Genomic DNA, 56,284 nt, shown 5'->3' on the forward strand with positions numbered 1-56,284 from the left:
CTTGCAGCGACGGACCTCGGGACGCTCTTACACCACGTCTGCGCGCGCCACCAGTTTCAAGTCGAGTTTTGCCGATTTCGACCAAGAATCGCTGCTACTAAAAAGGTAACAGTACTCATATTTGCCCTTTTTTGGCCACAAGCCCTAAAACAAGCCTCGCCAAGGTCGGGAAGCGGGCCAAATCGCCGGCCTCGAGGCTTATTCCACCGTTCCGTAGACGGCGCCCCAGCCGTGGGCAGCCAAGGCGGAGTTGAGCTGGTCGCACAGCGACCGGCGATCGTAGCAGCCGGGCGGCAAAAGGTTCACGATTTCCATGAGGTCGGGTGCCAAGTCGACGATTTCGGCCTGCACGATTAGGTCAAGCCGGTCGATGGCGTGGCGGTCGTAAAACAGTCCGTCGACCAGGCGCTGCAGGTCACCGAATTCCTCGGCCTGGAACAATCCGTACTCCATAGTGCCTCCTTGGGCGCCCCACGCCGGCATGCGCGGCGATTCGTAATTTATTGCGATGGACTTAATCTATCACGGCTTCATAACGTTGCGGCGGTGGCGGTCTATACTTAGACGAACTGCAACGTCCCGCTTCGCGAAAGGTCGCACCCATGCAGACGATCTACCAGAAGATGGAAACCACCGAACTCGATGCCGCCATCGAGGCGCTCAAGGCCGAGGTCGCCGAGGTCAAGGCCAAGGGTCTGGCGCTCGATATGGCCCGCGGCAAGCCGTCGCCCTCCCAGGTGGACATCTCGCGCCCCATGCTCGATATCCTCAACGCCGATGCCGATCTGCACGACGGCAGCGTCGACTGCTCCAACTACGGCTGCTTCGAGGGTATTCCTTCGGCACGCAAGTTGGCAGGGGAGTTCCTGGGCTGCCCCGCCGAGCAGACGCTCGTGCTGGGTTCGTCGAGCCTTTTGATCGAGCATGACATCGCCGGCATGTTCTGGCGCTGTGGCTCGTGCGGCAGCGAGCCCTGGGACGCCTACGAGGCCGCGCACGACGGCAAGAAGGTCAAGTTCCTGTGCCCCGTTCCCGGCTACGATCGCCACTTTGGCATCACCGCCGACTTGGGCATCGAGAACGTCCCCGTCGCGATGACCGACAACGGCCCCGACATGGCCGAGGTTGAGCGCCTGGTTGCCACCGACGACTCCATCAAGGGTATCTGGTGCGTGCCCAAGTATTCCAACCCCACGGGCATCACCTTTAGCGAGGACACCGTGCGCCGCCTAGTCGAGATGCCCACGGCCGCGCCCGATTTCCGCATCTTCTGGGACAACGCCTACTGCGTGCACGACCTGTACGACGAGACCGACGAGCTCGCAAACATCTTTGACCTCGCTCGCGCGGCGGGCACCGAGGATCGCGTGGTGGCCTTTGCCTCGACGTCCAAGATCACCTTCCCGGGTGCCGGCATCGGCTTTATCGGTGCGAGCCCCGCGGTCATCGCCGAGTTCTCCAAGCGCCTGAAGGCTGGTCTTATTAGCGCCGACAAGCTCAACCAGCTGCGTCACGTGCGCTTCCTTCCCACCATCGAGGCGGTCAAGAAGCACATGAAAAAGCATGCCGAGTTCCTGCGCCCGCGCTTTGAGGCCGTTGAGCGCAAGCTCACCGAGGGCCTGGGCGACACGGGTTGCGCCACCTGGACGCATCCCCGCGGCGGCTACTTTGTGAGCTTCGATGGTCCCGAGGGCTCGGCCCAAAAGGTCGCCGCGCTCTGCGCCGACTTGGGCGTCAAGCTCACGCCGGCCGGTGCCACCTGGCCTTATGGCAAGGACCCGCGCGACACCAACATCCGCATCGCGCCGAGCTATCCCACGGTCGAGGACCTGGAGGCCGCGCTCGATGTGCTGGTGCTGGCCGTTAAGCTTGTCGCTGCCGAGCTTGCGCGTGCCGAGCGCGCCTAACGCGTAGGGCCCCGCAAGTCCGCGCCTAGTACTATCCGCACTTTCGATACGTAAAGGAGCGTATACATGGATTTGGGTATTTCCACAAACCCCACGCCAGAGCTCTACACCATTAAGGTGACCGGTGAGATCGATATCTCTAACGCCGATAGCCTGCGCAATGCCATCGACCTGGCACTCGAGCAGCCCACCGAGGCCGTTGAGCTCGATTTTGCCCAGGTGAGCTACATCGATTCGACGGGCATTGGCGTGCTCGTGGGCGCCGCGCACCATGCGGTTGACCACGGCAAGCGCTTTAGCTGCACCAATGTACAGCCCCCGGTGATGCGCGTGGTTCAGCTGTTGGGTGTCGACCAGGAGATTTCGATCACCGCTGCATAATCTTTGCCCCAAAAAGGCGTGCCGTTTGGCATATGTTTGTGATGCGCTCGGACGTTTTGGCGTCCGGGCGCTATACTTGACCGAATGAATAGACGAGTTCCGGCCGAATGGCGCGGTGCGGGCTCGAATCACATCGAGCCTTGGAGGTATGTGTGTTTGGTATTGGAGAAGGTGAGCTGGCAATCATCGTGGTCTTCGGCTTTTTGCTGTTTGGCCCGGATAAGCTCCCGCAGATGGGCCGTACGATCGGCCGTGCCATCCGTCAGTTCCGCGAGACGCAGGAAAAGATGACGGCGGTTGTCCAGTCCGAGATCATCGATCCGGTAAGCGAGGCCGCTTCGGCTCCGGTCAAGCCCAAGAAGGCTGCCGTCGATGACGATTCCGATGCGGACGAGGATGCCGCCGAGACGGTAGCGCCCGCCAAGAAGGAGACCTTTGCCGAGCGTCGTGCCCGCCTTGCTGCCGAGAAGGCCGCGAGCGAGGCTGCCGCCGAGGGCGAGGGTGCTGCTGAGGGGCCCGAGGCCGAGGGTGCCGAGGCCGAGCCTGCCGCTGCCGCCGAGCCTGCCGTCGAGCCCGAGCCTGCTGCAGAGCCCGAGCCCGAGCCGGCAGAGCCCACGACGGCTGACCTCTACGCCCGTCGTCCCCGCAAGCGCAAGGCCATCGTCGACCAGCTCGCTCGCGAGCTCGAGGCCGAGGACGCTGCCGAGACTGCTGCCGCCGACGCCCCGAAGGGAGGCGATGAGTAATGCCTATCGGACCTGCTCGTATGCCGCTCTTCGATCACTTGGGAGAGCTCCGTCGCCGCCTGACCATCGTGGTCGTGTCGGTGTTTGCCGCCGCCATCGTGCTGTACTTTGCCACGCCCGTGGTGCTCGATATCCTGGAAGACCCCATCCGCTCGTTTGTGCCGGACGGTAAGTTCTACATCACCACCACACTCGGCGGCTTTGGCCTGCGCTTCTCGCTGGCCATCAAGATGGCCGTGGTCATGTGCACGCCCATGATCATCTGGCAGATCCTGGCATTTTTCCTGCCGGCGCTGCGCCCCAACGAGCGCAAGTGGGTCGTGCCCACGGTGCTCGCCTCGACGGTGCTGTTCTTCCTGGGTGCCATCTTCTGCTATTTCATCATCATCCCGGCGGGCTTTGAGTGGCTCATCGGCGAGACCTCGGCCGTCGCTACGGCGCTGCCCGACCTGGAGAACTACGTCAACATGGAGCTGCTCTTTATGATCGGCTTTGGTGTGGCGTTTGAGCTGCCGCTCATCATCTTCTATCTGTCCGTCTTTCACATCGTGTCCTATGCGGCCTTCCGCAGCGCCTGGCGCTACGTGTACGTAGGCCTGCTTGTGGGCTCGGCTGTGATTACGCCCGACGGCTCGCCCGTTACGCTGGGTCTCATGTATGGCGCCCTGCTCTCGCTCTACGAGATTTCGCTCGCCATCGCTCGCGTGGTCATCACCGCGCGCGAGGGCAAGGAGGGCCTGTTCGTGAGCCGTCTGGACCTGTTCTCGGACGACGAGGACGACGAGGAGTAAATCGGTATGCACGAGGTTGGCATTGTCAACGGCATACTCGATACAGTGATTCGCGCGGCGCGTGGGGCGGGGGCCTCGCGCGCCGTTTTGGTAACGCTGCGTATCGGGGATATGACCGAGGTCGTGCGCGAGGCGCTTGACTTTGCGTGGGAGACGTTTCGCGACGAGGACCCGCTCACGCGCGGCTGCGAGCTTGCCGTGGAGGAAGTCCATCCACAAAGCGAGTGTCTGGACTGCGGTGAGGTCTTTGAGCACGACCGTTTCCATTGCCGTTGTCCCCAATGTGGCGGTGCCAACGTGCGTCTGCTGCATGGCCGCGAACTCGACATCGCAAGTATCGAGATCGAGACCCCCGACGATTAGCACGCTCGCCATCTAGCGATGGGGTATAAAAGGGCCAAAGTAAGGAGCGCTAAGTATGGCCGAGAAAACGATTGATATCGCGTCGCCGATTCTGTCGCGCAACGAGCGCCTGGCAGATCAGCTGCGTCAGCGGTTTGAGCAGACGGACACCTACGTGATCAATGTGCTGTCGAGCCCTGGCTCGGGTAAGACCACCACGATTCTGGGCACCAACGAGCGCCTGCGTGACAAAGCCAGCCTGCGCTGTGCCGTTATCGAGGGCGATATCGCCTCGGACGTCGACGCCATCACCATGAAGGAAGCCGGCATGCCCGCCATCCAGATCAACACGGGCGGCCTGTGCCACCTCGAGGGCAACATGATCATGGAGGCCGTTGACGCGTTCGACCAAGCTGTGGGTCTGGAAAACATCGACGTCATCTTTATCGAAAACGTGGGTAACCTGGTCTGCCCAGTCGACTTTGACCTGGGCGAGAACCTGTCCATCATGATCCTCTCGGTGCCCGAGGGCGACGACAAGCCCATCAAGTACCCGGGCATCTTCCAACACGCCGGCGCGCAGCTGCTCAACAAGGTCGACGTGGCCCCGGCTTTCGATTTTGACATGGATAGGTATACTAAGACCCTCGATGACCTCAATCCGCAAGCGCCGCGGTTTGCCGTGAGCGCGCGCAAGGGCGAGGGCATGGATGCCTGGTGCGATTGGCTCATCGGGCAGATTGAGCAAGCAAGGGCGTAAGTCGGCCGCCATAAGCGCGGGCGCAGCCGCAGAGACATGAGATAGGAGCCTCTTTTGAAGCTCATCATCGCCGAGAAAAACGACGCCGCGCGTCAGATCGCCGAGCGGCTGTCCACGGGCAAGCCCAAAAAGGACAAGGTGTACAACACCGCCATCTACCGTTTTGAGTGGAAAGGCGAGGAGTGCGTGACGATCGGTCTTGCCGGTCACATCCTCGCGCCCGATTTTTGCGACAGCGTGCTGTTTGATAAAAAGCTGGGCTGGTATTCGGTTACCGAGGACGGCGAGATGCTGCCGGCCGACATGCCCGATGGCCTGGCTCGTCCGCCCTACGACACCAAGCGCAAGCCGTTCCTTGCCGACGGCATTTCCATCAAGGGCTGGAAGCTCGAGAGCCTGCCTTACCTCACCTGGGCGCCCGTCATTAAGCTACCGGCCGAGAAGGAACTCATTCGTTCGCTCAAGAACCTTGCTAAAAAGTCCGACAGCGTCATCATCGCTACGGACTTCGATCGCGAGGGCGAGCTGATCGGCTCGGACGCCCTCAACAAGGTGCGCGAGGTTGCGCCGGACTTGCCGGTCGCCCGTGCCCAGTATTCTTCGTTTACCAAGGCCGAGATCACGCACGCCTTCGATAATCTCGTCTCGCTCGACCAGAACCTGGCCGACGCCGGCGAGAGCCGTCAGCACATCGACCTTATCTGGGGCGCGGTGCTCACGCGCTATCTGACGCTCGCCAAGTTTGGCGGCTTTGGCAACGTGCGCTCCGCCGGCCGCGTGCAGACACCGACGCTTGCCCTGGTGGTCGAGCGCGAGCGCGAGCGCATGGCGTTTGTGCCCGAGGACTATTGGCAGATTCGCGGCATGGGTGCCGCGCAGGGTGCCGCCGAGGACGATCGCTTTAAGATCGCGCACAAGACAGCGCGCTTTACCGACAAGGATGCTGCCGTGACGGCGTACGGCCATGTTGACGGCGTTGCGACGGCAACCGTTGCCGCGGTGACCAAGCGTTCGCGTAAGCAGCAGCCGCCCACGCCGTTCGCGACGACCTCGCTGCAGGCTGCCGCCGCGGCCGAGGGCATCTCGCCTGCGCGTACGATGCGCATCGCCGAGTTCCTCTACATGGCGGGTCTCATCAGCTACCCGCGTGTCGATAACACCGTGTACCCCGCGACGCTCGATCTGGGCGCCGTGGTAAGCGACCTGGCAAAGATCAACCCGGCGCTGGCGCCCGTGTGCAAAAAGGTGCTCGCCGGTCCCATGAAGCCCACGCGCGGCAAGGTTGAGACCACCGACCACCCGCCTATCTATCCCACGGGCGAGGGCGATCCGTCCACGCTCGATGGCGGCCAGCGCAAGCTCTACGACCTCATCGCCCGCCGCTTCCTGGCGACGCTTATGGGTCCTGCGACCATCGAGAACACCAAGCTCGAGCTCGACGTCAACGGCGAGCCGTTCGTGGCCTCGGGCGACGTGCTCGTGACTCCGGGCTTCCGCGAGGCGTATCCGTATGGGCTCAAGCGCGATGAGCAGATGCCGCCGCTGGAGCAGGGTGATACGGTCGACGTGTTCGACATTAAGCTCGAGGCCAAGCAGACCGAGCCGCCCGCGCGCTACAGCCAGGGCAAGCTCGTGCAGGAGATGGAGAAGCGCGGCCTGGGCACCAAGTCCACGCGCGCGAGCATCATCGAGCGCCTGTACGCCGTGCGCTACCTCAAAAACGATCCCGTGGAGCCGAGCCAGCTGGGTATTGCCATTATCGATGCACTGTCGCAGTTTGCCCCGCGCATCACGAGCCCCGATATGACCAGCGAGCTCGACGGCGACATGACCCGCGTGGAGCGCGGCGAGGACACCGAAGAGCATGTCGTGACGCACTCGCGCGCGCTGCTGGCCGGCGTGCTCGACGAGCTGCTCAAACATACGCAGGAACTGGGCGACGCCATCAGCGACGCCGTCACGGCCGATGCGCGCGTGGGTACCTGCCCCAAGTGCGGCAAGGACCTGGTTATGAAGACGAGCGCCAAGACTCGCGGCAGCTTCATTGGCTGCATGGGCTGGCCCGACTGCGATGTGACCTATCCGGTGCCGAGTGGCGTCAAGGTAAGCCCGCTCGAGGGCGAGGCGGCCGTGTGCCCCGAGTGCGGTGCGCCGCGCATCAAGTGCCAGCCGTTCCGCCAGAAGGCCTTCGAGATTTGCGTGAACCCCACGTGCCCCACCAACTACGAGCCCGACCTTAAGGTGGGCGAGTGCAAGGTGTGCGCCGAGGCAGGACGCCATGGCGACCTGATCGCGCACAAGAGCGAAAAGAGCGGCAAGCGCTTTATCCGTTGCACCAACTACGATGACTGCGGCGTGAGCTATCCGCTTCCGGCGCGCGGCAAGCTCGAGGCGACGGGCGAGACCTGCCCCGAGTGCGGCGCCCCCATCGTGGTGGTCAACACGGCGCGCGGTCCGTGGCGTATCTGCGTCAACATGGACTGCCCGACCAAGGAGAAGAAGCCCGCCCGCGGTCGCAAGACCACAACCAAGGCGAGCACGGCAAAGAAGACGACGGCGGCCAAGAAGACCACGGCTAAGAAAGCCACTGCCGCCAAGAAGACGACCGCGAAGAAGTCGACTGCCAAGAAAGCAGCCTCCGACAAGTAACGGCGCGGTCGAAACATTGCCTAAAAAACGAGCGAGGACCCCACGATCCTCGCTCGTTTTTTTTTGACCGGCAGTTAGGGACGTTCCTTTTCTGCCGGCAGTTTAGGAACGTCTCTAACTGCCGGCTCGGGAACGACAGAGCGCTAGTTCACCTCGACGGGTTTGGCGCCGGGATAGCGCTCCTCAAAGTCTAGGCGGTACTTATTGTCATTGGTACCCGCCACGTTGTCGCGCGACAGCGGCGCCACGATCTCATTCTTGTGGTCCGCAGGCTTGGCGTATTTCAGGCTGATCTCCCAGGCATCACAGATTGCGTCAATGCGGTGATCCAGGTCGTCGTACAGGGCGATGATGTCCTTCCAGGAGCTGTAGTTCTTGGAGCTCGTCGGGACGTCCAGGTCCTCGACGATGTCGTAATACTGCTCGATGGTGTCCTCCGTGCGCTCGGCGACGTCGGCGAGATTTTGACGGGTGGTTCGATCCTCTTCCAGATAGTTGCCGTTGAAGTTCTGCGCGCAGCCACGGACCTGGCTGTCGAGATCTTCGAGCAGGTCGTAGTATTCGCTCAGGCGACGGTAGAGGTTCTGCTCGGAGAGCGTTGCTTCGCCGCCATCCTCGTCGTCATCGTCATCATCGTCGTACAGGCTGTTGGGATCGCCGAAAGGCTTTAGGTCATCGTCGTCGACGTCATGGTGCAGCTTAGCTACCGCGGCAGTCGTCTGCGTGGCGGCGTTGTCGAAAGGCTTGATCACAAAGAAAACGACCAGGGCGATGATGATAGCCGCCAGCACAACAATAACGGCGATAAGCGGCCCGGTGCCGCTCTTTTTGGGAGCGGGGGTCTGTGGCGAAGCGGGCGCGTATGCGGGAGCCGGCTGCTGTTGGGGCGAGCCGCTCGCGACGGGTATGCGCTGCGTGGTCTCGACGGCCTCGGTCCTTGCGGCAGGGTCGGGGCTATAGGCGAGGGAGTCATCCGCCTTGGCTTGCGGCGTATCAAGGGAGCCGGTCTGCTCAAAAGCGGGCTGGCTATCGCTTGCGGCTGTTTGCTCAACGGGTGCACCGCATGAGGTGCAGAACTTGGCATCATCTGCAAGAAGCTTGCCGCACGAGACGCAATACCGAGACATTGCCACTCCTTTCGCCACATTTCAATGCAATACGACGATTATACCCAGTACCCCAAAAAGCCGGCAGTTGAGGACGTTCCTTTTCGGCCGGCAGTTTAGGAACGTCCCTAACTGCCGCCTGAGTAGCCATTGGCTAGGTGGGATTTGGGACGTGCCGAGCACTGGGGTATCATGGCTTGGTTGATATATCTGCATTTACGCGCCTTGTAGGAAGGGGCTGCGCCCATGGCTTTTGAGCCTGCTCAACATAGCTTTATCACGCTCGAGGGCGTCGACGGTGCCGGCAAGTCCACGCAGGCGCGCCTGCTTGCCCGCGCGCTCGAGCTCGCTGGCCACCAGGTTGTGAGCCTGCGCGAACCGGGCGGCACCGCCATCAGCGAAAAGATCCGCGCCCTGCTGCTCGACCCTGCCAACACGACGATGGGCGATACCTGCGAGCTGTTGCTCTACGAGGCTGCGCGTGCCCAGCTGGTGCACGAGGTCATCGCGCCCGCCCTCGCTGCCGGCAAGGTGGTCCTGTGCGATCGCTTCTACGATTCCACGACCTGCTACCAGGCATTTGCCGATGGGCTCGACCGCCAGATGGTGCGCGACGCCAACAACCTGGCCGTCGCGGGAACGCAGCCGGCGCTCACACTCGTCTACCACATCACGCCCGAGCAGGCGGCGCTGCGCATGGCAGCCCGTGGCGCGGCAGATCGCATGGAGGCTAAGGGCATGGCATTCCAGGAGCGTGTCTACGAGGGGTTTTGCGCAATTGCTGCCGAGGAGCCAGACCGCGTAAAGCTCATCGACGCCACTACGACCGTCGAGGAAGTCTTCGAGAAGACGGTCGAGCAGGTTCGCGCGTACGGTCTCGACATTCCGCAGGAAGCCGTCGCCGCCGCGCTTGCCAAGGAGGCCGAGTAACATGGCCCCTGCTCAGGCAAGCCTGCTGACCAAGCTCGACACCCAAGAGCGCGTGCGTGACTTTTTGACCAATGCCGTCGCTAGCGGTCGCGCATCGCACGCCTACCTGTTTTTGGGCGCTCCCGGCGCGGGCAAGCTCGACGCCGCGTGGGCGCTCGCCCAAGCCTTCCTGTGCGAGCAGGATGGCTGCGGCTCATGCGATAGCTGCGTGCGCGTCGCCCGCCATACGCACCCCGACGTGCACTATTACACGCCCGAGAGCGCCACGGGTTACCTCATTGCCCAGACCCGCGAGCTGCTCGATGACGTGCCTCTGGCGCCCATTCGCGCCAAGGCCAAGGTCTACATCATCGACCGTGCCGAGCAGCTGCGCGCTAACACCGCCAACGCACTGCTCAAAACACTCGAGGAGCCGCCCGATGGCGTTATGTTTATCTTGCTGGGCACCTCGGCAGACGTGATGTTGCCCACCATCGTGAGCCGCTGCCAGTGCGTGCCGTTTCGGCTGGTATCGCCCGCCGTCGCCGCGCAGGCCGTGAGCCGCGCCACCGGTCAGGACCCTGCGCGTTGCCGCATGGCGGTCGCCGTGGCGGGAAGCCCCACACGCGGCATCGAGTTTCTTAAGAGCGCCGAGCGCCAGGACGCCCGTCGTCAGATGGTCCGTGCCATCGACTCACTCATTGCCGCCGACGAGGCCGACGTGCTCAGTCGCGCCAAGTCGCTCATCGTCGCCGTCAAGGCGCCGCTTGCCGAGGTCAAGTCCACGCAGGAAAAGGTACTCGAGCAAAACGCCGACTACCTGTCGCGTGGAGCATTGAAGCAGCTTGAGGACCGCAACAAGCGCGAACTCAACGCGCGCGAGCGTTCGGGTATCATGGAAGCGCTGGCGAGCGCGCGGACGCTCATGCGCGACGTGCTGCTGACACTTCAGGACGAGGCAGCCGACGTGGTGAACGAGGACGTGCGCGACACGATCGGTCGGCTTGCCGCCGCGACCAATGTTGCGGGTGCCACCCAGGCGCTCGAGGCGGTCGCGACCGCCGAGCGCAACATCGCCAGAAACGTTACTCCCCAGCTGGCCATCGAGGTCATGCTGTTCGATATCAGGAAGGCACTGAAATGCCGTTAGTCGTACCCGTTAAGTTTACCTACGCCTCGCGCGACCTGTGGTTTGACCCGCAGGACCTGGATATCCTCGAGGCCGATTATGCCATTTGCTCCACCGAGCGCGGAACCGAGATCGGCTTGGTTACGGCCGATCCCTTCGAGGTGCCGCAAGACGAGATCGGTCAGCCGCTCAAGCCCGTACTGCGCGTGGCGAGCGACATTGACCTGCAGCTTGCCGACGATCTTGCCATCCAGGGCGACGAGGCCATGGTCGATTTCCGCCGTCTGGTCAAAGAACTCGACCTCGAGATGAAGCCGGTCGGCGTCGAGTACCTGTTTGGCGGCGAGAAGGCCGTGTTCTACTTTGCGGCCGAGGAGCGCGTCGATTTTCGCCAGCTCGTCAAGGATCTGTCCTCGACGCTGCACATTCGCGTCGACATGCGCCAGATCGGCGTGCGCGACGAGACTCGCCTGGTGGGCGGCTATGCCCAGTGCGGCCAGGAGCTCTGTTGCACGCGCTTTGGCGGACAGTTTGAGCCCGTCTCGATCCGCATGGCAAAAGAGCAGGACCTGCCGCTCAATTCCTCCAAGATCAGCGGCGTTTGCGGCCGCCTGATGTGCTGCCTGCGCTATGAGTTCGAAGCGTACAAGGACTTTAAGAGCCGTGCGCCCAAAAAGAAGACGCTCATCGATACGCCGCTCGGCAAGGCGCGTATTCAGGAATATGATACGCCGCGTGAGCAGCTGGTGCTGCGCCTGGAGAACGGCAAGGTCTTTAAGGTCAACCTGGCCGATATGACCTGCTCGGAGGGCTGCAAAAAGAAGGCCGCCGAGCAGGGCTGCAACTGCCGCCCCGACTGCGTGACGCGCGACGTGCTCGAGCGCATCGAGTCGCCCGAGATGCGCCTGGCGCTCATGGAGCTCGACCGCGAGAACGGCGTCGACGTGGGCGATGGCCTGTCGAGCGCCGACCGTCTGGCCGGTACGTCGATGCCCAAGCGCCGTCGTCGCGATGCCGATTCCGATGCTCGCGCCGGTCAGGGGCAGGGCGAGGGCCGTGGCCGCGGAAAGGGCCGTGGCAATGCCGCAACGCCTGAGGCCGAGGAGGCCGCCGGTGGCCGTCGTCGTCGCAAGCGCGCGGGCTCGGGCGATGCTGCCGAGGCTGCAGCCGCGGGCAAGAACGCCTCTCGCGAGCGCGAGGTTCAGCAACCCCAGCAGCAGAATCGCGGCGGTGGCATGAACCCCACACGTCGCCGCCGCCGTCATCTGTCGAGCGAGGAGCGCGAGGACGCCTTCCGCGCCGCAGCTGCTCGCGAGGCTGGTGCCGCTTCCAAGGGCGCCTCGGCCTCCGATGCGTCTGCCGACAAGGGCGGCAAGTCACGTGGCGAGGATGAGCGCGCGCCGCGTCCGCGCCGTCGCCATTCCTCGGGCGCGCAGCAGAAGCCTTCAGTGCCCTCCGTGGCCGATCAGGTCTCGGATGGCGAGGTCAAGGTCACGCGCCGTCGTCCCGGAGATGGCGGGGGAGCGGCTGCTAAGGCTTCGCGTGGCGCCGCTCGCGACGAGCGCGAGCCGCGCGAGGATCGCGGTGGCGAGGGCTCGGCCGACCAGGGCCAAAAGCGCCGTCGCCGTCGCCGTTCCCGCAAGCCGCGCCAGGATGGTGGCGAGGGCTCGACCCCGTCTTCGTCTGCACCACAACCGCCCGCCGGCGAATAACGCCCGCGAGCGGATTTTGCTCGCCTTGCCCCGAGCGCATCGGGGTATCATAGCGCTGAATCAACAACCCTCCCTGCGACCGAACGTAGGGAGGGTTGTGTCTTGAAGAGCCATCTGAACATATTGAGCCGTCTGCAAGGTGCCGGCATCCTACCGTTTGCGGACGAATCGCTATCGTTTGCCGAGCAGGCGGCGCACGAGGCGCTTGAGGCGTTGTCGCCAACACGATGTGCCGGCTGCGAGCGCGCCGGTACGCTTATTTGCCAAGACTGCCTGGCTGCGCTCACGCTCATCGACCCACGTCATAGCTGTACCCGATGCGGCGCCCCGTTTGGGGATTTGCTGTGCACTGAGTGTTCGGTCGAGGGCACGTCCTCGGCAATGGCGGAGGCGCTCGACCGCTGCCTGGCGTGCTCCGTCTATGCGCATCCGCTGCCGCGCATCATTAAAGCGTACAAGGACGCGGGCGAGCGACGCCTGGCGCCGTATCTGGCGGAGCTGCTCTACGACACCGCCCTGCATGCCCAGGTCGTAGCGCCCGATCGCTTAGGAGGTGTGCTGTCCGGTGCGGATGCGGTGGTGTTTGTGCCTGCGACGGCGGCAGCGTTTCGGCGGCGTGGCTTTGATCATATGGAGGCCATTGCGCGCCCATTTTGCGAGCTGTCGGGCGTTCCCCTGCTCGATGCCCTCGTCAAGTACGGGCATGGCGACCAGCGCGAACTCGGTCGTGAGGAGCGTCGCGAGCGTGCCCAAGGCATGTACGAGACGATTGAGGACGTGCGCGGCCGCCGTCTACTGCTTATCGATGACGTTATCACCACGGGCGCGACCATGGCAGCGGCCTCGGCGGAGCTCAAGCGTGCCGGCGCTGCGGCAGTCGATGGCCTTGCTATCGCACGTGTTTGGTAGGGGCGGTTTTGTGGCAGTGAAGATTGAGCGGCGCAACGAGCCGACAGGCGAACAGCTAGCGGCTTCCGTAATCCTAACAGGCGCTTCAGCGCTGCGCATGATGCGCGCCGAGCGCCGGCAGATGGGCCATATCAGCTGGAAGGACCTTAATCCCGATGAAGAGCGCCGTGTGCTGCGCACGTCGTCGCCCTCGACCGAGGATATCTATCTTCCTGACTTGGTGCGAATTGGAGCCAAAAGTGGCGAGGTGCAGGAAGATCTGTGCTTGTTGGTGGGATCTGCGGCGCAGCGCCGCCGCATGCCCGGCGTAGGCTGGTCCGTGTGTTCCGGGTTGCCCGCCGGCTCGATTCTAGAGGTGGAACCGGGGGTGTACAGCCTATCTCCCGAGGCCCTTTGTGTTGCCGTTGCGCGTGAGGTCGGCTGCATCCAGGCGTTTGCCCTGGCCCAGGAGCTGTGCTCTAAGATTTCACTGAGCGACCGCGGGAAGTATCTGCCTCCCTACACCTCGCCTGTTACGAATAAACTTGCAAAGGACAAGGACCAGCCAGCAGACGTGGGCTACTTTGAAGTCGAGCCGGTGCTGATGCCCGATCGTCTGGCAGATTACCTTGCGGCATGCAAGGGGAATGTGGCCAAACAGCTGCTGCGTCTGTGTCCCTATCTTTCGGAAAACCTGCTCTCGCCCATGGAGTGCATCATGCTCGCCCTGTTTTCGCTTCCGTTTTCCTATGGCGGGTTTGCCTGCGGACCTTTTAAGACCGACTACAAGATCGAGTTCGATGACCGTGCGCAGGCAATCTCGGGGATGCCCCATGCAGTTTGCGATGCATATCAGGAGGCAGCCCGGTTTGACCTGGAATACAACGGTGAGCTGGGCCATTCCTCTCGAAGGGGACGTATCCATGATGAAAAGCGCAACACGGGCTTGATTACTATGGGAATCGAGGTCGCGACGGTCAACAACGAAATGCTCTGTGACATGGAAGCGATGGAAGCGCTCGCATGGCGCATATACCAACGCATGGGCAAGCGGTACCAAAACCGCGTGGAGGCTCGTCGGAAGAAGCAAGACGCGCTGCTGAATACGCTCCGAGCATGTTTTGGGCTTAAGCCAGCATAGATGTTGGTTTTGAGAGGGGGTCTGTTTATAGGTGCTGTGCAAAAAGTGGCAAAAATGAGTACTGATACAAAATTAGTAACAGCAAAATCTGATATTTGCGGATCGAGAAACGGTAAAAATCGCGAAGATAATAAACAAATGTGGGAAATCAAGGCGCTAAGCAGGGCTAAATGAGCTCGAAACCGGCTCACGAGGTGGAAAATCGCTGCTACTAAATTGGTAACAGTACTCATATTTGCCGTTTTTTGCACACGGCCCCTAAAACGGGCGTCTCGAGGCTCCCCATAGGGGGCGACGAGCTCAATCTGGCCACGTGCAGCCCGTCCTGACCTGCGAAATCTGTACTCGCGATGCGAATGACGCCCCTAACCTTAAACTTTAGCTTGAACTTAGCTATAATGCGCTACGTTCCTACCAGGCTGTGGTTGCGGACGGACGAAATGCCCGTCCTAGTCCAAGACAGACGCGGTCAAAGGGATCCACGTAAGCGACCGCGTGCGCGCGGCGCAATCATGGCGCGTCCTAGATGTAAGCCGCACCGTCCGTTCTACTTTCTTTGGGGCAATACCGCCTCGCGGGCGAGCGGGCCAGTCGTGAAGGTGGCTGCGGCCTCCCGAGCAAACGCCCCGGTGCGCAAGTGTGGGGTCAAATACCAGGTCAGCTGGTGGGAACAACCTGATATTCCGCGCAACGCACGGATCGTATACGACACAGAAGGCAGGGTAGTGGACATGGTGAGGGGCAGCTTGATGCACGCGGCTCGGTTAGGTGCTGGGACCGCAGCGGTCATTGCCGTTTTGGGCCTGAGCGGATGCGCGTTCAACCCGCTGTCTACGTTCACGACTCCCACGATCGACCAGATCGAGTACGAGACCGTCACGCCGGCGGTGTCGGACGATGCCCTGGTCACTCCCGGAACCCTGACGGTCGCCCTCGATACTTCCGATGCGCCGCAGGCAATGCAGGGCGCCGACGGCGAGCTTACGGGGTATGCAGTCGATGCTGCCCGCGCCCTCGCAAGCCGCATGGGCCTTAAGGTCGCCTTTGTCGATGCGTCCTCGGCAGGTTCCGCGCTCGGCGACAAAAAGGCTGATATCTTTATCGGCGAGATCAACTCCACGGACGGGGACGTTAGCTCGCTCGGCACCTGCCTGTACGATGCCGCTTCCGTGTTCGGTAAAACCAGCGATGGTGGGTCGCTAAGCGTTTCCACCGATACCCTTAACACGTCTACTCTGGGTGTCCAGATGTCCTCGGCCTCGCAGGAGGCGCTTGCTAAGCAGAGCATCACCGCCAACCAAAAGACCTACTCCAACATCAACGAGTGCTTTGAGGCGCTCGAGTCCGGCGAGGTCGACTATGTAATCTGCGACTCCACGGCCGGCGGCTACCTTGCACGCCTGATGAGCGAGGTCTCCTATGCCGGTTCGCTCGAGGCGCCCTCGACGCTTGGTGTTGCGGGCCTCTCGTCCAATGACGAACTGTGCCGTGCCGTGAGCGATGCCCTCGACGGTATTACGGCCGACGGCACGCTCGAGGCGGTCCACTCTGTCTGGTATGGCAGGATGCCCTACGACCTCACCACTAAGACGGTTTCGGGCGCTAACGTGCAGCCGGGTGACTCTGAGTCCAGTGAGACCACGTCTTCCGGCAGCGAGTCCTCCGATTCCAACAATGAGACCGCATCCTCCGAGGACAAATCGTCCAGCCAGGAAGGCACCATCACCGACGACGACATTAACAAACTTAATAGCTAGTTATTGCTAGGGGTGGTGTCTCCTATACGTTGGAAAGGACGCCTCTTCACGGTTTCAACACGCACTGCCGGGCTTCCCCAATAGGGGAGCCCGGCTTTTTCATCCCTATAAAACCAGCAGGTCAAAGCCAATTTTCGGGACCAAATACAAAGCTGTCGGCTCCCTTCTATAGCGCACTTTGCCACGGAAAAGTGCGAGACTTCGGTATGCGGTATCAAGCAATCGTTATTCGGGTCTTTAGGAATCCGCGTGATTAAATGCACGGCAATGGGTACATAGCCAGTACAGTAAGTCCCCGAGGCAGATTGGAGCCACGTATGGATATCAAGGTTTCTGGACGCAAGACGACGGTAACCGATGCTCTGCGTGCGCATGTGGATGAGAAGATCGGCGAGGCGCTCAAGGTTTTCGATATCGAGCCCATGACGGTCGACGTTGTACTTCGCTATGAGAAGAACCCCTCGAACCCCAACCCGGCAATCGTCGAGGTTACGGTTCGCGCCCGCGGTTCGGTGATTCGCGTTGCCGAGCACGGTGCAGATATGTACGCCGCCATCGACCTCTCCGCCGATAAGGTCACCCGCCAGCTGCGTAAGTTCAAGACCAAGGTCGTGGACAACCGCCAGGGCGGTGCCAGCGCCGCGGATGTCGCGCCGGTCGAGCGCGTCGAGGATCTGGCCGACCTGCTGCTGCCCGAGGAGGAGGACGACCTGCTCGTCCGCGAGAAGGTTATCGACGTCACCCCGATGACTGAGGAGCAGGCGCTGGTGCAGACCGATCTGCTGGGCCACGACTTCTACGTGTTCGAGAACGCGACGACCGGTCTCATCAATGTGGTGTATCACCGTAAGAATGGTGGATATGGCATCATCAAGCCCCGCATCGAAACACTTGACGAGTAAAATACGTTAACTTGCATGAGTTAACGGTTGGCGGCCATCCCATGCGGGTGGCCGCCTTTTTACGTAAGGAGTCGCTTTGATGGACAAGGCCGCATCCGCCGGTCATTCGGACCGTTGCCGCATCGTCGTCGATACCTGCTGCGACTTTAGCCCCGAGGTCGCCGCGAACCTCGATGTCGATATCTTGGGTTTCCCCTTCATTATCGATGGCGAGGAGCGCACGGATGACATCTGGTCGAGCATCACACCCAAGGAGTTTTACGATCGCATGCGCGCCGGTGCCCGCGTGTCCACCTCGGCTGTGTCGCTCGGTCGCTATATCGAGTTCTTTACCGAGTGCGCCAAAGAGGGCACGCCCACGGTCTACCTGTGCTTTACCTCGGCGCTGTCGTCGAGCTACAACTCCGCGTGCCAGGCGGCGGACGCCGTGCGTGCCGAGTATCCCAACTTTGAGCTGTACGTGGTCGACAACGCTCTGCCCTGCGCGACCGGCGCGCTCTTGGCGCTCGAGGCCGTGCGCCAGCGTTCGGCGGGACTGACCGCCAAGCAGCTGGTCGACTGGGCAAACGAGGCTAAGACCTATGTCCACGGTTACTTTACGCTCGAGAGCTTTGACGCGCTGGCTGCCGGCGGCCGCATTCCGCCCGCGGCGGCACAGCTCACGGCAAAGCTCGACGTCAAACCCGAGCTGTCCTACGACCTGGCCGGCTCGCTGTCGCTGATCGGCGTCAACCGCGGTCGCAAGAAGGCGCTCAAGTCCATTCTCAAGTCGTTCCGCGAGAACTATGTGCCCGATCGCACCATGCCCATCGCCATTATGACGGCCGATGCCGAAAAGGACGGCGACTGGCTCGAAGCCGCCATCCGCAAGGAGGAGGGTTGCGCCGACGTCACGATCATTCGCAGCTCCGTGGGTCCCACCATTGGCTCGCACGTGGGCCCCGGCATGGTGGCCTGCGCGTTTTGGGGTAAGAACCGCGCCGACAAGGCGTCGCTTTCCGACCGCATCGCCCGCCGCGTGCGCGGTCAGTAGGCAAGTAACGCGGCCGTAATCGATCCCAACTCACAGCCCAAACGCTGGCACCGAGTATTCAACCTGGTAATAACACCCAACCCAAAAGGAAAGGTTTCATGGCAAACAAGCTCTCTGTCGCATTTATCGGCACCGGAATCATGGGTGCCCCCATCGCCGGCCACATTCTGGACGCCGGCTATCTCGTCACGGTCAACAACCGCACTAAGTCCAAGGCGGCGGCGCTTATCGAGCGCGGTGCCGTCTGGGCCGATACGCCGGCAGATGCCGCGGCGAACGCCGATGTCGTCTTTACCATGGTGGGCTATCCCTCCGAGGTCGAGGAGCTCTACCTGGCGGGCGACGGCCTGCTCGCGTGCACCAAGCCGGGCGCGGTGCTGATCGACCTCACCACGAGCTCCCCCGAGCTGGCGCGCGACATTGCCGAGGCCGCCCAGGTTTCCGGCCACATGGCGTTTGACTGCCCCGTCACCGGCGGCGAGTCTGGTGCTATCGCCGGCACGCTCACGGCTATCGTGGGCGCCACCGAGAACGATATCGCCCCAGTCCGCGACATCCTTGCCACCTTCGCGGCCAACATCTGCTGCTTCGACGGCGCTGGCAAGGGCCAGGCTGCCAAGCTCGCCAACCAGGTGTCGCTGGGCGCCTGCATGGTCGGCATGGCCGATGCGCTGGCGTTTGCCGAGCTGAGCGGCCTTGATCTGGAGAAGACCCGTCAGATGATCCTGGGCGGCACCGGCAAGTCCGGCGCCATGGAGAGCCTGGCGCCCAAGGCGCTCGATGGCGACTACAAGCCCGGCTTTATGGTCGAGCACTTCATTAAGGACCTGCGTCTGGCGCTCGCCTACGCCGATGACCGCGAGCTCGCGCTGCCCGGCGCCGACGTGGCCTTTACGCTCTACGACATGCTCGACGCTATCGGTGGCGCCAAGCTGGGCACCCAGGCCATCACGGTCCTCTATAAGGAGGAGGCCGACGCCATCGCCGCCGGTCTGGACTGGTCGAAGTATCGTCCCGAGGAGCACGGTGCCCACGAGGAAGGCTGCGGTTGCGGCGAGCATGGTGACGACCACGAGTGCGGTTGTGGCCATCACCGCGGCGAGGACCACGAGTGCTGCGGCGGCCACGGCCATGACGACGGCCACGAGTGCTGCTGTGGCCACCATCACGGGGAGTAGCGCCCATGAGCTGGACGTTCGTGGTGCTTGCGCTGGCGCTCTTTCTCTTTGCGATCTACATCGGCTTTCTGTGCGGCCAGTGGGCGTGCGAAAAGCGTGTCATCACCAAGCGCGACTACTGGATTGCCAACTTTGCAGGAGCGGCGGCAGTCGTCCTGCTGACCTGGGTGTTCTCGCTGTTCCCGCTGGTGCAGTTTGCGCCGATCGGCTGGCTCGGTGGCTTTATCGCCGGCCTTAAGATGAGCTTTGGCGAGTCCGTCGGCCCGTGGCGCAAGCACGACGAGGTCTTTAACGTCAACAAGGCTCACCGCGCCGCCGCCGACGCGGGCGATGCCGAGGAACGCCGCCGTGCACGTCGCAATGGCGCGGCCGACCGACAGCTCATCTCGGTCACCGATGACAGCAAGGGTGCTGGCAAGCACGCCAAGAAATAAAAAGAAGAGGTAACTATGGCAGAAAACAAAGACGAACAGCTCACCGACGAGGAGCTGGCACAGCTCCAGCTGGCAGAGGAGAACGAGAACGCCGTCGATCGACTGGTCCAGGAGCTCGGCTGCCCCACGCGCCGCATCCGCCAGTTTGCCGCCCGCGTGCTGCACCTGCTTGCCGAGCGCGATCCGCAGCGCGTCGTGCCCTGCGTGCCCGCGTTGATCGAGGCGCTCGACCGCCCCGAGGCGCAGACCCGCTGGGAGGCCCTCGATGCCCTGACGGCGCTCGCCACCACCTGCCCCGAGCAGCTGGGCGATGCCTTTGAAGGCGCCGAGACCGCACTGTTCGACGAGATCTCCTCCACGCTGCGCTATGCCGCCTTCCGCCTGCTGTGCGTGTGGGGTGCCACGAGCGTCGAGCGCTCGCGCGAAGCTTGGCCCATCCTGGACGAGGCCATCCAGTGCTACCACGGCGACCTTGAGTATCGCGACATGCTCGGTTGCCTGTACGAGTTTTGCCAGGGCGAGATCGACGCCGTGGTTGCCGAGAAGCTTGCGCTGCGCCTTAAGTTCGATGCCGAGAACGGTAAGGGCAGCTATCTCAAGGCCCGTTCGAGCGAGATTTGCGAAATGCTTGTTAAACGTTTTGGCCTGGATCTCTCCAAAAAGAAGAAGCGTGCTAGCGTTAAAAAATCTGACGACGCCGAAGACGAGGAGTAACAGATTATGGCGCACGATGTAGTCCTGATTCCCGGTGACGGTATCGGTCCCGAGATTACGCAGGCCATGCGCCGCGTGGTCGAGGCCACCGGTGTCCAGATCAACTGGAACGTCCAGGAGGCCGGTGCCGGCGTCATGGACGAGTTTGGCACGCCGCTGCCCCAACATGTGCTCGATGCGGTCGCCGAGACCAAGGTTGCCATCAAGGGCCCCATCACCACACCGGTCGGCACGGGCTTCCGCAGCGTTAACGTCGCCCTGCGCAAGCACTTCGACCTGTACGCCTGCGTGCGCCCCTGCCTGTCGCAGCCGGGCGACGGCTCGCGCTTCCGCGACGTCGACCTGGTCATCGTGCGCGAGAACACCGAGGACCTCTACGCCGGCATCGAGTTCGATGAGGGCGCTGCCGAGGTCGAGGAGCTCTCGCAGCTTGTCGAGCGCTCGGGCCAGAAGACCTTCGCAGCCGATTCCGCCATCTCGATCAAGCCGATCTCCATCGCCAAGAGCCGTCGCATTGTGGAGTATGCCTTTGAGTACGCCCGCCGCTGCGGCCGCAAAAAGGTGACGGCCGTGCACAAGGCCAACATCATGAAGGCGACCGACGGCCTGTTCCTGCGCGTGGCGCGCAAGGTGGCCGCCAGCTATCCCGATATCGAGTTCAACGACAAGATCGTCGACGCCACCTGCATGGGCCTGGTCCAAAACCCCAATGACTTCGATGTCCTGGTGCTGCCCAACCTGTACGGCGACATCGTGAGCGACCTGTGCGCCGGCCTGGTGGGTGGTCTGGGCATGGCACCCGGCTCCAACATCGGTGCCGACTGCGCAATCTTTGAGGCTACGCACGGCTCCGCGCCCGATATCGCTGGCCAGGATGTCGCCAACCCCACGGCCGAGATTCTCTCTGCTGCGATGATGCTCGATCACCTGGGCGAGAACGACGCCGCCAACCGCATTCGCGCCGCCGTCTCCGCCACGCTTGGCGAGGGCGAGCAGGTTACCGGTGACGTGCGCCGTGCTCAGACCGGCTCCGTCGAGGGGGCCGTGGGCACGCAGGCCTTTGCCGATGCCGTTATCGCGCACCTGGCCTAAGGTACGCACGCTGCAAACGCCTAAATAGTACTTAAGTGTTTGCGTATAACCTAAGAATGAATACGCCCGGCGCCTCGTCGGGCGTATTCTATTGGGGACTATGTTTCCTAACAAGGAGTAATTGATATGGGTCTGATTCAAAAGAAGGACGAGAAGGACGAGATCGACGGCATCCAGATCATCGAGCGCGGCGAAGGCCCCGACGGTGACGAGGACGAGAAGATCGACCTGGTCGCCGGCACGTCTGCCGAGCACATTGCCGCCGGCACGACGGCCGAGGAGGAGGATGCTCGCCTGGAGGCAAAGATCGCCGCGGACGCCGCCGACGAGAACCTCATGCCCGAGGAGCAGGACGAGGACGACTCCGATGCGGACGACCATGCATCCAAGCACAAGAAGACGATGATCGCCGCCTTTGTGGTCGCCATCGTGATTGCTGCGGTGGTCGGCTTCTTTATTGGCAATGGCGGCTTTGGCGGCAAGGGTGTCGGCTCGTCGACCCTGACCGAGGACCAGCTCGATTCGACCGTGGCAAGCTATAGCTACAACGGCAAGAAGAGCGATATCACCGCGCGCGAGGCTATCGAGAGCCAGTACAGCCTCGACACCGTCAAGGATAGCGATGGCAACTACACCGCTCCGTCTGCCGACGTTATCCTGTCCTACGTGCGCAACAAGATCCTGCTGGACGCTGCCGAGGACGAGGGCATTACCGTTTCTTCCAAGGAAATGAAGCAGTACGCCGAGGATTCCATCGGCACCTCCGACTACAAGACCATGGCCACGCAGTACGGCGTGTCCAAGGACCAGGCCAAGCAGATCGTCCGTCAGTCTGCGACGCTGCAGAAGCTCTACAAGAAGAAGGTGGGCGATGGCTCCGCAAGCATGCCGACTGCTCCGACTGAGCCTGCTGACGGCAACGAGGAGACCGCGAGCAAGGATTACGCCGACTACATCATCAACCTTGCCGGTGACGAGTGGGATAGCTCGAAGGGAACCTGGAAGGACGAGAACAGCACCTACGCTAAGGCCTTCGCCGACGATGCCTTTACCGCCGATAGTGCCACCTACAAGCAGGCCATGACCGCCTATTACACCGCCTACCAGCAGTACTCCTCGCAGGCTTCGAGCGCCAGCTCCAAGTGGACCGAGTACGCTAACGGCCTGTACGCCAAGGCCAACATCAGCATCTACGGCCTGTTCGCGTAAGGTTTGCCTGAGCTTATCGATCGCGTAGCCGAACTATCTGAATAAGCCCGCTAGAACGATATCCGTTCTAGCGGGCTATTTGCGTTTGGGCGCTGGTGGCTACATTATGCCTATTAATCTTTAAGTCCAAAGAGGTTATCGGCTTCATCGTCAGGTATATATTCCAGCACATCGCCCGGTTGGCAGTCGAGTGCCCGGCATATCGCGTCAAGAGTTGAAAAGCGCACGGCAGAAACCTTGCCCGTCTTGATACGCGACATATTGACCTGGGAGATACCCACGCGTTCCGCAAGATCTTTGGATGAGATCTTGCGTTCGGCAAGCATGCGGTCGAGCCGCAGAATAATCATGGATTCCCCCTAGAGCAACTCGTCATCTTGTATTTGCAGGATACACCCGTACTGGAAGACGCTGGCAATCAAGCTAATAATCAGGCCTGCAAAGAGCATAGAGGGGTCGAGCAGCTGGCCGCCAAGCGCATCCGTAAAGTTGCCGCCAAATCCTGAGAGTATCAGCCCCGTGGCTATGGCACCAAGAAGCTTCACAGCAACGCCGCCAATAAGGAACAAATGTCCTGCTTGACGTAGTATGCGGATGCATTCGAGGTCAAAGGGCCTTCCCGCCTTTTCAATGGCGGAGAAAAACCTGTATGCGCTTAGCGCGATGGCAAGCGCGAGGCATGTCATCATGACGCTCCCTATGGCAGTATGACCGTCGTGCGCGACAAGCATAAGAGGGGTCTGTGCGTTGGTGCCGACGAGAGCGAGAAACGGTCCTTCGCCAGCCTTAAACTCTACGGATTGAAGATAGAACCCTTGGGAGAGGCTAGGCAATATGAGTAGAAGCTCGATTGCAATGACTGCGAAGAGTCCCAGAGCGAGCGCCACGGTGGTGCAGATTGTGGCCCATTTGCAGATGTGAGTGAGCTTCCTCAGATCGGCTATTGCCTGTTCGCGGTTGATGGCTTTATTCGATTTGGATACGTTCCAGCGGATCATAGCTCCTCCAACCAATGTCTTGGATGATACTTAATTTATATAACATACTTAACGATAAACGATAAACAATTACAGATTAGAGTAAGTAATGTTTATAAGACGAATAGCGAGAGCTTATGGCATATCCAGGGAGTGAGAGTTTGGCACGTGGGGGATGGACGAGTATCGAAATTTCCCGCAACCGCGCAAGTGCTTCATCGGGTCTCCCTAATTCATATGGAAAAAGAGCTGCAAACGATTGGAAATAACCGGTGAACGGTCGAAAACTACCGTTCACCGATAATTTCTAAACTGGTTCTAACTGGTATTAAGTCAAAAAGACCAATTCACAAATCTTCACAATGACCTGCAATTTTTCTTTACGCTATTTTTAGCCGCCCCGCGTTGTATTGACACGAAAAGAGTTCCGATCTTTTGCCAAAGCATTTCGAAATGGTTTCAAAACTGCAGGTAGAAGTGTTAACGAGCGGTAAACGGTCGATTTTTTACCGTGAACGGTGCAAAAACGTTTTACTGTATGAATCAACGAAAGCAACCTCTTCTGTGGTGATATAGTGACAACAACACGTCACGTGGTTACTACCAGTTGAGAGACCACTGGTTCTCAAAGAACGCTTTCCAAGAAGCTTTAAGGGCGATTGCCCGTTGGCTTCCGAACATCATCGGACTCAGATCGTACACACCTTCGGAAGGGAAATTTGAATGGTTGGCTTTATTCTTACCGGTCATGGACAGTTCGCACCCGGCCTTGCAAGCGCTATCGCTATGGTTGCCGGCGACCAGCCCGCTTTTACCGTCGTTCCTTTCGAGGGCGACCAGGCTGCTTCCTACGATGAGGATCTCCGCGCCGCTATTACCGCCATGCGCGAGGAGTGCGATGGCGTGCTCGTCTTTACCGACCTGCTTGGCGGTACCCCGTTCAACCAGTCGATGATGATCGCCCAGGATGTCGACAATGTCGAGGTCCTGACCGGCACCAACCTTCCCATGGTTATTGAGCTTCTGTTCCTCCGCGGTAACGCCACGCTCGCCGAGCTTGGCGAGCAGGCCGTGACCGTTGGCCAGACGGGCATCACCGCCCAGACGGTCGCATCCGTTGCCGGCTCCGACGAAGAGGATATCTTCGGCGACGAGGACGGCATCTAATGGCCGATTTCGGAGCCAACGTCCTGAGCTCCTCGGTCGCCCTTTTAGGCCTGCTTGTCATTATGGGCTTGATTTACACCATCTGGTCGCAAATCAACATGAAGAAGAAGCAGAAGTACTTCAAGGAGCTGCACACCGAGCTCAAGCCGGGTCAGGAGGTTCTTTTCGCCGGCGGTATCTACGGAACCGTCAAAGGCATCGAAGGCGAGAAGGTCCAGATCAAAGTCCGATCCGGCGCCGTTGTAGATGTTTCGCGTTACGCGATTCAGGAGATCAAGTAACTGTCGTCAGCAAATAACGAAAGGAAGCTGATCAACATGGCAGAACCCAACATTCTTCTTACCCGCATCGATAACCGACTGGTCCATGGTCAGGTCGCTACCCAGTGGAACTCCACCCTGGGCTCCAACCTCATTCTCGTCGCCAACGACGATGTGTCGACCAACACCATGCGCCAGAACCTCATGAAGATGGCCGCTCCCGCCGGCGTCGCTACGCGTTTCTTCTCCCTGCAGAAGACCATCGACGTCATCGGCAAGGCGAGCCCGCGCCAGAAGATCTTCATCGTGGCCGAAACACCGGAAGACGTGCTTACGCTCGTCAAGGGCGGTGTGCCTATAAAGAAGGTAAACATCGGCAACATGCACATGTCGGAAGGAAAGCGCCAAGTCGCCACCTCCGTCGCAGTTAACGACGAGGATGTCGCTGCGTTTAAAGAGCTGCAGGAATTGGGGGTGGAGTTGGAGATCAGGCGCGTTCCGAGCACGCCTGTTGAGGACACGAGCAAGCTCTTCTCGTAGTCTTCGTGATCCACGTTGTCAGGAGTGAAACCCTGACACTCTGTACGTGAAATCCAAAGTGCGTACATACATTTTGAAAGGAGGAGCAAGATGGAATACTCGATCATCCAGGTCGCTCTGGTCTTCATCGTCACGTTCGTCGCGGCAATCGACCAGTTCAACTTCCTCGAGTCTCTCTATCAGCCCATCGTCACCGGCGCCGTCATCGGTCTTATCCTTGGCGACCTCAACACCGGTCTTCTCGTGGGTGGTACTTATCAGCTCATGACGATCGGCAACATGCCGATCGGAGGCGCTCAGCCGCCTAACGCCGTCATCGGCGGCATCATGGCAGCCATTCTCGCTATCGCTACGGGCCTCGAGCCCAACGCGGCAGTCGGCCTTGCCATTCCGTTCGCTCTGCTTGGTCAGCTCGGCGTTACCCTGGTCTTCACGCTTATGTCGCCGCTCATGTCCTCTGCGGACAACATGGCTCACAACGCTGACACCAAGGGTATCGAGCGTCTGAACTACTTCGCCATGGCTCTGCTCGGCCTGATCTTCGCCGTCGTCGTCACCCTGTTCTTCATCGCTGGCGCCACCATCGGTCAGACCATCGCTTCCGCCATCCCGACTTGGCTGCAGACCGGTCTTTCCGCTGCAGGCGGCATGATGCGCTTCGTCGGCTTCGCCGTCCTGCTCAAGGTTATGATGAACCGCGATATGTGGGGCTTCTTCCTCATGGGCTTTGGCCTCGCGCTCATCACCGTTGCCAACGATTCTCTGGCAACCCCTGCTCTGCTCATCCTCGCTCTCATCGGCTTCGGCATCGCTTTCTGGGACTTCCAGCAGCAGACCGAGCTGAAGGGTGCAGCTGTTTCTGACGGAGGTGACTTCGAAGATGGCATCTAATGAGTATGTGATCCCGGAGCACTACGAGGATCTCACTCCTGCTCCGCAGCTCGACCAGAAGACCCTCAACAAGATGGCTTGGCGTTCCTGCTTCCTGCAGGCCTCGTTCAACTACGAGCGTATGCAGGCCGCTGGTTGGCTCTACTCCATCATCCCCGGTCTGGAGAAGATCCACACCAACAAGAACGACCTCGCGGCTTCCATGAGCCACAACCTGGAGTTCTTCAACACTCACCCGTTCCTCGTCACCTTTGTTATGGGCATCGTGCTTTCGCTCGAGCAGAACAAGGTTGACATCCCCACGATTCGCGCCGTCCGCGTCGCCGCAATGGGCCCGCTCGGTGGTATTGGTGACGCCCTGTTCTGGCTGACGCTCGTGCCTATCACGGCCGGCATCACCTCCAACATGGCCATCAACGGCAACGCCGCTGCGCCGATCATCTTCCTGGTGATCTTCAACGTCGTCCAGTTCGCACTGCGCTTCTGGCTCATGAACTGGTCCTACAAGCTTGGCACCAGCGCTATTGACGCTCTGACCGCCAACATGCAGGCCTTCACGCGTGCCGCTTCCATCATGGGCGTCTTCGTCGTCGGTTGCCTGGTCGTCACCATGGGTGGCACCCAGATCAACCTCCAGATCCCCAACGGCACCACCCGTGGCCTTGCCCCTACTACCGTGATCGTCTCCGAGAAGGAGGCCGAGAACTTCACCGGTATGGAGGGCATCGATACCGAGACCGCTGAGGCCGGTACCATCGCCATGACCGATGAGGACGGCAACGCCCTCACCGCCGTCGATGCCGACGGCAACGAGGTCAAGTGCGGCGTCGCCGATCTGGGCAACGGCATGGAGTCCGTGACCTACGCTACCGTCACCGAGGATCCGGTCAACTTCTCTGTTGCCGACACCCTCAACACCATCGTCCCGAAGCTCGTTCCGCTTATGCTTACGCTGCTGCTTTACTACATGTTCGCTAAGCACAGCTGGACCCCGACCAAGGGCATTCTGCTGCTCTTCGTCCTGGGCATCCTGGGCGCTGGCCCGCTTGGTCTCTGGCCGAGCATCTGGTAAGGCTCTAGCTTGAGGGGTGTGTCCCTACGCGGCTCACACCCCGACCCCTTAAGCCATGTGTATGTTAAAAGCCGCGTGCTCGAAAGAGCGCGCGGCTTTTGTTTTCTTGTTGATTCGGGTGTGGCAGACAGATAATGCATAACACCCTAGGTGGTTAGCCGAATTCGAGCAAAAGGGAGGATAGGATGGCGATCGGAGCGCGTAAGCAACCGCTGTACGATCAGCTGGTCGATATTCTGACCGAAAAGATTGACCATGAATATCGCGCCGGTGACATGATTCCTTCCGAGCGCGAACTTTCGGAGCGCTATGGTCTCTCGCGCACTACGGTACGCCTGGCTCTGCAGGAACTGGAGCGTTTAGGACTGGTGGTTCGGCAGCACGGTCGCGGTACCTTTGTGACCGACCGTTCGGCAAAGGCAACCAATCTTATGCAGTCCTACAGCTTTACCGAGCAGATGCGCGCGATGGGTCGTGTCCCTGAGACCACGATTCTCGAGTTTTGCGAGATGGAGGCCGATAAGAATCTGGCCGAGCATATGGGATTGCGTATCGGTGATCGCATTTTTAAGCTCAAGCGCCTTCGTTCTGCCGACAACATGCCCATGATGGTCGAACGCAGCTATCTACCGGTTCGTCAATTTCTATCCCTAAAGCGACCGCTGCTGGAGCGTAAGCCGCTTTACGATGTGATTGAGCAAGACTTTCAGCAAAAGATACGCGTGGCCGAAGAGGAGTTCTATGCGAGCATAGCCCGTCCCACCGATGCCCACCTTTTGGAAATTGTCGAGGGCTCGCCTGTGCTCGATTTGGTTAGGACTACGTATAACGAGTCAAACGAGGTTGTGGAGTATACGCTCTCGGTTGCTCGTGCCGATCAGTTTAAATACAAGGTTTACCACCAGCGTAGCGACTAGTGTTGGCATCGTTTCCATATGATGATTGTTTGTATTTAACTGGTTACTACCAGATAACCAACCGAAGTGTATAATTGCACGTCAGAGGATTACTTCTAGAGAGAGGTATTAGAAATGTTCGAGAAGAGTGTCGAGGAGCTCACCGAGCTCGGCGCCCAGATCACCACGGCCGAGATTGCTCAGCAGCCCGAGCTTTGGCGTGATACGCTCAACATCTATCGCGAGAACAAGGAGGCCATCGAGGCCTTTCTGGCTGAGGCTCGCGCTATGGGCGAGGGCCGTCTGTCCGTTGTCTTCACCGGTGCCGGTACGTCCGACTATGTTGGCGATACCTGCGCCCCGTACCTGCGTCACGCTGGCAACACTGATCTCTACGACTTTAAGCCCATCGCCACGACCGATATCGTGAGCGCCCCGCGCGACTTCCTGCGCGCCGAGGATCCCACGCTCGTGGTTTCCTTTGCCCGCTCTGGCAACAGCCCCGAGAGCCTTGCCGCCGTCGCCGTTGCCAAGGAGCTCGTCCACAACGTCAAGTTCCTCAACATCACCTGCGCTCCCGAGGGCAAGCTCGCTGTCGAGTCCGCTGATGATCCCAATGCGCTGACGCTGCTCATCCCGCGCGCCAACGACAAGGGCTTCGCCATGACCGGCTCCTACACCTGCATGACCCTGCTCTCTACTCTCATCTTTGACGAGGCTTCCGACGAGCAGAAGGCCGAGTGGGTCGAGACCATCGCCAAGATGGGCGAGGAGGTCATCGCTCGCGAGTCTGAGGTTGCCGACTACCTCGCTGTCGACTTCAACCGCGTGACCTACCTTGGCTCCGGCTCCTTTGGCGGCCTTGCTCAGGAGAGCCAGCTCAAGATACTCGAGCTTGCTCATGGCCTGGTTGCCACTTCCTACGACACCTCCATGGGCTATCGTCACGGACCTAAGTCCTTCGTCGACGATAAGACGCTCGTCTTCGTATTCGTCAACAACGACGCCTACACCCGTCAGTACGACATCGACATCCTCAACGAGATCGGTGGCGACGATATTGCTCAGCGCACCGTTGCCGTTCAGCAGGATGGCGCTACTGTCTACGAGGGTGAGTCCTTCACCTTTAAGGGCTATGAGGCACTCCCCGAGGGTTACCTTGCTCTGCCGTTCGTGATGTTTGCCCAGGCAATCAGCCTGCTCAACTCCGTGCGCGTGGGCAACACGCCCGATACGCCGAGCCCCACCGGCACGGTCAACCGCGTGGTCAAGGGCGTGACGATTCACCCCTTCACCGCTTAATCGCGTCCCCCTGTAAGGGCGCCCGTCCGCTCATAACGGCGGGCGGGCGCTTTTTGTTTTACGTGAGCTGGGTATAAGCATCACCACAGTCAACTGCTTTAGAAGCAAGGAGTGCATATGAGCACGTACGCAATTAAGGCTGACAAGTTCTTCTTGCCGGCAGGCCCGCAACTGGGCGGCTATCTTATGGTCGAGGATGGCGTCTTTGGCGCCTGGCAGGCCGACGAGCCCTCTTGCGAGATTAAGGATTACACGGGATCGTGGATCGCACCGGGTATGGTCGACACCCACATCCATGGCTTCTATAACCACTCGACTACCGATAACGATCCCGAGGGCATCGATATCAGCTCGACCGAGCTCGCCCGTCGCGGCACCACCAGCTGGCTGCCCACGACGTTCACCGATGGCGTCGAGCAGATTAAGGACGCCTGCGCCGCCATCGCCCAGGCGGACGAGGGTCGCGGCCCCGACTTCTGCGGTGCTCGCATTCAGGGCATCTACCTGGAGGGCCCCTTCTTTACCATGAAGCACGTGGGCGCGCAGAACCCCGCTTATCTGATCGACCCCTCCGAGGAGGTCTTCGATCAGTGGCAGGAGGCTGCGGGCGGTCGCATCGTTAAGAGCGCCATGGCGGCCGAGCGCGACGGTGCCGCTGCTTATGCGGCTGCTCTGAACGCCAAGGGTGTGGTGACCAGCATCGGTCACTCCGACGCCACCTACGATGAGTGCATCGCTGCCATCAACGCCGGTGCCAGCTGCTTTACGCATACCTATAACGGCCAGCGCGGGCTGCATCACCGTGAGCCCGGTGTCGTGGGTGCTGCTATGTCCACGTCCGAGACCTACGCCGAGATCATCTGTGACGGCAAGCACGTAAACCCTGCCGCCATCAAGGCGCTGCTGCAGGCCAAGGGCTGGCAGCACACGGTACTCATCACCGACTGCCTGGGCTGCGGCGGCATGCCCGAGGGCAGCTACACCAGCGGCGGCATGGACGTCATCATGAAGGACAACCTGTGCTGGCTCGCCGATGGCAAGAGCATTGCCGGCTCGGTGCTCACGCTTGCCCAGGGCGTCAAGAACATCGTCGACTGGGGCATCGCCAGCGCCGATATCGCCATTCGCATGGCAACCGAGGTGCCGGCACGCTCCGCGCACATCGAGGATAAGTGCGGCAGCATCATGCCGGGTCGCGACGCCGACTTTGTCGTGTTCGACCATGAGCTCACCCTCGTCGAGACGTATGTTGGCGGCCAGAGCGTCGGCAACGCCTTTACCGAGTAACGAAAGAAAAAGACGGCGGGCCCGAATCTGCTCGGACCCGCCGTACGGGTTAAACGCTCAAAAGCACCTTTACAGTTACAGCTTGCTAGCGATTTTCTTTGCCGTACGCTTAACGCCGGCCACCAGGCCTCCTGCAGGATGCTCCTTCTCGTATGCTAGGCGCTTCTCGCGCTTGGCGTACTCTTCGACGATGATGTCTCCATACTCGTCTTCGATCTTGTCGAAGAAGTCGACGGCACCCTTAATTTCCTCAGCGGTCGGGTGCCCCTTTTGGACACCGCCGGTGAGTTTGAACGGCCCCCACGTATCAAAGCCGGGGCAGCCGTAGACACCCATAAAGATGGCCTGCCTCATGCGGCAGATGCCATCGATATCCTTGCCGTACCACTTGTTTTTGCCACCGTAGGTCATAAGGCCAAACACCTTGTCCTGCGGCTGCAACACGTTAGTGAGCACGCGTGCCATGTCCTTGTCGATCTCGGAGTAATAGATGCCCGTGGCGACACCAATCAGATGGTATTCGTGCAGGTTGGGATACTCGTTTTTGCCGAGTGTTTTCACGTCGAGGGTATCGATTTCGGGGTGCGCCTCGACGATGGCGTCCACGAGCTTTTTCGTATTGCCGTGGTGGCGTGAGGCATAAAGAATGATGGTTCGCATAAGAAGGCCTTTCAGCTGTAATTGCATCAATGTCTGTATGGTACCCCGTTACATGGCCGGGATACCGGACGCATCGATGAGCGTGCGGGTTTGTTCTATGGTTAGGATTGAAACGGGCGCTTGCGTGAAATAAAGCAGTTGTTCGAAAGGATGGGTAATGGAATACGCTCTCTCCAACGATTCGATTTCTATTAAGGTTTCCACGGCTGGTGGCTCGTTTACCTCGATTGAGGCCGGAGGTCGCGAGTACTTGTGGCAGGGTGATCCCACCGTGTGGTCCGGCCAGGCGCCGATTTGCTTCCCGATTTGCGGAGGCTTGCGCGACAACAGCGCCATGACGTTTGCCGGGCATCATGTAAAGCTCGCTCGCCACGGCTTTGCGCGCAAGCAGGAGTGGAAGCTGCTGAGCCAAGGCGAGAACGAGTTGGCTATGTGCCTGGCTTCGGAGGATAACGCCGCGCTGCTGAGCGATTATCCGTATCCGTTTAGGCTCGTCGCCCGCTATACGCTCGAGGACGCCGCCGTGCGTGTCTCCTATGAGGTTACCAACGAGGGCACCGAGGACATGCCGTTCTTTATCGGTGGGCATCCCGGCTTTAGGTGCCCGCTCGATGAGGGCGAGGCCTATACGGACTACGAGTTGCGCTTTGAGAAAGAAGAGGCTGCAGAGCTTTGCACCGCTGTCCCTTCGACTGGCTTGATTGACGTGGACAAGCGCTCCAAGAACCCCATGGTGGGAAAGACGCTGCCCCTGTCGCACGAGCTCTTCGATTTTGTGGAGACCATCTTTGACGTGCTCGAGAGCCGCCAGGTCACGATTTCCAAAAAGGGCGAGGACAAGGGCGTTCGCCTGAGCTTTGAGGGCTTCCCATATCTCATTGTGTGGAGCAAGCCCGAGGGTGATTTTGTGGCAGTTGAGCCTTGGGGCGGCCTTTCGACCTGCTCCGATGAGGACGACGTGCTTGAGCATAAGCGTGGCTGCCTTGTCGCCAAGCCCAAGGAGACCGTCGTTCGCTCGTTCACGATTGAGATTCTGTAATTCCGTTTTGTCGACTCGTATCGCGAGGCACAAGGAGCCTGCGAGATAAGGAGCTAAAAATGATCCTCACCGTTACGATGAACCCGTCCGTCGATACACGCTATCAGCTCGATGAGCTCATTATCGACGACGTTAACCGTGTGACGCCCGAAAAGACCGCCGGCGGCAAGGGTCTCAACGTGGCCCGTGTACTGGGTCAGCTGGGCGACGACGTTGTGGCAACCGGTCTACTCGGCGGCCACATGGGCGCCTACATGGCCGAGCTCATGGATGCCAACGGCATTAAGAATGATTTTGTACCCATCAAGGGCGAGACTCGCATTTGCCTTAACATCCTCCACGCCGGCAACCAGACCGAGCTACTCGAGAGCGGCCCGACGATTGCCCCCGAGGAGCTCGATGCCTTTACCGCCAAGTTCGCCGAGCTTGCGAGCAAGGCCGCTGTCGTTACCATCTCGGGTTCGCTGCCCCGTGGTGTCGAGGCAGGCTACTACGCCAAGATCACGGGTATTGCCGAGAACGCCGGCGCCAAGGTGCTGCTCGATACCTCGGGTGCTTCGCTCGAGGCCGCCCTTAAGTCCGAAATTAAGCCCGAGCTGGTCAAGCCTAACCTGACCGAGATTAACGGCCTTCTGGGCACGAGCTTTACCACCGACGATGTGGACGAGCTCCGCGCCGCGCTCGCCTCTGATGCCCGCTTCTCCGATATCCCCTGGGTCGTCGTGTCCATGGGCGCTGCCGGCTCCGTGGGCTTCCATAATGGCCGTGCATTCCGCGCCAAGACCCCCGATATCCCCGCCGTTAACGCTACGGGCTCTGGCGATTCGACCATTGCCGGCTTCGCGCATGCGATTGCTGCTGGCGCGGATGACGAGACGGTGCTGCGTACCGCCAACACCTGCGGCAAGCTCAATGCCATGGATCCCATGACCGGCCATCTGGTCATGGACCGTTGGGACGAGGTCTACAACGGCGTTGTCGTGACCGAGCTGTAAAAGCCTGGGCGTCGGCCCCGGCATTGCTTGCTAGCTCATGTCGACGACAAGTGCGGTAACATTATGCTGGGGCGCGACGCCGAGTTTGTCGTGTTCAATCCCGACCTTACCCTGGTCGAGGCGTATGTGGGTGGCAACAGCATCGGTAACGCGTTTGCCGATTAGCCGCCAAAGAAGCGATCCGAGAGGGGATTTAGATGATTTACGGTGCATTGGGCGATATCGAGGAGTACCGCGGAATGCTCAAGGGCCTCGACGTGCTGATCGACTGGCTCGAGGAGAACGACCCGGCAGAGCTCGAGGTCGGCAGCCATCCGATTCTGGGCGACAAGGTCTATGCGAACGTCATGGCTCCCACGACGCGTCCCGAGGCCGAGGCTCACTATGAGACGCATCAGCGCTATCACGACCTGCAGATCGACGTCGAGGGTCGCGAGGCCTTTAAGGTCGCCACGGGCAGCCTGACGCTGGTTCAGGAGTTTGACGAGAAGGACGACTACGATCTGGTCGATTCCGACGCTTCGATCGCCGGCGATCTTGCCGACGACAAGTTTGCGCTGTTCGTTGCCGGCGAGCCTCACATGCCCACGCTCGAGTTCCCGGGCGATGGCGCACAACCGATCAAGAAGATCTGCTTTAAGCTGCTTGCCGACGCCTACTGGGAGGAGTAGCGAGCTGCTCGGCTGAGTTGTTCGTCTGATGGCGTGATTCCCCTAGGGAAATCACGCTAGGACCCCGCCAAACGGGTTTTCCCTAGGGAAATCACGTTTGGCGGGGTTTTCTGTTTTTGAATAGGGAAGCCTCATTTATTTGCGAAGAACATCGGCTAGCCGCAGGATTGAAATCATCGACCGATAAGTGAGTTCCACTTTTTCGCCCGCAAGCAGTCGTTTCGAGCCAATCTCATCTAGCCCCACAAGCCGAGAAAACAGCGGGCCGCTCATCGTGCCATCGTCAATTGATTCCCTTATGGTCTTCAAAACGTCCGTATCATGAAGCGATGCCGAGCTGTAGGGGGCAACACGAGCGGAACTCTCAATTAACGACGAGACAAAAGGATGGAGATGCTTTGGACATAGTCCATCAAACACCACATCCCCATTGTCGTTCGAGCCGACCAGGCGCCAAGTATAATGATCGACCCAGTCATCCCCGTCATATATGGCGTCCATGAGCAACTTCCCGTCTAGAGAGAGAAACCTATTTGGACATCGGGGCGCAAGACCGCAATCCATATCGGACCTGCAGCAGCTCCAACCCAACGCACCACATAGGTTCCCTTTCGTACATGTGTATCAATCTGCTCTGAAATGCCGGTGAATGCAATTCCAGACCCGTTTGTCGGATAGCAATCGACGTATTTTTGTTTTCCGCTCACAACCTTGTATAGATATATCGTTCCAGCAAAAGAGAAGGGATCGTTCGCAATTTTGTCCGGAAGAACTTGCCACCTCAAAATCCCGCTACCAATATGGTCAAGCTTGACCGTTCCGCCGTCCCCCTCAAAAGTGGCAAGGGGATTTACCCCAGACTGGGAGTCGGCATCGCCCTCCTTAGCAGTTATCAGCAGGTTGCCCGTATAAGACTGCTGAGGCTCACCTTCAGGACAGGCAGCCTTGGCCCAAGAAGGGCCACTCAGGCAGAACAGTCCGAGCAGCATCAATACCAACAAGAGAAAACCCTTAGTTCTTTTCATCTATATCCCCAATGTCTCTCGACATTTGTATATTGTGACCATTTTAGATCTATATGGCCAATTCGAGCCCTCATCATGGCAATTGTTGCAGCTGGGTTTCTTTTCATTAAGATTTCACTTTGGTAAATCCCCGCCCCTAAGCATTAAACCCGAAGTCCACCGAGTGGGCCGCTGTTGACGTGGCGATGCTTGGATTGGCACACACGCACTCAAAATCGAAAACAAAAAAGCCGCCCGAAGGCGGCTATCTTGTGCAATGGAGCCAGCGACCGGGCTCGAACCGGTGACCCCCGCTTTACGAGAGCGGTGCTCTACCAACTGAGCTACGCTGGCGGCCATGTGGTGACGCAACTGAGGCGTCAACGGCTGTCTATGATACGGGACATCGCTCATCCGCGCAAGTGTTCTGACGGCTTTTCTCACTTTAAATGCACTAATATTAGAGGCGTGATGTCTGCAGTGCCCATTTGTTACTTGACCTGCTGTTGAGTTGGTGGTCGACGTCCCGCTCGTATGGGTCTCAAACAGAATGGGGCAGCCATGGCTCAACCCAAGATTCTTCTTACGCGTATCGATGACCGTTTCATTTACGGGCAAGACGTTGAGCTGTGGAACGAAGCCGTGGGTTCCAACCTTGTCCTAATCGTCAACGATGAGATCGCGGCGGATTCGCGCCAATGGGCACCAATGAGGGTGGCGGTGCCAGAAGGCGTTTGGACGCGGTTTTTCTCGGTGCAAAGGACTATCGACATCATTCATACCGCAACGCCGCGTCAATGGATCTTGATCATAGTGGCCTCACCCGCCGATGCGCTCGCGCTGGTTAAGGGTGGTGTGCCAATAACCAAGATCAGCATTGGCCATATGCAGGCAGGGGAGGGCAAGCGCTCTGCAACGCCTACCATTGCCGTAGACGATACGGACATCGCCGCCTTCAAAGAGTTGCAAAAGCTCGGCATAGAGCTAGAAATCCGCTATCTCCCCAGTTCCGCCCCCGACCCCATTGGCAATCTGTTCAACTGATCCCTTGGGGACGGAGGAAAACGGATCATTTTGCCCTTGCGAGGGACGCGCGCGATGCCGCCTGTCAAAAACTATGCCCATTTACTACGTTTGATTGGCTATCGTCGAGCATGTCGAATTTGAGATAAACAAAACCGCAGGTATACTGCTCACAAATGTAACAAAAACCGGTGCATGGTCGAGCATCCCGGGCTAAACGTAGTAAATGGGCATAGTTTTGATATGTCACTCATACAGTCACAGAAAAAACGAGCCTAAAAGATGAAAAAGCGCCCGCTGGCGGTGGTGCCGGCGGGCGCTGCTGTGCGATATGTCGCGTTGCGGGCTTAGTGCCTCATAAAGTGGTATTCGATCACATTGCTGTAGGGATGGCCCGGGCCCACAATGCCCTGCGGGAACAGAGGCTGGTGCGGCGTGTCGGGGTACATCTCGGCCTCGAGGGCAAAGCCGGCGCCCCAACCATAGTTGGCGTCGTCCTTGGCGTGCTCGTCGCCCAGCCAGTTGCCGGTGTAGAGCTGCACGCCCGGGGCAGTGGTGTAGTAGTCCATCTCACGACCGGTCCACATCTCCTCGACGTGCATCGCGCGGCGCAGGTTGCGGCCGTACTGATAGCCATCGATGCACAGGCAGTGATCGTAGCCACGGGCCTGCTTAATCTGTGGATCGTCGGCCTCCATGCCAGGCGCGACGGGGCGCAGCTCACGGAAGTCAAACGGCGTGCCCTCGACCGGAGCAATCTCGCCGGTGGGAATGTTCTGGTCATCAATGGGCAGGTAGTGGGCGGCGTTGGCGACAAAGAAATGTTCGCAGTCCATGCCGGCGTTATGGCCGGCAAGGTTAAAGTACGTGTGGTTGGTCATGGACACGTAGGTGGCGCGGTCGCTCTCGCAGCCATAATCGATGCGGAAGACGCCGGTGCGCGTAACGGTAAACACGGCCGTAAAGGTTCGGTTGCCGGGCAGGCCCAGCTCGCCGTCCTTAAGCGAGGTGGTCATGCGCACGGCGTTATGGACCTCGTCGAGCTCAACATCCCACACACGTTTGTGCAGGCCGTGCTTAAGGTCGCTGTGCAGGTTGTTGGCGCCCTCGTTGGCGGGCATATGCCAGTCCGTGCCGTCGATGGCGATCGTGGCGCCAGCGGTGCGGTTTGCCACAGGGCCGATGGTCGCGCCAAAGCAGGCGGGGTTGTCAAAGTAATCCTCGAGCTTATCGAAGCCCAGCACCACATCGCGCACGTTGCCGGGAATGTCGGGCACATCGATACCAAGCACCGTGGCGCCATAGTCCATAATGCGAACGCAGATCTCGGGCCCGTCGAGGGTGTAACGATGAACGGGGGTACCGCACGGCGCGGTGCCGAAAAGCTCGGAAGTGATCATTTGGTTCCTAACATCGAGGTATTTCCGACAAACTGTAGCGCGAACAGGCGAGATTATCACTACACCCCACTAAAGCTGGGGGTATTTTTCTCAAAAAAGTGATGATTGGAGCTGTGCGGGCGTTCATTTTTGACGCGTACGAGTCTGATACAATTTGTTCGTTACTGTTTGAATGATATGCGCGCAAAGAACGGCGAGGATTCATCGTGATTAAGGCAGAGCGACAGGATAAGGTTCGTCAGCTGCTCGAGGAGCAGGGTACGGTCTCGGTCAAAGAGATTTCGGATGCGTTGGGCGTTTCGGACATGACGATTCGCCGCGACCTCGAAGAACTTGCGAGCCTAGGCGAGATCGAGCGCGTGCACGGCGGAGCCCGCAGTGCACAGGGCCGTCCCCACGCTATGCTGCGCCATGAGTATTCGCACAGCGAAAAGCGCACTAAGCATGCCGAGGAAAAGCTGCAGATCGCGCGCCGCGCTGTGGAGCTTATCGAGGAAGGCTCGACCATCTTCTTGGGTACGGGCACCACGGTTGAGCAGATGGCCTCGATGCTGCCGGCGTTTCGCCTGCGCATTGTGACTAATTCGCTTTCGGTGTTTAACTTGCTCGAGGCGCGCGAAGACTGCGACCTGTGCCTCGTGGGCGGCATGTATCGCCGCCGCACCGCCGCCTTTGTGGGGCCCATGGCCGAGGATACCCTGCGCGCGCTGGGAATCGACGCAGCCTATATCGGCGCCAACGGCATTTTGAACGGCGATGTGTCCACGTCTAACATGGAAGAGGGCCGCATCCAGCAGCTCGCCTTTAGCAAGGCCGACTCGCGCTATCTGATCGCCGACTCCAGCAAGATCGGCAAGCGCGACTTCTACACCTTCTGCCGCCTGGACAATTTGGACGCTGTGGTGTGTGAGCCGGGTATCGCCGCCGAGGACCGCACTGCCATCGAGGAGCACACGCAAGTCATTTGCTAGCGAGTGCCGCCGTGCTAGACCAGGCGGGCGTAGTCCTGTGACTGGTGAAAGACGTGGGCGATATAGATTGTTTCGCGCTCAAACTTGTAAAGACAGGTGTAGTTGTTGACGGGAAACGATCGGTAATTACGTGCCGCCAGCTCTTGCATGTGTGAGAGAGGTCGTAGGAGCGGCTGCTCGCGAAGCAAATCAAGTTGATATTCAAACTCAGTGACAAAATTGCCCGCTGCGCGCGGATTCTTGAGGATTTGGGCAAGGTATCCGACGATACTCTCGTACTCATATCGCGCGCTTTTGAGTATTACGACGTTATAGGCCATATTTGTCTCGTATCGAGGTCGCGAAGGTGTCATAGTCGCTATAGTCGCCTTGCGATATCTCGTTTTCTGCCAGCATTATACGAGACAGCAGCTTGGCTTTGGCGATTTCGTCTTGCATGAGGCGATATTGGTCGCTGCTGATGCAGTGCATGGCCTCGTAGCCGTTCTTGGTTACGGTGACGTCGTGCTCGGACTCAACAAGCGCGGTGAATGTGGCAGTGTCCTTCATGTCTCGGACGGGCACACAGATGGGCATAGGTATCTCCTTCGCATTGGGACATAATTGTACCACGTCATAAAAAATTGTCGGCGCCGCTGAATTGTCTCAATCTGTAACAGGTAGGACCGAAAAGTTCGGTTAGATGTTACGGATTGAGACAAACGTGCGGCGCGGGCCGCTCAAAAGCAAAAAAGGCAGATACGACCAAGGATGCGGGGCATCTACCGGGAAGGTCGTATCCGCCACACGGAAAGAGGCGCATGGACGCAGCGCCCATGCAATCGGGATTGGTAAGGTGCTCAATCGCGCGCGATAGTCGCGGCGGCCGGTGGAGCAGGCTTGCAAGCAGGGGCAAGTGACACGCTCAACACGATTCTAAAAACAAAAAGGCCAGGATGCAGTTCATCCGGTGGTGTGTTCATCGCCTTCGTTGCCAGATTGCTCTGCACGCTGGCGCGTTGCGACGAGTTATGAGCCCATATCATGCTGAGAAGGCAAAGCCCAAGAACAAAAGTATCCCCGTCGGACCTAAGTTCCGACGGGGGCTACGGTGCGCTATCGCGCTGAATGGGTGTGATTACAATTGAGTGGCACAGGTACCCTCAACCATAGCGGGAACAGCGGCAACGCCCTGCTCGACCATGCAGTTTACATCGATATCGGTGTAGAACGCGATGTGGTTGGTGAGCAGCACGTTGGGGAACTGGCGTAGGTAAGCCATCTTGCGGTTGGCAAGAATGTCGTGCATACGGTTCTCATGGTAGATGCCCACTTCGTCCTCGAAGACGTCCATAGCAAGCGCACCGATCTTTTCGGACTCAATCGCCTCGATGACGGCATCGGTGTCGATGAGCTCACCGCGCGAGACGTTGACGATGGTCACATCTTCGCGCATCTTGGCGATGGCATCGGCATTGATGATGCCGCGGGTGGAGTCCATGAGGGGCACGTGCAGGGTGATGACGTCGGAGTTGGCAACGAGCGTATCCATGTCAACGTACTCGAGGCTGTCGCGGTTTGCCAGCTCGGCATTGGGGTAGGGATCGTAGGCCAAGATCTTGCAGCCAAAGCCGGAGAGGTTGTCGATGACGGTGCGACCAATGCGGCCGGTGCCAACCACGCCCACGGTCAGCGTGCGCAGTTCGCGGCCCAGCAGCCCGTCCAGGGAGTAGTCATTCACCTGCTGGCGCCAAATGGCGGCCTTGCAGCGGCGCAAGGCCATCAGGATGAGCATAACGGTGAACTCGGCAACGCCGTAGGGCGGATAGGCGGTGTTGCACACCTTGATGCCCAGCTCCTGGGCGCGCTTGACGTCCACGTGGTTGAAGCCGACGCAGCGGATAGCGATGTAACGAACGCCCAGCTCGTGCGCGCGCTCCACCAAAGCGGCGGACATCACGGATTTGTTGTTGATGATGATTCCCTCGCAGCCTGCAACGGAGTCAATGTTAGCTTCGGAGAGGATTTGAGTGTCAAAGGAGATGGAGTAGCCTGCTGGAAGATTGGCGGCAGCGCGCATGTAGGCGGCGACCTCGTCGTCGCGCAATTCGAACAGTCTGATGTTCATAGCGTTCCTTTTCTATGTCGGCGTATGATACGTCGCGGCCGGTGCCCGTGTGGCCCGTCCGCCGCGCTCGGGGATACCGTTCCCGTGGCGCGTTCATCGTCGTTACGATAATAGGCAGGTTTTTCGTGCTGCAACATCGCATAACCAGCACTTCCACGATTGCTATTTCACCTACGCGGTGAAAGATTTGAATGCGCGTGAAATTGGCAGGTCCTATGACGGAAGGTATAGTTATCTGAGACGATGATAGGAGGGTGCCGTGAGTTCCGATCGAAGCAGGGAAATTGTTCGTATTCTCGAAAGCGGGGCGTCCTGGACCACGGCGTCTCAGATCGCTTCGCAGGTTGGATGCTCTTCCCGTACTGTCAAAAGCGACATCACCGCGCTGAATCGCACCCATGAGGGCATGATTGTTGCCAGCTCGAAGGGCTATCGTATCGAGGATGCCACAGCAGCGGCGCAGCTGCTGTCGCAGCAGGCGAACGAGGTGCCGCAGACGGCCGAGGCGCGCAAGCGTTATATTCTGTTTGAACTGCTGATGCGCCACCGCAAGGTGCGCGCGGCTGATTTGGCGGAAAGCCTCTATATCTCGCTTGCGACGCTCGATAATGAGCTGGTTGCCATCAAACGAGAGTTGTCCGGGTACGGCCTGGTGCTGCGTTCGCGCGCGGGCTCGCTGTATATCGAGGGCAGTGCATCGGGTGAGAAGTAGATGGTCAACCAGCTGATCTTTGACGAGACGAAGGACTATTTCAGCCAAATCGACCTTATCAATCGCTATTTCCCCAAGCTCGACCTCGCGCAGTTGCAGGAGCGCATCGACGCATGCCTGAAGCGCCGCGGGTTCTACATCAACGGCTATGCGCTCTCGAGCCTCATCATACATATTGCCATCTTCGTGGAGCGCACAAGCAATGGGTTCGAGTCGGTACCGACGACGGTCAAGGCGGCTCAGCCCGCCGGTAACGAGGCGCGCGAGGGTCTTGACGAGGTGGCGGGTGAGGTTTGCGCGGCTATCGAGGACCTTTTCTCTGTGCTCGTGTCCGATGCCGATCGCGATGCCGTCCGCTTGATGCTGGGTGCAAACTTGATTCATGCGAATCGTTTTGAACCAAGTGACCCGGAGCACCGGCATGCGCGCGAGCTGTTGGGTGCGATTGTGGAGCGCGTGCACGATCAATTCGGGCTTAATTTGAGCGATGGCGAGTTTGAGCTTCGTTTCTCTCTGCATCTGGCCAATATGCTATCCCGCGTGCGCTGCGGGATGCTGTTGCGTAACCCGCAGCTCGAGGCCATCAAGAGCAGTCAACCGTTTATTTACGATGTTGCGGTGTTTGTCGCCGATGTCATCGCTGCGGAGACCGGCGTTTCTGTCAACGAAGACGAAATCGCCTACATCGCGCTCCACGTGGGGTGCTTGGTGGAGGGGCAGCGCGCCAATGCCGATAAACTGCATGCGCTGGTGGTGTGCACACGTCACAACGCCTACGAGACTCATATCGACAGTTTCCTCGATGCCCTTGATGCTTGTGTGGTGGTTGAGGGTATCGTGCCTGCCATCGACGCGGCGGGTGACATCTCGCGCGTTGACCTCGTGATTTCAACCGTGCCGCTGTCGGGGTATTGCCCGGTACCGGTGGTTAATGTCTCTCCGTTCTTTAGCAAGCAAGATATTTCGCTGATGCGTGAGCGTGTCGAAGCGCTGCTTAAGGCGCGCCTGCGGACAAACCTTGAGTGCAGCATGCGCACCTTCTTCACCGAGGATTTCTTTGCGATCGAGCCCGAGGTTGACGATTGGCGCGATGCGATTTGCAAGATGAGTGCGCCGCTGATCGAGGGTGGCTACGCGTTTGAGAATTTTACTGAGCGCCTACTGGAGCGTGAGGACATCAGCTCCAGTGCATACTGTGACATCGCGATGCCACACCCGCTCGATATGGACGCCAAGCGCACTGCCATCTCGGTCGCTCTGTTCCCGCGCGGCCTTGCGTGGAACAACGCGACGGTGCATGCGGTGATCATGCTGTCGATTACCCGTGATGACCGGGCGTTTTTTGGCGAGCTGTTCAATTACATCTCGGGTGTGCTACTCAAGCCCGGTGCTGTGCGCGCCATCTCCCATGCAAAAAGCTACCAGGAGTTCTTGGACGCCCTGTTGCGTTGTGCGTAGGGTTTGCGTACAAGCGGGGGTGGCTACGTCAAAAAGGCCCTCCGTCGGGTGGTCGCCTTCTCGCTTGTCGCTTCGCGACATTTCAACTCATAAATAACAGCGCCCGCTCGAGCACATACTCGGGCGGGCGTTGCATGAAAGGAGGGCCTTTGATACGCGGGCGAGGTCTACTTGATGAGCTGGTGGGTAGCCATGCGATCCATGGCCTCGATGACCAGCTTGCGAGGCATGCCCAGGTTCAAGCGCACGAAGTCGGCGCCGTTCGCGACATAGAAGGTGCCATCGCCCACGATGACGCCCGCCTTCGCTGCCATGTGGTTGCAGATTTCGGTTGCCGTGGCGCCCGTGCCAGCGATGTTCACCCACGGTAGGTAGGATGCATCCATACGCATGAGCTCCCAACCCTTCATCTTCTCCTCGATGAAGGCGGCGGTCTGTGCATAAGACTCGCGCAGATAGTCGGTGATCTGGTCCAGCCACTCCTCGGACTCATCGTAAGCGGCGATGATGGCGGCGCAGCCAAACGTGTTGGGAGAGGTAATAGAGTTCATCTCCAGGCGATGGCGGAAGATAGTGCGGATGCGCTCGCTGGGGATCATAGAGTAGGAAGTCTTGAGGCCGCCCAGATTAAAGCCCTTGTTGGGCGAGGTGAGTACGATAAGGTTGTCCAGATAACGCTCGGGCAGCTGCAGGGCCGAGATGAACGAGCCGGCCATGATGTGCTCGCAGTGAACCTCATCGACCACCAGTAAGCAGTTGTGCTTGTGGCAGATCTCGGCGACGCGGGTGATTTCATCGAGCGTCCAGATGCGACCACCGGGGTTGTGCGGCGAGCAGAACAGGTGCACGCGTGGACGGAAACGATCCATCTGTTCCTCGAGCAGGTCGAAGTCGATGCGATAGGTGCGATCGCGATAGATGAGCGGGTTTTCGATTACGCGGAACCCGTTGTTGTGCGCCGCGTAGCCAAAGGGGTCGTAGACCGGCGTGTTGAGGATGACGCAGTCGTTGGGCTGGCAGAATGCCTGATACAGGTAGTGGATGGTCGGGACGGTTCCATAGGCGAGTGTGATCCACTCGCGCTTGACCTCGTTGTTATGGCGGCGGCGCTGCCAGTTGATGACGGCGTTGTAAAAGCCGTCGTGCGCATAGCCATAGCCGTATGCTCCGTTTTGGGCTACCTCGGCCAGACGCGTGCAGATTGCGGGGGCGGCGGCAAAGTCCATGTCGGCGATCCACATGGGAATGTAGTCATCCCCAGCCTTAGGGAATTTCTGCTTGATGATGGCGGGGTCCCACTTGCGAGCGTGATCGAGCGAGCGGTCAGCCATGGAATCGAAGTCGTAAACCGGCATAAGGTATCCTCCTCGGCGATATAGGCGCGACCCGCGGATGTGGGTCGCACACCGCCGGCGTGGTTCGCATCAGCGGCGTATGTTGCAGATAAGTATGACAAAGATGCATATGGAGCCCCATCCCCAGTAATTGCACGGCCGTGGTGAAAGGGGAGGGGCTTTCACCGTTTCACCGCTACGGTGAAAGCCCGGATACATCATTTGCGGCGCGCTGTCGATACACTCGCATACAGACGCCGCCACTACGGGCGCCGCCATACGACCACAAGGGGGGTTACCTATGAACAAGGAGCTTATGTTCGCCTTGAGCAACGCCGACGCTGTCGCTTGCCGCGAGGGCGAGGTCCGCTCCATCATGCATGCCGAGCTTGACGATATCGCCGACGCCGTCGAGTACGACAAACTCGGTTCGATCATGTTTAAGAGCGCGGGTACCGAGGAGAATCCGGTCCGCATTCTGTTCACCGGCCACATGGACGAGGCCGGCTTTATGGTTCGCTATATTTCCGATATCGGCATGGTTCATGTGATCGGCGTGGGCGGCCCGCGTAAGAACAGCGTCGAGAGCCAGATTGTGCGCATCAAGACGCGTAGCGGCGAGAAAGTTCGCGGCGTGTTGTTTGCCAAGCGCGATACCGACGGCACTCCGACCGATATGTACATCGACTTTGGCTGCGAGACGGCTGAAGAAGTCCGTGAGCTGGGCATTGAGATTGGCGACTGGGGAACCTTTGCGGCCGAGTGCGAGCTCAAGCCCGTGAGTGACATTCTGCTGGGCAAGGCGTTCGACGACCGCGCCGGTGTGTATGTGGTGACCGAGGCCATGAAGCGCCTGGCCAACACCCCGCACGCAGCCGAGCTGTGGTTCGCCGGTTCCTCTTCCGAGGAGGTTGGCTGCCGTGGTGCTCAGACGGCTGCGGCGCACCTGGATGCCGATATCGTCATCCCAGTGGACATCGCTAATCCGCCCGAGTTCGATCGCGGTTGGAATAACAGCCGCAAGAACGGCCACGGTCCCATGATCGTGCACTACGACCGCATGCATGTCCCCAACGAGAAGCTGCTGCACTTCATCGTGGACACCGCCGAGAAGAACAACATCCCCTTCCAGCGTGACCTGTTCAAGGGCGGCGGCACCGATGCCGGCACCGCTCATCTAGTGGGAGACGGCAAGCTGGCAACGGTGATCGGCGTGCCGTTGCGCTACTGCCACGGTTCGTGGTCTGTCATGCGTGGTGCCGATTTGGACGCGGCAGTCGATCTGGTATGCGCGCTGGCAACCTCGATCGATCGCGTCACCTATGAGGAGCTTAAGAGCTTTGAGTAGCGCTTCGGCAGTCAACGGTTTCAATCGGGCGCGCCGTCAAAGCGGTGACGTGCCCGCCGAGCAGAAAGGGATTATCCCGGTGGAAAACAACGAACAGCAAATCATGACCATCATCGGCTCTGCCGGCGCCAGCAAGGGCAAGGCGTTCGCCGCGCTCGCTTGCGTGCGTGAGCGCGACTACGAGGGCGCCCGTGCGCTGCTTGCCGAAGCCAAGGAGGCCGATCTGGCCGCCCATGCCGCCCAGACCGAGGTGATTACCCAGGCCCTGTCCGGCGCGGAGAACGCCGCCGCTGCGAGCCTGCTTATGGTCCATGCCCAGGATCACTACATGACCTCTCAGCTCGCCCGTGACCTCATCGAGGAGATCGTCAAGATCTTCGAGGAGCGTGACGCCGAGGCCAAGCAGGCGTAAGAAACACGTCTGCGAAGGAGCGATGCGCGCTACGAGCGCTGCGGTCCGTTCCTTCTCCAACAGTATTCAATTGCCGTTAGAAAGGGATAAACAATGGCAAAGATGAACATCGTTTTGTGCTGTGCCGGTGGTTTCTCCACCACCATGCTGATGGATTGCATCAAGCAGACGATCCACAACAGCCAGAAGCTCAACGACGATGACTTTGAGCTCAAGGCCATCGCTGCCGACCTGCTGGACCAGGAGGTCGACCACATGGACGCGTTGATTATGGGTCCTCAGATCGCCCATAAGCTCGAGTCCATCAAGCCCCTGATTGAGCCTCGTCACATCCCATACGTGATCGTCGATCAGGAGACCTACGGCAAGATGGACGGTGCTACCGTGTTTAAGCAGCTGCTCATCGCCAAGAAGAAGGCTGACATGGCCCGCGAGGCCGCCGAGGCAAACCAGTAAGCCCCTGTTTGATATTTCCTGAAGTGGAGGATGCGACGTATGTCGGAAGCTGTAGAGAAAAAGCAGAGTGCCTTTGATAAATTCGAAAACCTGCTGAACACCTATCTTGGCCCTGTTGCCGAGAAGATGGACAAGCAACGTCACCTGTCCGCAGTTAAGAAGGCCATGATCGCCATGACCCCGCTGCTACTGATTGGTTCGTTCTGCCTGATCCCGGCCGCCATTCCCAACATGATTGGCGAGACCAACCCCATCTCCGTTTGGATTCTGAACAACACCCAGTACTTCGATTTGGCCTATAACGTTTCCATGGGCCTGATGTCGGTCTTCGTTTCCGTCGTTACCGCCTACCACCTGGCCAAGTCCTATGAGCTGGACGCTCCCGGCTCCATGTCCATGGCCCTCGTTGCCTTCCTGTTGCTCGGCATGGAAATGGACGAGGCCGGCGGCATCGCGCTGCGTGGCATGGGTTCCAAGGGTCTGTTTGTTGCCATGGTCGCTTCGCTACTCGCGGTCGAGGTGTACCGTTGGTGCAAGAAGCGTCACTTCACCATCAAGATGCCTGATACCGTGCCCGACTTCATCTCGAGCTCCTTCGAGATCATCCCGGTCACCGCTATCGTCATCGGCCTGTTCTTGGGTATCCGTGTTCTGTGTCAGGGCGTTTTCGGCATCATGCCCAACGAGATCTTCTCGATCATCCTGGCCCCGCTCGTCGGTTCGATGGACAGCCCGCTCGCGGTTACCTTCTACCACATCCTGCGCTGCTTCATCTTCTTCTTCGGCATTCACCCCTCCGTTCTGTCGCCGATTGTTCAGCCGATTTCCACGCAGTTCCTGGCTGAGAACATCGCTGCGGTTCAGGCCGGTGGTGTCGCTACCCACATCTTCACCCCTGGCCCCATGTCCGCATTTGGCGGTTTCACCGGCCTGGGTGTGACCATGGGCGTTGTTATCTGGTTCATGTTCTCCAAGTCCAAGGTCCAGCGCGAGATCGGCCGCATCGCTTTCATCCCGTCGCTGTTCGGCGTAAACGAGCCGATTCTGTTCGGTGCTCCGATTGTTCTGAATCCGATTTTCTTTATCCCGTTCGTTATCTTCGGCGGCATCCTGTCCTCCATCCCGTTCTGGTTCATGAGCTGGGGCTGGGTACCCTGCTCTACCTTCACGCCTCCTTACGTCGGTGTGTTCCTGGAAGGCTTCCTGACCAACATGTCTTGGACCTCGATTGCGGCCAACGTGGTTCAGCTGGTCCTCGCACTGATCGTGTACTACCCCTTCTGCAAGGTTGCCGAGAAGCGTGCATTGGCTGAAGAGGCTCGTATGGCTGCCGAGAAACATTCCGAGATCTCTGCTGAGGACGAGGCTCTGCTCGAGGATCTTGACCTCGACTTCTAATCAAGTGGAATAGCAGGCGCCTGTACCTGCTGATTTTGAAAGTATGAAAGCCCGGCGATGGGGGAGACTTCATTGTCGGGCTCCTTTGAAAGGCGCTACGTTCGATGAATGCACATGTGAATAATATCCGTACCTTCTTGGACGAGCACGAGCTCGACGCATTGCTGATCAAGAGTAAAACCATGAAGCGCTACCTGGGCACGTTGACCGGTAGCGGTTGCAAGGTGCTCATCACGCGTGACCGCGGTTTTCTCATCATGGACGGCCGCTATGTGAACGAGGCCCAGGGTCGCGAGTTCGATCTGGAGTTCCGTGTTCACGAGCAGGGGAAGAGCTATTTGGTCGAGCTCGAGCGTGCGCTCAAGGAGTGCGGCTGTGCCACGGTGGGCATCGAGGAGTCCGAAATCTCAATCTCGGAGTATCGCAACTTGGAGGGCTTGGGCTTTGGCACTACGCTGCTGGGCAGCGAGATGGCGCTGATGCGCCTGCGCAAGGACGAGGCTGAGATTGCTGCGGTCCAGCATGCGGTCGATGTTGCCGATGACGTGTACGCCAAGGTGATCGAGCAGTTGCACGTGGATATGACTGAATTTGAAATCTCCGCACTCGTGCACTATTACTCGATTGCCGCCGGTGCCGAGGCAATGTCGTTCGATACCATCGTTGCCACCGGCGAGCGCAGCGCCATGCCTCATGGCCGTCCTACCGACCGTCGGGTCCAAGCACATGAGCCGATCCTGATTGACTTCGGTGTGCAGATCAACGGTTATCAGTCAGATATGACGCGCGTGTGCTTCCTGGGCGCCCCGACCGACCGGATGGCTCATGTGTACGAGACCGTTTTGAATGCTCATCTTGCAGGCATCGATACCATTCGTTGCGGTGTGGTGGCGCGCGATGTGGATGCGGCCGCACGTCGTGTAATCAACGAAGCGGGTTACGGTGAGTATTTCACCCATGGTCTTGGTCATGGTATCGGCATGGGTGGCGACTTGCCGCTGCTAAACCCCTCTGGTGAGATTGTGCTCGACAACGGAATGATCATGTCCTGCGAGCCGGGCGTATATATTCCTGGAGTCGGAGGCGTGCGCATTGAAGACGACGTCTTGTTGAAAGACGGCGTTGCATGCCCGCTTAACCATACTGATAAGCAGCTGCGCATTCTGAATGTGAGGTAGCGCATGGCTAAAAAGCGCAAGGAACGGCCGCGTGCGGCGACCGCGGAGCAGATGCCTTCTCCTGCGGCGAGCACTGTGAGCAAGATTCACAAGGAATCGAAGGCTAATGCATCCTCGATTCTGCCGGCGCCCCCGCTGTCGCGTTTGTACGCGTACGTTATCGACTGGATTTTGGGTGGTATTGTCTCTGGCTTGCCAGCCGTGTTGGTTTATCTTGCGCTGACCCACAAGAACGCGATGCTCCCCGACTTGTACGTGTTTGAGGCAATGGGGTATCCCTGGAGCGTCGGTATCGTGGTCGGACTATCGTGCGTGCTCGCCGCTATCGCATACTTTGTGCTGATTCCGTTGCTGGCGTGGCCGGGGCAAACGCCGGGCAAGCGCATCGCGCATGTTCGTGTCGCAACGCTTGATGGCGGCTTGCCTTCCGTCGGACGCTTGATTTGGCGTCAGGTTATCGTTGGCTTTTTGCTCGAAGGCAGCGGGTATGTGGTGTCCCGATATATTCGCGAGACAATGGTGCTTGTCACCCGCGTTGACGTGAATTATTACTGGGAAATCGCGGGCATGATTATTACAGCGGTGTCTCTGCTCATGTTCCTGATCGTCCCCGCGCGCCGGTGCGTTCACGATTGCCTGGCTGGCACGCGCGTGGTTCCCACTGAGGGGCATCCGCTGTATCAGGACTAGTCACCTGTGAATTTGCCGCGGCGACGTTGTCCGCGGCCTACTTGTTGTATGCATGCGTAATGTCCGGCATGCTTCTACCTTGCCTAACGCGCGCGTTGGGCTAAATGAATTGGTCGGTCTACGACGAAGGAGTTAGAAATGTATAGCAAGAACGTTATGGTCGTTAACCCCACTGGCCTGCACGCTCGCCCTGCAGCGACGCTGGCGACCGAGGCTGCTAAGTTTGCCTCGAAGATTGAGGTCCGCAACGCCTCCAAGGATGGTGACTTCAAGGACGCTAAGTCCATGATTGCCATCATGACCTCGGGTATTACCCAGAACGATGAGGTCGAGTTGCGTGCCGAGGGCGACGACGAGGTTGCCGCCGTTGACGCGTTGGTCGCTCTTATTGAGGGCGGTTTCGGCGAGTAGCGCACTCTTGATGCGGACGGGTGCGCGTTCTTGCGCGCCGTCGATTTTGGCAAGAACGCCAATGCAGATGCCCTTCTCCGAGCGATCGGGGAGGGGCATTTTATTGTGAGTTTGAGTGGCACGTCCGCCGAGGTTCCTGATAGTTCGCGCTATCTTATCGCCGACTCCAGCAAAATCGGCAAGCGTGACTTCTGCACGTTCTGCCGCCTGGACAATTTGGACGCCGTGGTGTGCGAGCCGGATATTGACGATGAGGATCGCGCCGCCATCGAGGAGCATACGCAGGTTATCTGCTAGCGAGTGCTGCGGGAGATGCTTTTGCCCCTGCCATTGCGGAGTATTCACATCATCACGACGCATAATAGGTGCGCGTGCAGATTGCAGGTTCCCCTGTGCGATGAGTTGCAGCTGTTTTACGGTGAGGCATAGCATCCGTTATGCGTAAAGCTCGGTATTACTGTATGTCTCAACCATTGCAATGGTCGGTATTTTTGTAGCTATAAGCTCATTTAAAGCTCGGTATTTTTGTATTATTAGATATATCTGAAGGTCGGTATTTTTGTAAACTAGCACGTAAATTATGCTGAGGTGAGATTATGTTTAAACGGAAGGCATATGATCGTCTGCAGGAGTGGAAAGAACGCTCGCAAGGGCGCACTGCGGTGCTTATTGAGGGTGCAAGACGCGTTGGCAAAACGACGCTCGTCAAGTGCTTCGCGCAAAATGAATACAAGGATTATCTGTACATTGACTTTTCGGCTGCTAGTAAAGCCACGCTCGATATATTTCTGAACCATCGTGAAGATGTCGATCTTTTTTTACGCATGCTTCAGCTGCAGTATGGTAAGGCCCTCGAACCGAGAGAGTCGCTGGTCATTTTTGATGAAGTGCAGCGGTTTCCCATCGCGCGCGAATACATAAAGCATCTTGTAGAAGACGGCAGATTTGATTACATCGAGACTGGCTCTCTTGTCTCCATCAAAAAGAATGTCGATAGCATTGTCATACCGTCAGAGGAAGAAAGAATCCCTCTCGAGCCCCTCGATTTTGAGGAGTATCTTTGGGCGACCGGAAAAGATCTTTATGCAGAAGAGATCCGTAAAGCGCGCGAATCTCGGACCGCGCTTCCGGACGGCGTTCATGCGACGTGCATGAGGTTATTTGATGAGTATATGCTTGTCGGTGGTATGCCTCAGTCGGTCGACTCCTTTGTGGCAGAGAATGATTTTAGAGGATGCGACAGGGTTAAACGGCAGATTATCGCACTGTACAGGGAGGACATTGCCAAGTTTGGAGGTTCGGACGCTAGACGTGCGCTGGCGGTTTATGACGATATTCCGGGTCAATTATCTGCGGCAAATAAACGGTTCAAATTTGACAGCTTGGAGAAGGGGTCCCGTTTTGAGACATATGAGTCGGCGTTAATCTGGCTTGAGGATGCGCGACTGATTAACCGTTGCTATTTATGCAGTGATCCGAGCGTGGGTTACCGCCTGCACGAGGACGCGTCTTCGCTTAAATGCTATATGGCGGACACGGGACTGCTCGTGAGCTTGGCGTTTGATGATGGTCCGGACCTTATGGATGTTCATAGAGACATTCAATTTGGAAGAATTTCAATTAATAAAGGAATGCTAATCGAGAACATCGTGGCGCAGCAGCTTAAGAGTCTGGGGCATTCGCTTTTTTATTACAGCTGGCAGGAGCCTTCCAAAACAGAGGGGAGTCGGCCCAGAACGCGTGAAATTGATTTTCTTGTTTCGCGCGGCTTTGAAGACGCGGCTGGAAAACCGCGGGTCACTCCTGTTGAAGTTAAATCTTCCAAATCGTATTCAACAATCTCGCTTGACGATTTCGGCAGACGATTCGAACGACGAGTCGGAGAAGAGATAGTTCTTCACCCAAAACAGCTCAGGGCTGAAGGGCATAGGATATATCTACCTCTGTATATGACGATCTTTATCTGATCGGTGGAATGCGGCCAAAAAGGGGGCATGCGGCTGAGATTGTCAGCCCGGTCTATTTTATTTGTCTCGATCTGTAACAGCTAGGGGCGAAAACACAAGCTAGTTGTTACAGATTTAGATTGAAGGGATTGGCTCGCACGTTTATCTAAATCTGTAACAACTAGACGTCCAAAACCGGGTTAAGTGTTACAGATTTAGATATTTCGGCCTGGCTTCCACGTTTGTCTCAATCTGTAACAGGTGGGACCGAAAAACTCGGCTAAATATTACAGATCGAGACAAACGGCTCCCGGTCCGCCCAAACACAAAGGCCGGGGGCGGCGCGCCGTGTGACGTGCCGCCCCCGGCTGAGAAATGGGGACAAGTTATGTGAGTGGGGCAATGCCGCTCGTCGCAAGCCACTAGTCCAGACGACGGGTCTGCGCCACGTGCTTGTACCAGTAGGCGCTCGCCTTGGGCGTGCGCTTTTGGGTCTTAAAGTCTACGTAGAAGAAGCCATAGCGCTTGTTGTAGCCGTTGGTCCAGGAGAACTGATCCTGCAGGCTCCACAGGAAGTAGCCGCCCACGTTGACGCCCACCTCCATGGCCTTGAGCAACCAGCGCAGGTGCTGCTCGATGTAGTCGATGCGCGGCTGGTCGTCCACAAAACCGTCCTTGTAGGGGTCCTTGTAGCCCATGCCGTTCTCGGTGATGAAGATCTGCTTGTAGTTGGGATAGCGCTGCTTAATGTAGACGAGCAGATCGAACAGGCCCTCGGGATAGATGATCCAGTCCCAGTCGGTGGTGGGGATGCCGGGCTTGTTCACATGCTCGCCAATACCCTTGACGCGCCAGCGGCCGGTGCCCTTCTCGCCCGTACCGTTGTGGTGCAGGTCGTTCTCGCCATCGTAAGCCTTGAGGAAGCGGCATTGGTAGTTGTTAACGCCCAAGTAGTCGTTGTAGAGCGCTGCCTCGCGCATAATCTCGAGGTCATCATCCAGAATCTCGATGGCACCGCCCGAGATGGCAGCCAAGCGGTTGGCGCACTCGAGGGTGTCGGGCGCGTAGTCGCCGCGGAAGGTGGCGTCGAGCAAAAACTGGTTCTGCAGCACGTGCTCGTTGTTGGCGGCCTTGATGTCGGCGGGGTCGTTCTCGTTGAGCGGGTACTTGAACTCTAACGACTGAATGACGCCGATCTTGCCCTTAAAGCCGCCGTTGTGGAAGGCCAGCACAGCCTTGGCGTGGGCAAGCATCATGTTGTGCTCGCACTGGAAGGCCTCGGCCAGATGAGCTTTGACGCCGCCGGGGAAGGTGCCCTCGATGTAGGTGTTGGAGGCGTCAGCCCAGATCTCGTTAAAGGTGAACCAATAGGTCACCTGGTCAGCGTATTCCTTAAAGCAGAAGGTGGCAAAGTCCACAAAGGCGTCGATGGTCTCGCGATTGAGGAAGTCGCCCTTCTCAAAGAGGGGCAGCGGCGTGTCAAAGTGATGCAGCGTGACAAACGGCTCAACGTGGTGCTTGTGGCACTCGGCAAAGAGATCGTGGTAGAACTGCACGCCCTCGGGGTTTACCTTGCCAGTACCCTCGGGGAAGATACGGCTCCAGGCGATGGAGAGGCGGATGCCGTTGATGCCGAACTCCTCGCACAGCTCCAGGTCGACGGGGTACTGGTTGTAGAAGTCGGAAGCGGGATCGGGAGAGAAACGGCCCTGGGCCTCCAGGAAGTCGTCCCAGGCAACCTTGCCCTTACCGTGAGTGCGGGTCTCGCCCTCTACCTGGTAGGCAGCGGTGGCGCCGCCAAAGACAAAGTCCTCGGGAAACTGCGCAGGCGGGTTGGTGACGCTAGCAGGATTAACGGACATGATGAAATATCCAATCGTCTAAATCGAAGTGCCAGTCGGTCTTGGATGGTCGGCTGGCCCTGAGCGTTACTTACTTCGAGAGTTGCTCGCTTACGAAGGCGAGAGACTTGTCGCCGTTCTGGGAGAGCTCGATGTATTGCTTACCGCGGCAGGCGACGCACTTGTTGCCCACGCGCTCGCAGTCCTTCTGCAGGTCTGCCAGGTAGCTTGCGGCCTGCGGGGCCAGGACGACCAGGTCAAAGTCGGGGAGCATATCCACGTGGTTGCCATAGGCCTCGGCAGCGGTCTCCAGATTGATGCCGCGCTCCTTGGCAGCCTTGGCCAGCGCGTTGGCGAGCAGGCCCGAGGTTCCGCCACCCTGGCAGAGCACGAGCACGCGCTTGCCGTTGAGGTCGCTGGCGGTCGTAGCCTCGGCAGCGGGTGCTGCGGAAGCGGCGGGGGCGTCAGCCTTCACGGTCTCGGCGGCAGCGCCGGCGGCAACGCTCTTGGCATCGGCCTTGCCCTGGAAGGCATCGTTGAGCTTGGCAGCCTTCTCGGCGTTCTTGGCGGCGAGCTCCTCCTGGGAGATCTCGGCCTCCTCGGCGCACTTCTGGGCGTCATAGGCACGGAAGAACGGGTAGTACAGGGCAAAGTCGACGATCAGGATGATGGCGAGCATCACAAAGGCGAGCGGCTGGAAGCCCAAGCCCATGATGGTGCCGATGGGGCCGGGGACGGTCCAAGGCAGGGTGTACATAAAGCCGTTCATGCCCAAGAAGTCGATAAAGATCTTGAGGATCCAGATGTTGGCGATCGGGGCAAAAACAAACGGGACAAAGAAGACGGGGTTGAGCACGATGGGCGCGGCGAACAGCAGCGGCTCGTTGACAGCAAAGCAGACCGGGACGATGGCGGCCTTACCGACGGCGCGCATCTCCTGGGATTTGGCCAGGAAGCAGAACATGAAGACCAGGACGAGCGTGGCACCGGTGCCGCCCATGCAGACGACGAAGTACTGGGCACCCTGGGTCAGGACAGCGGAAGCGTGCTGGCCGGCCTGGAACGCAGCCAGGTTGTCGGTCATGTTGGCGACGAGGGCGGCGGCGATGGCGGGCTCGACGATCGAGGGGCCGTGGACGCCCACGAACCAGAAGAGGCTCATAGCGCCGTAGATCACAGCGAGGCCGATGTAGCCGTCGGCGGCGGTGAACAGGGGCTGGAACACCTGGATGACGCCCTGGGCAAAGCAGAAGCCAAAGGCAGCACGGAAGACGATATCAAAGACCCAAAAGACGGTGATGCAGACGGAGAAGGGGATGATGTCCTTAAAGGTCTGCGAGATGTTGGGCGGAACCTGCTCGGGCATCTTGACGGTGATGTTGCGCTTAATGAAGAACTTGTAGATGATGCCGGTCACAAACGCAGCGATAAAGGCGGTCAACAGGCCCTTGGAACCAAGGTAGGTGGTGTTGAAGCCGCTGGCAGCGTCCGTGGCGATGGTGTCGCTCGAAAGGAGCAAGAAGCCGATGATGGCCGCGCACATGCACGAGATAAAGTTGATCTGGTTGTTCTTGGGCAGGTCGCGGTTCTGGGCGTCGGCGAAGTGCTTGGCCGTGGTGGCGGCACAGGCGATGGCCAGGATGCCCATGGAGTAGTTGTAGCACTTCCACAGGGCGTTGTTGATGTCATCGGGCCAATAGAAACCCCAGATGTTGGGGACCGAGGCTACCAGGCAGAAGATGGACGAGAAGATGATGATGGGGATGACGGAGATAAAGCCGTCGCGGATCGCCTTGAGGTACTTGTTGCGGGCGATCGCGTTGAAAAAGGGCTGGCCCTTTTCGATGATGGCGATGAGTTGCTCCATGCAATGCTCCTAAGAGTCGGTGGGTTAGCAACGATGGTAGCTTTTGGCGTTCGGTTGCCAAAATGTTGACGTTGCCATTTTGCGACACAAAAAAAGACGCGAACCAGTGGTTCCTATGCCTGCGAACCATCGATTCCTTACGCGTAAACGTTTGAGCCGCCCGGTGGCTCTGTATTTGCGCAATGGCAACG

The 56,284-nt window shown here is 59.1% G+C and carries 59 protein-coding genes and 1 tRNA gene; 45 read left to right on the forward strand and 15 right to left on the reverse strand.

Annotation, left to right across the window (positions count from 1 at the left end):
• Window positions 1–198: 198 nt before the first annotated feature.
• Window positions 199–453 carry a hypothetical protein gene (locus DWX63_RS06365; protein ID WP_117785965.1) on the reverse strand — a complete coding sequence of 85 codons (255 nt, stop codon included), beginning with the start codon at window positions 451–453 and terminating at the stop codon, window positions 199–201.
• 149 nt (window positions 454–602) lie between these two features.
• Between DWX63_RS06365 and DWX63_RS06370 the strand changes: the two genes are divergently transcribed.
• The 7 genes from DWX63_RS06370 to DWX63_RS06400 all read left to right on the forward strand — a co-directional run bounded on the left by DWX63_RS06370 (window position 603) and on the right by DWX63_RS06400 (window position 7,576).
• Entirely contained in the window at window positions 603–1,907 is a 1,305-nt protein-coding gene (locus DWX63_RS06370) for an aminotransferase class I/II-fold pyridoxal phosphate-dependent enzyme (protein ID WP_117785964.1), read from the forward strand.
• 66 nt (window positions 1,908–1,973) lie between these two features.
• Complete coding sequence (locus tag DWX63_RS06375; protein WP_035137695.1) at window positions 1,974–2,288, forward strand: STAS domain-containing protein; 315 nt, start codon at window positions 1,974–1,976, stop codon at window positions 2,286–2,288.
• Between the two features lie 152 nt (window positions 2,289–2,440).
• Window positions 2,441–3,034, forward strand: coding sequence for a twin-arginine translocase TatA/TatE family subunit (locus DWX63_RS06380; protein WP_158559627.1), 594 nt, complete (start codon window positions 2,441–2,443; stop codon window positions 3,032–3,034).
• Window positions 3,034–3,825 carry a twin-arginine translocase subunit TatC gene (gene tatC / locus DWX63_RS06385; RefSeq protein ID WP_055285525.1) on the forward strand — a complete coding sequence of 264 codons (792 nt, stop codon included), beginning with the start codon at window positions 3,034–3,036 and terminating at the stop codon, window positions 3,823–3,825. Before DWX63_RS06380 ends, tatC begins: the two co-directional genes overlap by 1 nt.
• Before the next feature lie 6 nt (window positions 3,826–3,831).
• A complete protein-coding gene (hypA, locus tag DWX63_RS06390) occupies window positions 3,832–4,188 on the forward strand; it encodes a hydrogenase maturation nickel metallochaperone HypA (protein WP_117565013.1) in 357 nt (118 codons plus the stop codon).
• 55 nt (window positions 4,189–4,243) lie between these two features.
• Window positions 4,244–4,927 (forward strand): hydrogenase nickel incorporation protein HypB, encoded by a 684-nt coding sequence (hypB, locus tag DWX63_RS06395; protein ID WP_117778992.1) that lies wholly within the window; start codon window positions 4,244–4,246, stop codon window positions 4,925–4,927.
• A gap of 54 nt (window positions 4,928–4,981) precedes the next feature.
• Window positions 4,982–7,576: a DNA topoisomerase I gene (locus tag DWX63_RS06400; RefSeq protein WP_117843168.1), complete on the forward strand. Its 2,595-nt coding sequence runs from the start codon at window positions 4,982–4,984 to the stop codon at window positions 7,574–7,576.
• A 143-nt stretch (window positions 7,577–7,719) separates the two neighbouring features.
• Here DWX63_RS06400 and DWX63_RS06405 read toward each other — a convergent pair whose 3' ends face one another.
• Entirely contained in the window at window positions 7,720–8,703 is a 984-nt protein-coding gene (locus DWX63_RS06405; RefSeq protein WP_117843169.1) for a zinc-ribbon domain-containing protein, read from the reverse strand.
• 225 nt (window positions 8,704–8,928) lie between these two features.
• Here DWX63_RS06405 and tmk point away from each other — a divergent pair, with 225 nt between their 5' ends.
• From tmk to DWX63_RS06470, 13 genes are all read left to right on the forward strand, one after another.
• A complete protein-coding gene (tmk, locus tag DWX63_RS06410) occupies window positions 8,929–9,612 on the forward strand; it encodes a dTMP kinase (protein ID WP_117843170.1) in 684 nt (227 codons plus the stop codon).
• Between the two features lies 1 nt (window position 9,613).
• Complete coding sequence (locus DWX63_RS06415; RefSeq protein ID WP_117843171.1) at window positions 9,614–10,741, forward strand: ATP-binding protein; 1,128 nt, start codon at window positions 9,614–9,616, stop codon at window positions 10,739–10,741.
• On the forward strand, window positions 10,732–12,432 hold the full coding sequence (locus tag DWX63_RS06420; RefSeq protein WP_117797512.1) for a regulatory iron-sulfur-containing complex subunit RicT: 1,701 nt from the start codon (window positions 10,732–10,734) through the stop codon (window positions 12,430–12,432). The genes DWX63_RS06415 and DWX63_RS06420 overlap by 10 nt, the downstream gene beginning before the upstream one ends.
• A gap of 102 nt (window positions 12,433–12,534) precedes the next feature.
• Entirely contained in the window at window positions 12,535–13,341 is an 807-nt protein-coding gene (locus DWX63_RS06425; RefSeq protein WP_233514492.1) for a ComF family protein, read from the forward strand.
• 10 nt (window positions 13,342–13,351) lie between these two features.
• The gene (locus DWX63_RS06430; RefSeq protein ID WP_147336067.1) at window positions 13,352–14,461 is read left to right on the forward strand and encodes a hypothetical protein; all 1,110 of its coding nucleotides are present in this window, start codon (window positions 13,352–13,354) and stop codon (window positions 14,459–14,461) included.
• Between the two features lie 749 nt (window positions 14,462–15,210).
• Entirely contained in the window at window positions 15,211–16,218 is a 1,008-nt protein-coding gene (locus DWX63_RS06435; RefSeq protein WP_158559628.1) for an ABC transporter substrate-binding protein, read from the forward strand.
• Between the two features lie 317 nt (window positions 16,219–16,535).
• Entirely contained in the window at window positions 16,536–17,120 is a 585-nt protein-coding gene (gene hpf, locus DWX63_RS06440; RefSeq protein ID WP_035137685.1) for a ribosome hibernation-promoting factor, HPF/YfiA family, read from the forward strand.
• Between the two features lie 79 nt (window positions 17,121–17,199).
• Window positions 17,200–18,153 carry a DegV family protein gene (locus tag DWX63_RS06445; protein ID WP_117635812.1) on the forward strand — a complete coding sequence of 318 codons (954 nt, stop codon included), beginning with the start codon at window positions 17,200–17,202 and terminating at the stop codon, window positions 18,151–18,153.
• 98 nt (window positions 18,154–18,251) lie between these two features.
• Window positions 18,252–19,331 carry an NAD(P)-dependent oxidoreductase gene (locus DWX63_RS06450; RefSeq protein WP_117843174.1) on the forward strand — a complete coding sequence of 360 codons (1,080 nt, stop codon included), beginning with the start codon at window positions 18,252–18,254 and terminating at the stop codon, window positions 19,329–19,331.
• A 5-nt stretch (window positions 19,332–19,336) separates the two neighbouring features.
• Entirely contained in the window at window positions 19,337–19,765 is a 429-nt protein-coding gene (locus DWX63_RS06455) for a hypothetical protein (RefSeq protein ID WP_117716283.1), read from the forward strand.
• Window positions 19,766–19,780: 15 nt separating this feature from the next.
• On the forward strand, window positions 19,781–20,479 hold the full coding sequence (locus DWX63_RS06460; protein ID WP_117843175.1) for a HEAT repeat domain-containing protein: 699 nt from the start codon (window positions 19,781–19,783) through the stop codon (window positions 20,477–20,479).
• Window positions 20,480–20,485: 6 nt separating this feature from the next.
• Window positions 20,486–21,571, forward strand: coding sequence for an isocitrate/isopropylmalate dehydrogenase family protein (locus tag DWX63_RS06465; RefSeq protein ID WP_117843176.1), 1,086 nt, complete (start codon window positions 20,486–20,488; stop codon window positions 21,569–21,571).
• A gap of 126 nt (window positions 21,572–21,697) precedes the next feature.
• Complete coding sequence (locus tag DWX63_RS06470; RefSeq protein WP_117843177.1) at window positions 21,698–22,780, forward strand: hypothetical protein; 1,083 nt, start codon at window positions 21,698–21,700, stop codon at window positions 22,778–22,780.
• 113 nt (window positions 22,781–22,893) lie between these two features.
• On the opposite strand, the gene DWX63_RS06475 is transcribed toward DWX63_RS06470, so the two are convergent.
• Both DWX63_RS06475 and DWX63_RS06480 read right to left on the reverse strand, forming a co-directional pair.
• A complete protein-coding gene (locus DWX63_RS06475; RefSeq protein WP_117843178.1) occupies window positions 22,894–23,130 on the reverse strand; it encodes a helix-turn-helix transcriptional regulator in 237 nt (78 codons plus the stop codon).
• 9 nt (window positions 23,131–23,139) lie between these two features.
• Entirely contained in the window at window positions 23,140–23,778 is a 639-nt protein-coding gene (locus tag DWX63_RS06480; protein WP_117843179.1) for a hypothetical protein, read from the reverse strand.
• Window positions 23,779–24,480: 702 nt separating this feature from the next.
• On the opposite strand from DWX63_RS06480, the gene DWX63_RS06485 reads away from it, so the two are divergent.
• From DWX63_RS06485 to nagA, 8 genes are all read left to right on the forward strand, one after another.
• A complete protein-coding gene (locus tag DWX63_RS06485; RefSeq protein ID WP_117843180.1) occupies window positions 24,481–24,924 on the forward strand; it encodes a PTS fructose transporter subunit IIA in 444 nt (147 codons plus the stop codon).
• Window positions 24,924–25,205, forward strand: a complete 282-nt coding sequence (gene yajC / locus DWX63_RS06490; protein WP_022094612.1) for a preprotein translocase subunit YajC — start codon at window positions 24,924–24,926, stop codon at window positions 25,203–25,205. Before DWX63_RS06485 ends, yajC begins: the two co-directional genes overlap by 1 nt.
• Before the next feature lie 36 nt (window positions 25,206–25,241).
• The gene (gene agaV / locus DWX63_RS06495) at window positions 25,242–25,724 is read left to right on the forward strand and encodes a PTS N-acetylgalactosamine transporter subunit IIB (RefSeq protein WP_089572404.1); all 483 of its coding nucleotides are present in this window, start codon (window positions 25,242–25,244) and stop codon (window positions 25,722–25,724) included.
• 90 nt (window positions 25,725–25,814) lie between these two features.
• Window positions 25,815–26,615: a PTS sugar transporter subunit IIC gene (locus DWX63_RS06500; RefSeq protein ID WP_089572403.1), complete on the forward strand. Its 801-nt coding sequence runs from the start codon at window positions 25,815–25,817 to the stop codon at window positions 26,613–26,615.
• Window positions 26,605–27,687: a PTS system mannose/fructose/sorbose family transporter subunit IID gene (locus DWX63_RS06505; RefSeq protein ID WP_089572402.1), complete on the forward strand. Its 1,083-nt coding sequence runs from the start codon at window positions 26,605–26,607 to the stop codon at window positions 27,685–27,687. Before DWX63_RS06500 ends, DWX63_RS06505 begins: the two co-directional genes overlap by 11 nt.
• 185 nt (window positions 27,688–27,872) lie before the next feature.
• The gene (locus tag DWX63_RS06510) at window positions 27,873–28,604 is read left to right on the forward strand and encodes a GntR family transcriptional regulator (protein WP_117756828.1); all 732 of its coding nucleotides are present in this window, start codon (window positions 27,873–27,875) and stop codon (window positions 28,602–28,604) included.
• 114 nt (window positions 28,605–28,718) lie between these two features.
• Window positions 28,719–29,885 (forward strand): SIS domain-containing protein, encoded by a 1,167-nt coding sequence (locus DWX63_RS06515; protein ID WP_117843181.1) that lies wholly within the window; start codon window positions 28,719–28,721, stop codon window positions 29,883–29,885.
• 117 nt (window positions 29,886–30,002) lie between these two features.
• The gene (nagA, locus tag DWX63_RS06520) at window positions 30,003–31,172 is read left to right on the forward strand and encodes an N-acetylglucosamine-6-phosphate deacetylase (RefSeq protein WP_117646248.1); all 1,170 of its coding nucleotides are present in this window, start codon (window positions 30,003–30,005) and stop codon (window positions 31,170–31,172) included.
• A 75-nt stretch (window positions 31,173–31,247) separates the two neighbouring features.
• Here nagA and DWX63_RS06525 read toward each other — a convergent pair whose 3' ends face one another.
• A complete protein-coding gene (locus DWX63_RS06525) occupies window positions 31,248–31,832 on the reverse strand; it encodes a hypothetical protein (protein WP_089572399.1) in 585 nt (194 codons plus the stop codon).
• 157 nt (window positions 31,833–31,989) lie between these two features.
• On the opposite strand from DWX63_RS06525, the gene DWX63_RS06530 reads away from it, so the two are divergent.
• Genes DWX63_RS06530 through DWX63_RS06540 form a run of 4 tightly spaced genes read left to right on the forward strand, consistent with a single transcriptional unit; the run spans window position 31,990 to window position 34,537 of the window.
• Window positions 31,990–32,871, forward strand: coding sequence for an aldose 1-epimerase family protein (locus DWX63_RS06530; RefSeq protein WP_117843182.1), 882 nt, complete (start codon window positions 31,990–31,992; stop codon window positions 32,869–32,871).
• 59 nt (window positions 32,872–32,930) lie between these two features.
• Window positions 32,931–33,866 (forward strand): hexose kinase, encoded by a 936-nt coding sequence (locus tag DWX63_RS06535; protein ID WP_117648435.1) that lies wholly within the window; start codon window positions 32,931–32,933, stop codon window positions 33,864–33,866.
• A gap of 27 nt (window positions 33,867–33,893) precedes the next feature.
• Window positions 33,894–34,031: a hypothetical protein gene (locus DWX63_RS11220; protein ID WP_158559629.1), complete on the forward strand. Its 138-nt coding sequence runs from the start codon at window positions 33,894–33,896 to the stop codon at window positions 34,029–34,031.
• A 32-nt stretch (window positions 34,032–34,063) separates the two neighbouring features.
• Window positions 34,064–34,537, forward strand: a complete 474-nt coding sequence (locus tag DWX63_RS06540; protein WP_117583557.1) for a YhcH/YjgK/YiaL family protein — start codon at window positions 34,064–34,066, stop codon at window positions 34,535–34,537.
• A gap of 135 nt (window positions 34,538–34,672) precedes the next feature.
• On the opposite strand, the gene DWX63_RS06545 is transcribed toward DWX63_RS06540, so the two are convergent.
• The 3 genes from DWX63_RS06545 to DWX63_RS06555 form a co-directional block, all read right to left on the reverse strand.
• Window positions 34,673–35,038, reverse strand: a complete 366-nt coding sequence (locus DWX63_RS06545) for a hypothetical protein (protein WP_117564756.1) — start codon at window positions 35,036–35,038, stop codon at window positions 34,673–34,675.
• Window positions 35,039–35,052: 14 nt separating this feature from the next.
• Window positions 35,053–35,562: a hypothetical protein gene (locus DWX63_RS06550; protein WP_117640364.1), complete on the reverse strand. Its 510-nt coding sequence runs from the start codon at window positions 35,560–35,562 to the stop codon at window positions 35,053–35,055.
• Between the two features lie 257 nt (window positions 35,563–35,819).
• Window positions 35,820–35,895, reverse strand: a tRNA-Thr gene (locus tag DWX63_RS06555).
• A 207-nt stretch (window positions 35,896–36,102) separates the two neighbouring features.
• On the opposite strand from DWX63_RS06555, the gene DWX63_RS06560 reads away from it, so the two are divergent.
• Window positions 36,103–36,585, forward strand: coding sequence for a PTS sugar transporter subunit IIB (locus DWX63_RS06560; protein ID WP_117637050.1), 483 nt, complete (start codon window positions 36,103–36,105; stop codon window positions 36,583–36,585).
• A 326-nt stretch (window positions 36,586–36,911) separates the two neighbouring features.
• Here the strand turns inward: DWX63_RS06560 and DWX63_RS06565 are convergent, their stop codons facing one another.
• A complete protein-coding gene (locus DWX63_RS06565) occupies window positions 36,912–37,964 on the reverse strand; it encodes an aldose epimerase family protein (protein ID WP_117843183.1) in 1,053 nt (350 codons plus the stop codon).
• Between the two features lie 206 nt (window positions 37,965–38,170).
• Between DWX63_RS06565 and DWX63_RS06570 the strand changes: the two genes are divergently transcribed.
• Window positions 38,171–38,935, forward strand: a complete 765-nt coding sequence (locus DWX63_RS06570) for a DeoR/GlpR family DNA-binding transcription regulator (protein WP_233514493.1) — start codon at window positions 38,171–38,173, stop codon at window positions 38,933–38,935.
• Window positions 38,936–38,949: 14 nt separating this feature from the next.
• Here the strand turns inward: DWX63_RS06570 and DWX63_RS06575 are convergent, their stop codons facing one another.
• The 3 genes from DWX63_RS06575 to DWX63_RS06585 all read right to left on the reverse strand — a co-directional run bounded on the left by DWX63_RS06575 (window position 38,950) and on the right by DWX63_RS06585 (window position 41,042).
• Window positions 38,950–39,255, reverse strand: a complete 306-nt coding sequence (locus DWX63_RS06575) for a type II toxin-antitoxin system RelE/ParE family toxin (protein ID WP_158549313.1) — start codon at window positions 39,253–39,255, stop codon at window positions 38,950–38,952.
• Window positions 39,245–39,511, reverse strand: a complete 267-nt coding sequence (locus tag DWX63_RS06580) for a type II toxin-antitoxin system Phd/YefM family antitoxin (protein ID WP_117640149.1) — start codon at window positions 39,509–39,511, stop codon at window positions 39,245–39,247. Before DWX63_RS06580 ends, DWX63_RS06575 begins: the two co-directional genes overlap by 11 nt.
• A 541-nt stretch (window positions 39,512–40,052) precedes the next feature.
• Window positions 40,053–41,042, reverse strand: coding sequence for a D-isomer specific 2-hydroxyacid dehydrogenase family protein (locus tag DWX63_RS06585; protein WP_117716305.1), 990 nt, complete (start codon window positions 41,040–41,042; stop codon window positions 40,053–40,055).
• A gap of 259 nt (window positions 41,043–41,301) precedes the next feature.
• Between DWX63_RS06585 and DWX63_RS06590 the strand changes: the two genes are divergently transcribed.
• Together DWX63_RS06590 and DWX63_RS06595 are read left to right on the forward strand one after the other, a co-directional pair.
• Entirely contained in the window at window positions 41,302–41,754 is a 453-nt protein-coding gene (locus DWX63_RS06590) for an HTH domain-containing protein (RefSeq protein WP_117843184.1), read from the forward strand.
• On the forward strand, window positions 41,755–43,212 hold the full coding sequence (locus tag DWX63_RS06595) for a transcription antiterminator (protein ID WP_117843185.1): 1,458 nt from the start codon (window positions 41,755–41,757) through the stop codon (window positions 43,210–43,212).
• 167 nt (window positions 43,213–43,379) lie between these two features.
• On the opposite strand, the gene DWX63_RS06600 is transcribed toward DWX63_RS06595, so the two are convergent.
• On the reverse strand, window positions 43,380–44,567 hold the full coding sequence (locus DWX63_RS06600; protein WP_117843186.1) for a MalY/PatB family protein: 1,188 nt from the start codon (window positions 44,565–44,567) through the stop codon (window positions 43,380–43,382).
• Window positions 44,568–44,847: 280 nt separating this feature from the next.
• Here DWX63_RS06600 and DWX63_RS06605 point away from each other — a divergent pair, with 280 nt between their 5' ends.
• The 9 genes from DWX63_RS06605 to DWX63_RS06645 all read left to right on the forward strand — a co-directional run bounded on the left by DWX63_RS06605 (window position 44,848) and on the right by DWX63_RS06645 (window position 52,406).
• Complete coding sequence (locus DWX63_RS06605) at window positions 44,848–45,894, forward strand: aminopeptidase (RefSeq protein ID WP_117716308.1); 1,047 nt, start codon at window positions 44,848–44,850, stop codon at window positions 45,892–45,894.
• Window positions 45,887–46,306, forward strand: coding sequence for a PTS lactose/cellobiose transporter subunit IIA (locus DWX63_RS06610; RefSeq protein ID WP_233514494.1), 420 nt, complete (start codon window positions 45,887–45,889; stop codon window positions 46,304–46,306). Before DWX63_RS06605 ends, DWX63_RS06610 begins: the two co-directional genes overlap by 8 nt.
• A gap of 93 nt (window positions 46,307–46,399) precedes the next feature.
• A complete protein-coding gene (locus DWX63_RS06615; RefSeq protein WP_199411131.1) occupies window positions 46,400–46,762 on the forward strand; it encodes a PTS sugar transporter subunit IIB in 363 nt (120 codons plus the stop codon).
• Window positions 46,763–46,801: 39 nt separating this feature from the next.
• Window positions 46,802–48,160, forward strand: a complete 1,359-nt coding sequence (locus DWX63_RS06620) for a PTS sugar transporter subunit IIC (protein ID WP_117716310.1) — start codon at window positions 46,802–46,804, stop codon at window positions 48,158–48,160.
• Between the two features lie 116 nt (window positions 48,161–48,276).
• Window positions 48,277–49,338, forward strand: coding sequence for a M24 family metallopeptidase (locus DWX63_RS06625; protein ID WP_233514495.1), 1,062 nt, complete (start codon window positions 48,277–48,279; stop codon window positions 49,336–49,338).
• Window positions 49,339–49,341: 3 nt separating this feature from the next.
• The gene (locus DWX63_RS06630) at window positions 49,342–50,028 is read left to right on the forward strand and encodes an RDD family protein (RefSeq protein WP_117716312.1); all 687 of its coding nucleotides are present in this window, start codon (window positions 49,342–49,344) and stop codon (window positions 50,026–50,028) included.
• Window positions 50,029–50,166: 138 nt separating this feature from the next.
• Window positions 50,167–50,439, forward strand: a complete 273-nt coding sequence (locus tag DWX63_RS06635) for an HPr family phosphocarrier protein (protein WP_117716313.1) — start codon at window positions 50,167–50,169, stop codon at window positions 50,437–50,439.
• Between the two features lie 105 nt (window positions 50,440–50,544).
• On the forward strand, window positions 50,545–50,736 hold the full coding sequence (locus tag DWX63_RS06640) for a hypothetical protein (RefSeq protein WP_199411133.1): 192 nt from the start codon (window positions 50,545–50,547) through the stop codon (window positions 50,734–50,736).
• A 299-nt stretch (window positions 50,737–51,035) separates the two neighbouring features.
• Window positions 51,036–52,406: an ATP-binding protein gene (locus tag DWX63_RS06645; RefSeq protein ID WP_117843189.1), complete on the forward strand. Its 1,371-nt coding sequence runs from the start codon at window positions 51,036–51,038 to the stop codon at window positions 52,404–52,406.
• Window positions 52,407–52,807: 401 nt separating this feature from the next.
• Here the strand turns inward: DWX63_RS06645 and lacG are convergent, their stop codons facing one another.
• A complete protein-coding gene (lacG, locus tag DWX63_RS06650) occupies window positions 52,808–54,247 on the reverse strand; it encodes a 6-phospho-beta-galactosidase (RefSeq protein ID WP_117843190.1) in 1,440 nt (479 codons plus the stop codon).
• Window positions 54,248–54,317: 70 nt separating this feature from the next.
• The gene (locus tag DWX63_RS06655) at window positions 54,318–56,093 is read right to left on the reverse strand and encodes a lactose/cellobiose PTS transporter subunit IIB (RefSeq protein ID WP_117843191.1); all 1,776 of its coding nucleotides are present in this window, start codon (window positions 56,091–56,093) and stop codon (window positions 54,318–54,320) included.
• Between the last annotated feature and the right edge of the window lie 191 nt (window positions 56,094–56,284).

Origin of the sequence: Collinsella sp. AF20-14LB, from assembly GCF_003459505.1 — a bacterium.
Lineage (GTDB): Bacteria > Actinomycetota > Coriobacteriia > Coriobacteriales > Coriobacteriaceae > Collinsella.

Coding starts and splice junctions, on each gene's coding strand:
- DWX63_RS06655 (WP_117843191.1), bottom strand. CDS start 56,093: ATGGAGCAACTCATCGCCATCATCGAAAAGGGCCAGCCCTTTTTCAAC.
- DWX63_RS06535 (WP_117648435.1), top strand. CDS start 32,931: ATGATCCTCACCGTTACGATGAACCCGTCCGTCGATACACGCTATCAG.
- DWX63_RS06415 (WP_117843171.1), top strand. CDS start 9,614: ATGGCCCCTGCTCAGGCAAGCCTGCTGACCAAGCTCGACACCCAAGAG.
- DWX63_RS06485 (WP_117843180.1), top strand. CDS start 24,481: ATGGTTGGCTTTATTCTTACCGGTCATGGACAGTTCGCACCCGGCCTT.
- DWX63_RS06530 (WP_117843182.1), top strand. CDS start 31,990: ATGGAATACGCTCTCTCCAACGATTCGATTTCTATTAAGGTTTCCACG.
- DWX63_RS06365 (WP_117785965.1), bottom strand. CDS start 453: ATGGAGTACGGATTGTTCCAGGCCGAGGAATTCGGTGACCTGCAGCGC.
- agaV (WP_089572404.1), top strand. CDS start 25,242: ATGGCAGAACCCAACATTCTTCTTACCCGCATCGATAACCGACTGGTC.
- lacG (WP_117843190.1), bottom strand. CDS start 54,247: ATGTCCGTTAATCCTGCTAGCGTCACCAACCCGCCTGCGCAGTTTCCC.
- hypA (WP_117565013.1), top strand. CDS start 3,832: ATGCACGAGGTTGGCATTGTCAACGGCATACTCGATACAGTGATTCGC.
- DWX63_RS06620 (WP_117716310.1), top strand. CDS start 46,802: ATGTCGGAAGCTGTAGAGAAAAAGCAGAGTGCCTTTGATAAATTCGAA.
- DWX63_RS06615 (WP_199411131.1), top strand. CDS start 46,400: ATGGCAAAGATGAACATCGTTTTGTGCTGTGCCGGTGGTTTCTCCACC.
- DWX63_RS06540 (WP_117583557.1), top strand. CDS start 34,064: ATGATTTACGGTGCATTGGGCGATATCGAGGAGTACCGCGGAATGCTC.
- tmk (WP_117843170.1), top strand. CDS start 8,929: ATGGCTTTTGAGCCTGCTCAACATAGCTTTATCACGCTCGAGGGCGTC.
- DWX63_RS06420 (WP_117797512.1), top strand. CDS start 10,732: ATGCCGTTAGTCGTACCCGTTAAGTTTACCTACGCCTCGCGCGACCTG.
- tatC (WP_055285525.1), top strand. CDS start 3,034: ATGCCTATCGGACCTGCTCGTATGCCGCTCTTCGATCACTTGGGAGAG.
- hpf (WP_035137685.1), top strand. CDS start 16,536: ATGGATATCAAGGTTTCTGGACGCAAGACGACGGTAACCGATGCTCTG.
- DWX63_RS06560 (WP_117637050.1), top strand. CDS start 36,103: ATGGCTCAACCCAAGATTCTTCTTACGCGTATCGATGACCGTTTCATT.
- DWX63_RS06575 (WP_158549313.1), bottom strand. CDS start 39,255: ATGGCCTATAACGTCGTAATACTCAAAAGCGCGCGATATGAGTACGAG.
- DWX63_RS06595 (WP_117843185.1), top strand. CDS start 41,755: ATGGTCAACCAGCTGATCTTTGACGAGACGAAGGACTATTTCAGCCAA.
- DWX63_RS06645 (WP_117843189.1), top strand. CDS start 51,036: ATGTTTAAACGGAAGGCATATGATCGTCTGCAGGAGTGGAAAGAACGC.
- DWX63_RS06515 (WP_117843181.1), top strand. CDS start 28,719: ATGTTCGAGAAGAGTGTCGAGGAGCTCACCGAGCTCGGCGCCCAGATC.
- DWX63_RS06405 (WP_117843169.1), bottom strand. CDS start 8,703: ATGTCTCGGTATTGCGTCTCGTGCGGCAAGCTTCTTGCAGATGATGCC.
- DWX63_RS06565 (WP_117843183.1), bottom strand. CDS start 37,964: ATGATCACTTCCGAGCTTTTCGGCACCGCGCCGTGCGGTACCCCCGTT.
- DWX63_RS06450 (WP_117843174.1), top strand. CDS start 18,252: ATGGCAAACAAGCTCTCTGTCGCATTTATCGGCACCGGAATCATGGGT.
- DWX63_RS06505 (WP_089572402.1), top strand. CDS start 26,605: ATGGCATCTAATGAGTATGTGATCCCGGAGCACTACGAGGATCTCACT.
- DWX63_RS06470 (WP_117843177.1), top strand. CDS start 21,698: ATGGGTCTGATTCAAAAGAAGGACGAGAAGGACGAGATCGACGGCATC.
- DWX63_RS06480 (WP_117843179.1), bottom strand. CDS start 23,778: ATGATCCGCTGGAACGTATCCAAATCGAATAAAGCCATCAACCGCGAA.
- yajC (WP_022094612.1), top strand. CDS start 24,924: ATGGCCGATTTCGGAGCCAACGTCCTGAGCTCCTCGGTCGCCCTTTTA.
- DWX63_RS06375 (WP_035137695.1), top strand. CDS start 1,974: ATGGATTTGGGTATTTCCACAAACCCCACGCCAGAGCTCTACACCATT.
- DWX63_RS06525 (WP_089572399.1), bottom strand. CDS start 31,832: ATGCGAACCATCATTCTTTATGCCTCACGCCACCACGGCAATACGAAA.
- DWX63_RS06510 (WP_117756828.1), top strand. CDS start 27,873: ATGGCGATCGGAGCGCGTAAGCAACCGCTGTACGATCAGCTGGTCGAT.
- DWX63_RS06475 (WP_117843178.1), bottom strand. CDS start 23,130: ATGATTATTCTGCGGCTCGACCGCATGCTTGCCGAACGCAAGATCTCA.
- nagA (WP_117646248.1), top strand. CDS start 30,003: ATGAGCACGTACGCAATTAAGGCTGACAAGTTCTTCTTGCCGGCAGGC.
- DWX63_RS06600 (WP_117843186.1), bottom strand. CDS start 44,567: ATGCCGGTTTACGACTTCGATTCCATGGCTGACCGCTCGCTCGATCAC.
- DWX63_RS06585 (WP_117716305.1), bottom strand. CDS start 41,042: ATGAACATCAGACTGTTCGAATTGCGCGACGACGAGGTCGCCGCCTAC.
- DWX63_RS06605 (WP_117716308.1), top strand. CDS start 44,848: ATGAACAAGGAGCTTATGTTCGCCTTGAGCAACGCCGACGCTGTCGCT.
- DWX63_RS06445 (WP_117635812.1), top strand. CDS start 17,200: ATGGACAAGGCCGCATCCGCCGGTCATTCGGACCGTTGCCGCATCGTC.
- DWX63_RS06465 (WP_117843176.1), top strand. CDS start 20,486: ATGGCGCACGATGTAGTCCTGATTCCCGGTGACGGTATCGGTCCCGAG.
- DWX63_RS06455 (WP_117716283.1), top strand. CDS start 19,337: ATGAGCTGGACGTTCGTGGTGCTTGCGCTGGCGCTCTTTCTCTTTGCG.
- DWX63_RS06370 (WP_117785964.1), top strand. CDS start 603: ATGCAGACGATCTACCAGAAGATGGAAACCACCGAACTCGATGCCGCC.
- DWX63_RS06435 (WP_158559628.1), top strand. CDS start 15,211: ATGCACGCGGCTCGGTTAGGTGCTGGGACCGCAGCGGTCATTGCCGTT.
- DWX63_RS06545 (WP_117564756.1), bottom strand. CDS start 35,038: ATGGACGCCATATATGACGGGGATGACTGGGTCGATCATTATACTTGG.
- DWX63_RS06500 (WP_089572403.1), top strand. CDS start 25,815: ATGGAATACTCGATCATCCAGGTCGCTCTGGTCTTCATCGTCACGTTC.
- hypB (WP_117778992.1), top strand. CDS start 4,244: ATGGCCGAGAAAACGATTGATATCGCGTCGCCGATTCTGTCGCGCAAC.
- DWX63_RS06550 (WP_117640364.1), bottom strand. CDS start 35,562: ATGAAAAGAACTAAGGGTTTTCTCTTGTTGGTATTGATGCTGCTCGGA.
- DWX63_RS06460 (WP_117843175.1), top strand. CDS start 19,781: ATGGCAGAAAACAAAGACGAACAGCTCACCGACGAGGAGCTGGCACAG.
- DWX63_RS06635 (WP_117716313.1), top strand. CDS start 50,167: ATGTATAGCAAGAACGTTATGGTCGTTAACCCCACTGGCCTGCACGCT.
- DWX63_RS06630 (WP_117716312.1), top strand. CDS start 49,342: ATGGCTAAAAAGCGCAAGGAACGGCCGCGTGCGGCGACCGCGGAGCAG.
- DWX63_RS06580 (WP_117640149.1), bottom strand. CDS start 39,511: ATGCCCATCTGTGTGCCCGTCCGAGACATGAAGGACACTGCCACATTC.